We start from the raw sequence: 57,671 nt of genomic DNA, 5'->3' as shown, positions 1-57,671 counted from the left end.
TCATGAACTTTTAGTTCTGCCATAATTGCTAACCTTCGCTTTCCTTCATTTTTTCCGCGATCCGCAGTTTAGCACTACGGGAACGATTGTTTTCAGATACTTCTTCTTCAGAGGGAAGAAGTGGTTTTCGAGTAATTAATTTTAGTACTGGTTGAAATTCTTCGGGGATGATCGGCAACCCTGGTGGCACATCTTTTGGGGTGCTGTAAGCTTTGAACGTAGACTTGACGATTCGATCTTCTAAAGAATGGAAAGTGATAACACTGATTCGTCCATTTTTTTCCAATAAATCGATGGCCTGTTCCAAAGATTCTTCAATGACACCTAATTCATCATTCACAGCAATCCGAATGGCTTGGAAGATCCGTTTGGCCGGGTGTCCGCCTTTGCGCCGCGCCGGAGCGGGAATCGCTGTTTTGATAATCTCGACTAATTCTCCAGTCGTTTCGATTGGTTTATTTGCTCGTGTCCGTTCAATTTCACGAGCAATTTGTTTTGAAAATTTTTCTTCTCCATAACGGAAAAAAATTTTTACAAGTTGGTGATAATCAAATTGATTCACTACCTCATAAGCAGTCAAAGCAGCCGACTGATCCATCCGCATATCTAATGGTGCATCCTGATGATAACTGAACCCACGTTCTGCTTCATCTAATTGCGGCGAAGAAACGCCTAAATCATACAACACACCACTTACTTGATCGACACCCTGTTGCTGCAAAGCTTCCTTTAAATAGCGGAAATTGCTTTTTATAAACGTGACCATTCCTTTAGCCACATAAGACGCTAAGCGTTCTTTGGCATGATCGATCGCTTTTTGATCTTGGTCAAATGCGTAGAGGTGTCCCTCTTCTGATAATTGGGACAATAAATATTCACTATGACCCGCTCCACCTAATGTACAATCGACATAGATTCCATCCGGACGAATAGCTAAACCGTCCACTGTCTCCTTCAACATTACGGTGTAGTGTTGAAATTCTGCCATGCGCTTTCCTCTTCCTATAAGCCAAAATCAATCATTGTTTCAGCAATTTCATCAAAATTTTCTTCTGCTTCAGTGGTAAATGCTTGCCAACGCGCTTCATCCCAGATCTCAATCCGGTTGGAAACGCCGATGATCACGCAGCTTTTCATAAGTGACGCGTGTTCACGCAAGGTTGCCGGAATATTGATACGACCTTGTTTGTCGATCTCGCACTCCGTGGCAGCGGAATAAAAGAAACGTACGAATATCCGAGCATCTTTCTTCGCCAAGGGCATTTCGTTCAGTTTTTCTTCTAGTTTTTCCCATTCAGATAAGGGGTAGCCAAATAAACAGCCATCTAATCCACGTGTCACAACAAATTTTTCTCCGAGTTTTTCTCGCAGTTTTGAAGGAACGATTAGTCGGCCTTTTGCATCTATCGAATGTTGAAATTCACCCATAAACATCGATAAATAACCCCCGATCTCCACCTGATAATCACAGTCTACCACAATCCCCCACTTTCTACCACATTTAACGTGAAATTTAAAAGTGAAGTTCTTTGACTAATTTTTACCAAACGAAAAAACAGGAGTTTCTTTCTCTTAAAAAGTTTTTAAAAAAACTTTAAGCAGAAAAATCTCGATGGGATAAGGGTTCTCCCTGTCACAAATTACAAATGCGTGACGATATTTAAAATGATCAAAACAACATGGAAAATCAATGTAAACAAAAAGATACTCCGCCAGTACATTTTGATGTATCTGCCATACTGGATTTCTTCGTAATAATACGCTTGAAAGACAGCTAAGAGAATCCCCAGTAATAAGATAGAGATCAAATAATAGGGAGTGATCGATTGCTCAAAAGTATTCTTTGATAACTGATGAATCCCAATCACCAAAAAAGGCACAGCTAAGTCGGGTGCCTTCAGTCCAAACCGTTCTTTCAAAGACAACGCAGAAACTAAAAATCTGCAAGCAAAAAAAACGACTAATGGAAAGATATACCAAAATAAAACAGCAGGCCCAAATCCAGACATACAAACAAATCCTTTCTAACAGCTAGTGTAACTATACTTTATTTTCTTTACATCTATGTTTCAGTTCGTTTAAAAATCCGCGGTCCAATAAGACAGTCTGCAATCTTTTACTTTCCTTACTCAAGCATCCTGCTTATTTTCTACTTATTTTTTTTCTATATCTTTACTAATTAAAACAGAACAACCACCCTTCAACAAGAGAATCTTTGAAAAAACTTTTTGTGCTCTTGCAAAATATTCAAGATTTCTTAATTTATAAGAATAGCAGCTTGAGTTCTTTGGTAATTGGAGGTAAACTGTGACTAGAAATCAATCTAAAAGGTGGATCACGATGAACGAAAAAAAACCAAAAAGCACCTTCGCCAAAATCACTCAAGTAGTTATTTGGACAATGCTTATTTTGACAGTCGGGTCAGTTTTTCTGGCAGCCTACACAAGTATCATGAAATAATAAAAAACAGCAGTTGCATGAATCACCTTCTAACGTTGATCCAAAAAACAAACGTTAGAAGAGGTGCTTCAGCATTACTGCTGTTTTTTTGTTACCCAACTTTCACCTACGTTTACTAAATAGTTTCTATAGAAGCGGCGAAACAAGTCGTGCTAATCCCTCTTTGACCTTGATCAACAATCGGCGATTCCGGTATTTTTCCAAAGTCAATTCCTCTGAATCCTTGGAGTCAGCAAAAAATGCTTGGCGCGCTTCCTCAGCAACTTTTGCATCATAGACAACTGTATTGACCTCAAAGTCAAGTCGAAACGAACGAACATCAATATTCGCAGAACCAATCGAAACGACCCCACTGTCAACAATCATCGTTTTGGCGTGCATAAAACCTTTCTCATAAGTCTCTACCACTGCACCATAGGCTAATAACTCAGCAGCAAAAGAGTAAGTTGCCCAATAGACAAGTGGATGATCTGGTTTATTAGGGATCTGCAAATGAACAGAAACACCGGACAAAAGTGCCAGTTTCAAGGCATTGTGGATCGATTCATCAGGAATATAATAGGGAGTTTGAATCAAAATTTCTTTTTTGGCTAAATTAATCATCTTCAAATAAGTTATCTTTATCTCTTCGTGTTCTGAATCAGGACCGCTAGTCACTACCTGTGCAGCAATCGTTCCGTTTGTTTCGATCATTGGAAACAACGCTGCTTCATATTTGATTTCGATAGCATGTTGTGAATTCCAGTCCATCAAAAACCGGTTTTGTAGTGAGTAAACAGCTGGTCCTAAAATTCGCAGATGATTATCCCGCCAATAACCAAATTTTTCCACCTCACCTAAATATTCATTTCCAACATTGAAACCACCGGTATAACCAATCTTGCCGTCGATCACGACAATTTTCCGATGATTGCGATAATTGATCCGAGGATTGAGATAAGGAACGAACAACGGGAAAAAGAACGCAACTTGACCGCCATGAACCCGTAATTCATCGAAGAATTTCAGTGAAACCTGGGTGCTGCCCCAAGCATCCAAAAGCACACGGACTTTCACTCCTCGTTTGGCTGCACGGATCAAAGCATCTCGTACTTCTCCCCCCAATGTATCACTGCGATAAATATAATATTGCATATGGATATGATCTGTGGCGCCTTCAATATCTTTGAGTAATGCATCAAATTTTTTTCGACCATCTTTATAAAGAGTCATTTCATTTGTAGTGGTATATAACGACTGACCATAGATCGTCAATAAATAAACGAGCTGTTTGACTTCTACTTGCGCAGTGGGCGGATGGGGATAAAGATTCCGCTGCAGCGCTTGCTTTTGCTCTTCCAGCTCCACGTTCAAACCAATTTTGGCTTGTGTCCTCAAATCGAAAATTTTTTCTTTGGAGATTCCGCGACCAAAGAAAAAATAGAGTACAAATCCCACGACTGGTATAAACAATAAAACAAGCAACCACGCCCATGTCTGAGCCGTTTGCCGTCTTTCTCTAAAAATAATCACAATCGACAACAAAATGTTCACGAAGAAAATGATCGTGAACAGGTTATCCATAACTAACATACCAACCCTCACCTCTCCTAAAAGAATAGCGAACTTGCAGTCTAAAGTAAAGGTGTCGGCAAATGAAAAACAGACCTGCTAGTCAGCAGATCTGTTTCAATAACACGTTCTACGCTTTTAAGAAACGGCGCATTGAGATGATCGATCCTAATGAACCAATCACGATTCCGATCAGAGCCATGACACCACAAACTTGCAGTAGAAACTGATTTGGTGCAATCAAACTATAATTGGAACGTAGCAGTGCTGGATTGACTAACAAGTAAACTTGGTGATAACCAAAATACATAATAGCGATAGGGACAATTGATCCCAGCAATCCGATCCAGCCGCCTTCTAAGAAGAAAGGCCAGCGAATGTAACCATTTTTAGCACCTACCAGACGCATAATTTGAATCTCTCTTTGACGAGACAAGATCGTGATCCGAATCGTATTTGAAATCAAGAACATTGCCACAAAGATCAATAGGATAGCAGCCCCAAGTCCCCAAGTACGAACCGCAGCTGATAGAGCAAAGATCTTGTCAGAAGAATCGCCACCATAGTCTGCTTTGAAAACATTTGGCAATTCTCCAGCTTGTTTTGCAATTTTTTTCGTGTATTCAGGATCTGTGGCACTAACAACGTATACGTTATAAAGCGGATTGCTGTCCCCTTCGAATAAGTTCCAAGAATCCCCCATCGCATCCTGAATTTTTTTCAATTCATCATCACGACTCGAAAAACGAACGTCTGAAACATTCGGTAATTCTTTAAGCGATTGTTCCAAAGTATCCATGTCTTTTTGTTCTGTTCCGATATCCACAAAGACAGAAACATCCACATTCTTACGGATGTCTTCGGCTAACTTCGTTGCATTTAAAATAACACCCAAAAAGATACCGACTAACGTCAACGTGATCGTGACTGCACTGAGTGACGCGATCGTCATCCAGCCGTTTCGTTTTAAACTTTTAATACTCTCAAGGAGATGACGGAAAAACGTTCTAATCATCGTAACCATATTCTCCTTCCGCTTGGTCGCGAATGATCCGACCATTTTCAATTGCGATTACACGGTGACGAATCGTATTGACGATCGTGCTATTGTGTGTCGCCATCACTACTGTTGTTCCTTGTGCATTGATCCGATCCAACAACTTCATGATCTCCCAAGAATTCTCAGGATCTAAATTTCCTGTTGGTTCATCTGCAATCAATACTTTCGGGGTATTCACGATTGCTCGTGCAATAGAAACCCGTTGTTGCTCTCCGCCTGAAAGCTCACTTGGGAAGACTCGTACTTTGTGTTTCAATCCTACAAGGTCCAATACTTCCATTACCCGTTTTTTGACCTCCCGAGGCTTGCGGCCAATAACTTGCATCGCATAAGCGACATTCTCATAAACCGTTTTTCGCGGAAGCAATTTATAATCTTGGAAAACAACACCGATTTCGCGGCGCATCAATGGCACTTCGCGATTCTTGATCGTCAACAGGTCATACCCTGCTACATTAAGAACACCCTTCGTTGCTTTTTCTTCACGATACATCAATTTGATAAAGGTCGATTTCCCTGCACCGGAAGGTCCGACGACATAAACAAACTCACCTTGATCAATTGAAATCGAAAGATTACGGATAGCAGTCGTACCATTAGAGTACTTTTTCATTACTTCTTTCATTTCAATCATGCAGCTATCTCTCCATCTCACTTTTTTTCATACTGGCTTATTATAGCATGAATATATTTCACAATGCTTTCAACAGATTACAATTATATTTCAATCTGTTTAATAGCCCAGTATAGTTATTTTTGATTTAATTTCAACTTGAGGTAGGCATCGATAAAGCCGTCTAAATCACCATCCATTACTGCTTGTACATTTCCTGTTTCAAAGTTAGTCCGGTGATCTTTGACCATGGAATACGGATGAAAGACATAGGAACGAATTTGTGAACCCCAACCGATTTCCATCTGTTCTCCGCGAAGCGCTGCAGCTTCCTGTTCTTTCTTTTCTACTTCTAGTTGATAAAGTTTTGCTTTCAACATTCCCATTGCTTGTTCCCGGTTTTTCAACTGCGAACGTTGTGCTTGACTAGCCACTACGGTACCAGTTGGAATGTGCGTGATTCGTACAGCAGACTCCGTCTTATTGATGTGCTGACCGCCCGCACCGCTCGCTCGATAAGTATCGATTTTCAAGTCATCACTATTGATTTCGATATCAATCGCACCATCTAGCTCTGGCATGACATCTACCGAACAAAAAGAGGTATGCCGTCTTTTGGCTGAATCAAATGGTGAAATCCGAACTAAGCGATGGACGCCTTTTTCTGATTTCAAATACCCATAAGCATTATGGCCTTTGATCAACAAAGTGACACTCTTGATTCCGGCTTCGTCTCCTGCCTGATAGTCCAATGTTTCGACTTGGTATCCATGTTGCTCGCAAAAACGAGTATACATCCGCAACAACATACTGCCCCAATCTTGGGACTCGGTGCCGCCAGCACCTGGATGCAGTTCGATGATTGCATTGTTTCGATCATATGGTTCATCTAACAGCATAGACAGTTCATAAGTTCCCATTTTTTCATTCAAAGCTTGGATACGTTCTGCTAGTTCTGCTTCCATTTCTGCATCTGGTTCTTCTTGGATCATTTCCAAAAGAACTTCCAACTCTTCAAATTCTTCTGCCAATTGATTGAACTGATCGTAGGTTTCTTTATTGGCATTGTTCTCGTTGATCACCTTCTGTGCTTGCTCAGAATCATCCCAAAACGTAGGGTCCGCCATCTGGTGTTCTGCTTCAGCGATTGCCTCTTCTAACTGATCTAAGTCAAAGAGACCCCCTAAAACTATTTATTTTTTCATTCATTTGATTCAATTGATTCCGGATATCTGCGATTTCCATTTGATTTCCTTCTTTCTTCACGCGTATTGTAAATGAACGGAAAAGGCTGGACAAGAAAAGCTGCCAGCCTTTTTCCTAACGTATCAACTCTTCTATTTTTTGCCGTGACAGTTTTTGAATTTTTTGCCACTGCCGCAAGGACACGGATCATTACGGCCAACATTTTTGAAACTAGGATCTTCTTCTGGGACTGTTTCAGTTTCTTGAGCTTCTCCTTGAGCGACTTGTTCTCGTTGTACATTTTGGCGAATCTCGGCTTTCATAAACAAGCGTGTCACTTCATATTCGATCGCTCCCACCATATCTTCAAACATGTTGTATCCTTCAGTTTGGTATTCAACCAATGGATTGTTCTGCCCATATGCCCGCAGACCGACTGACTGTCTTAATTGGTCCATCGCATCGATATGGTCCGTCCATTTCGTATCCACCACTCGCAGAATAACTACTTTTTCAAATTCTAACAATTGTTCTTGACTGTTTAATTGGGCTTTTTTCTGCTCGAAAACTTCTTCTGCCCGTTGATAGAGATAGTCTTTGATTTCTTGTGGTTTTTTGCCTTTGATATCATCAACAGAGATGGAATCTTCATGCACTAAAGCATTTCCGGCAAAGTCGACGATCCCTTCATAATTCCAATTGCTTTCTTCTAATTGGGTATGGCTATCGACAACTCGTTCAATCGATCGTTTGACCATATTCATCAATGTTTGTGAAAGATCCTGCTCTTCCATGATGACTTCTTGACGTTGACCATAGATGACTTCCCGTTGCTCACGCATAACATCATCGTATTGCAAAACGTTTTTCCGGGTATCGTAGTTGTTACCTTCTACTCGTTTTTGCGCAGATTCTACTTGTTTAGACAACATCTTACTTTGAATCACGGCATCTTCTTCATCAATCTTCATCCGATCCAAGAACACTTTGATCCGCTCAGAACCAAACCGTTTCATCAAATCATCTTCCAACGAAAGATAGAATTGAGAAACCCCTGGGTCTCCTTGACGCCCAGAACGTCCTCGTAATTGGTTATCAATCCGGCGAGATTCATGACGTTCCGTACCGATGACCGCTAATCCGCCTAATTCAGCAACACCTAAGCCTAATTTGATATCTGTTCCCCGACCAGCCATGTTCGTTGCGATCGTTACAGCACCTTTTTGTCCTGCGTTCAGAATGATTTCAGCTTCTTTAAAGTGATTTTTGGCATTCAGTACTTCATGAGGGACTTTCTCTCTATCCAACATGCTTGAAAGCAGCTCGGAAGTTTCTACAGCTACTGTACCAACAAGAACTGGTTGCCCTTTACGATGCCGTTCTTTGATATCTTGCACCACTGCGTGGAACTTACTTTCCAGCGTTGGATAAAGTAAATCTGCACGGTCATCACGAACGATTGGTCGATTGGTCGGAATCTGAATGACTTGCATATTGTAGATTTCACGAAACTCTTCTTCTTCTGTTTTTGCGGTACCAGTCATACCAGAAAGTTTTTTGTACATCCGGAAATAGTTCTGGAAAGTGATTGTAGCCATCGTTTTGGTTTCATCTTCGATCTCAACATTTTCTTTTGCTTCGATCGCTTGGTGCAATCCGTCAGAATAACGACGTCCATCCATGATCCGTCCAGTAAACTGGTCGACGATCAAGACTTTGCCTTCTTGTACGACATAGTCGATATCGCGGATCATGATATAATTCGCCCGCAACGCTTGGTCCATATGATGGGTCAACGCTGTATTTTCGATATCATACAAGTTTTCCAAGCCAAATGTTTCTTCGGCTTTCTCGATCCCTTTTTCAGTCAATCCAATTGTTTTTGATTGGATGTCGATTTTGTAATCTTCTTCTTCTTTTAATCGTTTCACAAAATTATTGACCCGATTGTATAGTGCAGTCGATTTTTCTGCTTGTCCAGAAATAATCAATGGTGTTCTGGCTTCATCGATCAAGATTGAGTCAACTTCATCGACGATGGCATAATTCAATGGCCGTTGAACCATTTGATGGCGGTAAACCACCATATTGTCGCGTAAATAGTCAAAGCCTAGTTCATTATTCGTACTGTAGGTGATATCACAGGCATATGCAGCCCGTTTTTCTTCTGCTGTCTTCGAATTGATGTTTAACCCAACAGTCAATCCTAAGAAATTATATAACTCACCCATTTCTGTAGAGTCACGGGTTGCCAAGTATTCATTGACCGTTACAACGTGCACACCGGCACCACTTAACGCATTCAAATAAACCGGCAATGTCGCAGTCAAGGTTTTTCCTTCACCGGTACGCATTTCAGGGATATTTCCGTCATGAAGCACGATCCCCCCCATTAATTGGACATGGTAAGGATACAGCCCTAAGACGCGTTTTGCCGCTTCGCGAACCACAGCAAAGGCTTCTGGCAATAATTGGTCTAACGTTTCACCTTGTTGAAAACGACCGCGAAATTCATCTGTTTTTTCGCGCAATTGTTCGTCAGATAAAGCGGCCATTTCGTCCGCATGAGATTCAACTTGTGAAGCAATATGGTCAAGACGTTTTAATTCTTTTTTATCATTCTCGATTAATTTTCTAAAAAAATTGGCCATGCCTATATAATTCTCCTTTTATTTCTACTTTTCCTAACTGGAAACTCTCCTAACTATTTTATCACTAGTTCATCATAAAGGAAATATTTTTCGGCGCAGTTCATGTTTCTCCATGATTTTTTTAACTCTTTTTTTCTTTTTTCAATTGTTTTAAATAGATTTCTTTTACGCCCATTGCTTCTTGTGTCCAAAAGAAACTCTACTTCTCTTGCTCCTTAAAACAATCTCTGAAACAGAAAGCAATCGTTTGCTTTACAACGGACGGAAAAATGATCTGCCACATTTTCATTCGCTTTTCAAATGTGAATAGAATAACTAAGTTATTTCCTGAAAATTTCGACTTTATCATTCCAATTGTAGAAAGGTTTTGTGTTGGACTGATTCTTAATTTTTCTTATAAGCAATAGAAAACCAAAAAAGTTGTTCATTTTCTGCTTGACTATTATTGCAATCGATTGCATAATTAGGTCTGTAAACGCAAACAATTAATTTTTAGGAGGAACAAGAATGAAGGTAGATGTAAAACGATTACTTATTGGGGGAAGTATTTTAAGCTTGTCTGCAATCGTACTAGGCGCTTGTGGCAACAGCAACGACGATGCTGCTTCAAGCAATGGCAGTGCAGCGGAGTCTAGTGCAAAAGTCGAAGGTGATATTAAATTATGGGTAGATACCGAACATATTGATGCCTTACAAGGGCAAGTCGACAAATTTGAAAAAGAGTATCCTGATGTAAAAGTAACAGTTGCAGTTGGCTCTTCTGCCGATGCCAAAGCAGACGTCTCAAAGGACCCTGAACAAGCAGCCGATGTATTCATGATGCCTCATGACCAAGTAGGACAAATGGCTGAAGCTGGTCTGATTTATCCAATCGGTGATAAGCAAGCAGCAACAATCAAAGATACGAACGTGGAAGCAGCAGTTGATGCCGTGACTTGGAAAGACAAAATTTACGGCTATCCTTACGGTGTTGAATCTCAAGTGCTTTATTACAATACTTCTACATTGACAGCAGATGATGTAAAAACTTGGGAAGGATTGACTTCCGCTGGAAAAATCGGTACCAACTTTGCAGAAGACGGTGCAAACTACATTTTTGGCCCTCTATTTATGAGCAACGGAAATGTTCTTTATGGAGAAGACGGTGAAGATATTAATGGAACCAATTTCAACAACGAAGCTGGTGTTGAAGTCTTACAATGGATCGCCGATCAAAAAAATAATAGCGGTGTCCTTCAAGCCAGTGAATCCGCGTTGTCTGATTTGCAATCTGGTAAATCAGATGCCTTCCTTTCAGGTCCTTGGTCAAAAAATGACGTAGAAAAAGCGCTTGGAGACAACATGGGTGTTGCCGCCTATCCAACGATCGACTTCGGCAGTGGTGCGAAACAAATGAAAGCTTTCTTAGGTGTAAAACTTTATGCTGTCAACCAACAAACCGAAGCGCCATTAGCAGCTATGGCTTTAGCAGAATATTTAAGCAACCAAGAAACACAAGAAATCGAATTTACTGAAAACGGCGTTGTCCCTTCAAATAAAGATGCACAAGAATCTGATGCAGTAAAAGCTGATGCAGTAGCAAAAGCTGTGATGGAAATGTCTGATGCAGAACACTCTGTCGTGATGCCTAAATTGCCTGAGATGGTTTCTTTCTGGCCACCAATGGATGCGTTAATCAACGATACCTATAAAGGTCAAATCAAACCAGATCAGTTCCAAGATAAACTCGATAAGTTTGTTTCCGATATTTCAAAAGTAACCGAATAATCAACAACACATCACTATACATGACAAAGGGAAAGCCTGCTTTCCCTTTTCTAGTTAATTACGAAAGCAAGGTGAGAGGATATGTTCAGGAAAAAACATGCGTCGCATATCACTTTTAGAGAATTATTCAAAAAAGGCGATCTAGCGACAAAACTATCTTTTATTTTGATGGGAAGCGCTAATTTCGCCAATAAACAATGGCTGAAAGGAATTATTTTCATCGTATCACAAGTTGGTTTTATCGCTTGGTTCATAAGAAATGGTTTCCACGCTCTTCTGATGCTGCAAACATTAGGAACACAAAAACAAGGGTTGGTCTATAACGAAGCACTTGGTATTGAAATCTTGCAAAAAGGTGACAATTCAATGCTCTTATTGCTTTTCGGTATTGCTTCCCTGCTCGTTTGTGCACTCTTGATTATTCTCTATATCATTAATTTGAAAAGCGCCCGTCATTTGTACGAATTAAAACAACAAGGACTTAAAATCCCTACGACACGCGACGATTTACATAGTCTGGTGAACGAACGCTTTCATGCAACATTGATGACAATCCCATTGATTGGTGTCTTATTTTTTACTATCTTACCGCTCTTATATATGATTTCGATTGCCTTCACCAATTATGATCACAAAAATTTACCCCCAAAAAATCTGTTTACTTGGGTAGGATTGAAGAATTTCTCTAATGTCATCACTGGTGATATGGCGTCCACCTTTTTCCCAGTACTAGCTTGGACATTGACATGGGCTGTACTCGCAACGATCACTTGTTTCTTCTTCGGCGTGATCTTAGCCTTGTTGATCAACGCGAAAGGGATCCGTTACAAAAAATTGTGGCGCACCATTTTTGTTTTGACGATGGCAGTTCCTCAATTCGTGTCACTTTTGATCATGCGTAACTTACTAAACGGTTCTGGTCCGATTAACTCACTCTTACTGAATTGGGGATGGATCTCTTCTTCGATCCCGTTTCTGACCGATCCTTTCTTTGCGAAAGTCAGCATTATCTTTGTGAACATGTGGATCGGGATTCCAGCAACCATGCTTGTAACAACAGGAATCTTACAAAATCTTGATCAGGAACAACTAGAAGCAGCCGAAATCGATGGCGCCAATAAATTCCAAATTTTCCGCTCCATCACATTTCCTCAGATATTGTTTGTAATGATGCCCGCATTGATTCAACAGTTTATCGGCAACATCAACAACTTTAATGTTATTTTCTTATTGACTGGCGGCGGCCCATCTAACTCTAATTTCTATGGTGCTGGCTCGACCGATCTGTTAGTAACGTGGCTGTACAACTTGACAGTCAACACGATGGATTACAATTTAGCTTCCGTAATCGGTATCTTGATCTTTATCTTATCTGCTGTCTTTAGCCTGTTTGCGTACACGCGAACAAATTCTTATAAGGAGGGGTAACAATGTCTGTAAAGAAAAAGAAATCCGGCTACCAACAAGGGCAGTCAAAAACCCGTTTTCTGATTTATACGATTTTGATCATTCTTTCTGTTCTTTGGTTATTCCCGATCGTTTGGATCATTTTGACAAGTTTTAGAGGAGAAGGTGGGGCCTTCGTTCCTTATATCATTCCCAAAGAATTCACTTTTGAAAATTACCGACAACTATTAGCCAATGATAGCGGCAGCTACCCTTTTGTCCGCTGGTTCTTGAATACATTGTTTGTTGCTGTCTGCAGCTGTCTTTTGTCCACATTTATTACAATCGCAATGGCCTACTCTCTCTCACGGTTGCGCTTTAGACTTCGTAAACCTTTCTTGAAAGTTGCCTTGGTATTGAATATGTTCCCAGGCTTTATGAGCATGATCGCCGTTTATTATATTCTAAAAGCCCTCAACCTAACACAAAGCTTATTAGCGCTGATCTTGGTTTATTCGGCTGGAGCGGCACTGGGATTCTACGTTGCCAAAGGGTTCTTTGATACGATTCCAATGGCGCTAGATGAGTCTGCCATGATCGATGGTGCCAATAAATGGCATATTTTTACCAAGATCACATTGCCGTTATCAAAACCAATTATCGTCTATACCTCTTTGATGGCCTTCATGGGTCCTTGGATGGATTTCATCTTTGCTCGAATCATCATGGGTGATGACGTCAAAAACTATACCGTTGCGATCGGACTTTATTCTATGATGACAAAAACAACAGCCAATTCGTTGTTTATGTCCTTTACAGCTGGCTGTGTGCTGATCGCTATTCCAATCACTCTACTCTTTATCTATATGCAAAAATATTATGTACAAGGAATTACTTCCGGTTCAGTGAAATAATCCTCTTCCTACCTCACTTTTTTAAGCAAAACTAGCAATCGCTGAGTGACTCTCGACTCGACGATTGCTAGTTTTTGTTTTTGATCTTCCCTACGCCTCTTGACTAGCTAACGCTACTTCAACGCCTTGTTCTTTCAATGTTGAAACATGCATTTCTCCCCAATGACAGAGAGCATCCAATACGCTGCTTAATGTCAGACCATAGTCGCTGAGAGAATAAACAACCTTTGGTGGAACTTGGTGATAAGAGGTTCGCAAAACGATGCCGTCTGTCTCCAGCTCTCTTAGTTGCTGCGTCAGCATTTTTTGACTGATATCAGGTATCCGTCGCTTCAAATCACTCGGACGCAAGGCGCCATCTCGCAGATTACACAGAATAATCGGTTTCCATTTTCCACCGATCACATCCATAGTAGCTTCCACACCAATGTTGTATTTTTTTGGAGTCATACTTAAAACACTTTCTTTAAATTCAAAAAAGTTACTTTTTTGACACTATAGCACAAAAAAGTAGGTACTATTCATCTGAACTTTTTTAGTATAAGGTATATTTACCAAAAATCAAGGAGGAAATTTATATGATTCATTCATTAACCGACACAATTACATTGAACGAACAAGTCAGCATTCCTGGCTTTGGTTTGGGCGTCTTTCAAATTCCTGATGAAGAAGTAGCTACTGTTGTAAAAAACGGCATTTTAAAAGGTTATCGTTTGATTGATGCCGCGCAAATATATGATAATGAAAGCGGAACAGGCCAAGGGATCAAAGAAGGACTAGCAGCAACGGGACTTACACGAGAAGAACTCTTTGTCACTTCTAAAGTTTGGAACAATTATTTGACCTACGATGAAACGATCGCGGCTTTTGAAAAGTCCCTCGCGCTTTTGCAATTGGATTATTTAGACCTTTATTTGCTCCACTGGCCTGGCAAAAATGCGTATCAAGAATCTTGGCGGGCACTTGAAGACCTCCATCAAGCTGGAAAGATCAAAGCCATCGGCGTCAGCAATTTTCAGAGCCATCATTTGAAGGAATTGCTCGCTGCAGCAAAAGTCAAACCTGTGTTAAATCAAGTGGAACTACATCCAAAATTAGCTCAAAAAGAACTGCGTGATTATTGTCAGCAACAAGGAATCAAGATCCAAGCTTGGTCTCCATTGATGCAAGGTCAGATTCTCCAACATCCGATCCTCGTAAAGATGGCTCAACGCCATCACGTATCCCCTGCACAAATCGCCTTACGCTGGCATATCCAAAGATATTTTACTGGTAGTTAAGACAGTTAATCCCGACAGAATGGAACAAAATCAGCAACTCTTTGATTTTTCTTTGTCGGAAGAAGATATGCATGGACTTAACCGTTTGAACGAAGATCACCGGGTAGGTCCCGATCCGGATCAATTTAACTTTAACTAAGGAAATGGAGTGAAGGAAATGGAATTAGGATTAACAAAGAAAACAGCACTGGTCACTGGCTCTACGAAAGGTATTGGGAAAGCAATTGCTTTCGAGCTGGCAAAAGAAGGCGCGGATGTCATCATCAATGGACGGCAAGAGGACAGTGTCAAAGCTGTCGTTGCTGAATTAAAAGAAAAATTTCCTAAGACGAATCCTCAAGTGGCTCCATATGATCTAGCCGATGCAGCAGCTCGCCAACAGCTTTTTGACCACTTCCCTAAAGTAGATATTCTTGTCAATAATATGGGGATCTTCGAACCAATGGATTACATGGAAATTACCGAAGAAGTTTGGGAACATTTTTTCCATGTGAATGTTTTGTCGGGAAATGCTTTAGCAAAATTTTATTTGCCTCATATGCTCCAACAAAACTTCGGCCGTGTGATTTTTATTGCCAGTGAAGAAGCCGTTATGCCTTCTGGAGAAATGCCGCAGTACAGCATGACAAAAACGATGAACCTCTCTTTGGCTAAAAGTTTGTCAAAACTCACCGCTGGGACACAGGTCACTGTAAATACGATCATGCCTGGTTCAACACTGACCGAAGGCGTAGAAACGATGCTGAAAACGATGTATCAAGAAAGTGATTTGCCGGAGTCCATGTGGGAAGAAGATTTCATGAAAAAGCATCGCCCACTGTCTCAAATTCAACGGCTCATTCGTCCAGAAGAGATTGGACGCTTTGTAGCTTTCGTTGCTAGTCCTTACGCATCCTCTTTCTCTGGAGCCGCCTTGAGACTCGACGGTGGTTTAGTACCAACGATTTATTGATTTCTCAGCAAAGAACTATGTCAAAAAGACTTTAGCAAACACAGCAGCCGAAAGGCCATGAAATTGCCCCTATGATCCCGCAGATCGGATTTACACCTGCAGGATTGATAGGGCAATTTTATTTCACTCAGCGAATCATTTTGTTTAACTGCCCCTTTTATCACAGCTTTTTTATTCAAAAAAACAGAGCAGATCACTCTGCTCTGTCAAAAAAGACTTTTTTGGGGATTTCCGACAAGTCATTCTTTGATCAATCGGTTTCGATCAATCCATACTTGCCGTCTTTACGGCGATAAACAATGCTTGTGCCGTTTGTTTCGGCATCTTCAAAAATGAAGAAGTTATGTCCTAGCATATTCATTTGCAAAACGGCTTCTTCACTATCCATCGGTTTTAGAGAAAGACGTTTTGTACGTACAATGTCTAGTTCTGCTCCATTGGTTTCTTCTTCGTTTGTATCCGTTGTGAATAAGTCGCCATTGTCTGGAGCCACTAAAGCTGTTTCCCGAGATTTACGGTTGATTTTCGTTTTGAATTTACGGATTTGGCGTTCTAATTTATCAACAACCAAATCAATACTTGCATATAGATCAGGAGAAGTTTCTTCCGCACGCAAGACTAGGAATGGTAACGGAATGGTTACTTCAACTTTTGCTGTTTTTTCGGTATATACTTTCAAATTAACATGCGCTGTTGCTTCAGGCACATCATTAAAATAACGCTCTAGTTTACCTACTTTTTTCTCAACGTAATCGCGGATCGCTTCAGTTACCTCGATATTTTCGCCACGTACATTATATCTAAACATAAAAATTACCCCTTTCGTCTACCACACTAAGAAGGAAAAGGACCACTCTCTTCTTCTTCTTAACTCTATTATATCGAAGTATCTTGCATTTGGAAAGCGAATCGCTAAGATTTTTTTAAGCGTTTACAATTCCTTATCTGGCAAAAGAAAAGGACGTGATCGTTTTCGGCTGGCAAGTCAAAAGTACTTCTGCAGCATGATAAATTGTTTGTCCAGTCGTATACACATCATCCACCAGCAACACACGTTTCTCTTTGATTTCTTGACCCTTTTCGATAATAAATGGTTGCGGAGCTGCTAATCGTTCGTTTCTAGTCATTGCTGCTTGAGGAGGTAAATGGATCTTTTTCTTTAGTAAGGATCGGTAATCAATCCCGGCAGCTTGTAATACTGCTGTCACTTGATTAAAGCCACGCTGCTGATAGCGTTCATGAGAAAGGGGGATCGGGATGACCAGATCATAGAGCAATCCTTTGAAAGCTTGCTTGATCTCTGGGAGAAAGGTAGCTCGCAGACGAAAATCGCCCATTAATTTGTATTGATGGAGCCACTCCTGCATTCCTTGATTGTATGTCATCAGAGCACGATGCTGTAGCTGAAACTTTGGATAACGTTGCCCCCAATAGCGACAATCCCGACAATTTTGGCTTTCATTACAACATGTCTTGCAGCAGCTAGTCAAATCAACAAACTGCAATTTACTCCTACAGTCTGGACACTTCTCTGAAGCAGGAATTCCTAATGGCCATAAAATCTCCCGCAGCCACAGTTCTCGTGCAAACTCCTGTTGGCACCAGCTACACTTCACTTGCCAGCCACTCCTTTGCTAATCGATTCATCGCTTGGATTTCCAAGATCGCCTTACGAATCGCTGATGTTGCTTGATCATAGAAAAAGAGAACTTCTCCATGATTGAATGGACCTTTTCGATCAACTCGTCCAGCAATCTGGACCAGTGCTGATTTAGAAAAAACAGGATGATCTGCTCCTATCACCACTACAGAAACATTTTCAAAGGTAACACCTCGTTCCAAGATGGTAGTTGTGAAAAGAATCTGATACTTTGAATTGCGCGCCTTGACTACTTTTTCTATTCGAGCAGGGTCTTTTGCTGAAACACTGGTTATCGTCTCCTCTTTTAAGAATGATCGAACAGCTTTTTCTAGCCGTTCCATAAAAACAATACTTGGGCAAAAAACTAAGACAAAATTTGTTTGAGATAGGCGTTGCAGATGAAACAATAAGCGCCGTAGTCTTCTTTTTGTTTGATACACGTTACGCCAACCTTCATACCAAATCAGTTGAGGAACGATCAGCGGTCGCTGATGAAAACGCAGCGGCATTTTTTCCACTGCAAAATTTGTTGTTTCTTTTAGTAACGCATCTGAAGGTGTGGCACTTAGATAAATCAGACAGCCGGTCGCTTTCAGTGCATTCATTAACCCGAACCTTAGTTGCTGGTCCCCTTCATAAGGAAAAGCATCTACTTCGTCAACGATTATCAGATCAAATGCCCGATAAAAATGCAGCAGTTGATGAATGGTCGCCACAAGCAAGTCTGTATACCGATAGTCTTCCTCTGAATCTCCGTAAAGCAGTAAACAAGATTCTTTGGGAAATGCCTGTTGGATCCGAGGGAACAGTTCGCGGCACACATCGATTCGCGGAGAGACGACAGCTACCCGATGTCCTTGCAGCCTTGCCGCTTGTATCACTTCAAAAATCATTTCCGTTTTGCCAGAGCCGGTTACCGACCAAACCAACGTTGCTTTTTTTTGTTGATAATTTCTTACCAACGCTTGTGAGATTCTTTTTTGAAAAACCGTTAGTGGACCAGGCCAATGAATTTTCGGAAAACTGACGCTGCTTTGTTCCGAAACTGTCACAAAAACTTTAGACGTATCTGCCCGTCCGTAATGGATGCAGGCAGGGCAATAGTGAATCCCTGTTGGCAGTTGTACCTCCTCTTTATTGAAGCAGCTGCCACAACGCTGACATTCAATTTGTCCCTCTTTGATTAAGACGGCTGGACGAATGTCACCTTTGAGTTGGTCGGAGTTGTTGCGTTCCCTTTCGGATACTAAAATTTGACGACCGCCTTCTTCCATCGTATCCCTCCTCTCGTTATATATGACTGATCAAGCCTTCAAAAGCAGGTACATTCGCTAGTTTTTTCGAAAGCCTTGGACATTCGACACAATTAAAGTACGCCATCCACAAAAAAAGAACCTTACTCGTTCTCATTTTCTGCCAAAACAGAGAAATTCGAAACCTGTAAGGTTCTACTCAATAGTCTTAAGTAATCGTTGAAAATGGATTGGGCTTATTCACCAATCAATGTCAATGCTTGATCCAACACTTTTTCACCATTCATCATACCATAGTCAGCCATGTTGATAACTTCCAATGGGATTCCCTTTGGTGCTAAACGTTTTTCAAAATCGCCTTTCATGAAACGAACTTGAGGGCCTAATAATAAAACGTTCACATCTTTGCTTTCTAAATGTTGATCTGCTTCTGAAGCGGAAACAGCAAAAATATCTGTATCAAGACCTTTTGCATCAGCAGCTTTCTGCATTTTTGTCACTAATAAGCTGGTGCTCATTCCTGCGGAACAAACTAACATAATCGTTTTTTTAGCCATATCGAACACTCCCTAAAATTTTAAATAATATAACATTACCTATTCCTAGTATAGAACAAGTTTCAAATTTGTCAACGCTTACTGTCTATTAACCAATTGGACTTGACCAATTGATTGAAAACAACATATTCCTTCTTTAAATTCACGTGAACCACTTCATATCTTGCATTCAACCACGCATAGGCACCGTTTTCCGGATGTCGATAATCATTGGCCCACCAATCAATGCTCTTGCGGGCACTCTTTGGCAGCCCTGTCGCCGGAAATAACAGTTCATCAAATTGTGTGAAAGTCAATGTGACTTGAGAACCGCCATTAGATTTTAAGTAATGAGTGATGATATCGTATTTCTTGCGTTTACTCAATGGCAACGCCTCCTTTTTTATCCGTTCACTTATTCTTTACTGATTTCTTTCATTGAAACTTTTCTCCACATTACCTATACTGAAAATAAAAGGAGGAGCCTATGAAGAATAGTTATCGCACCATTCGTGAGGATGGACAAAGTGAACAAGAAATCAAGAAATCCCGATTCATTTGTTCCCTTAAACGTGTCACTTCCGAAGAGGAAGCCAAAGCATTCATCCTCGCTCTCAAAAAAGAGCATTGGAAGGCTAATCATAATTGCAGTGCTTTTGTTATTGGCGAGAACAATGAGATCCAACGAAGCAGCGACGATGGGGAACCAAGCGGTACCGCTGGTGTCCCCATGCTAGATGTCCTCAAAAAAAATGAATTAATCAATGTGGTTGCTGTTGTGACCCGTTACTTTGGTGGGACGAAATTAGGCGCTGGCGGTTTGATCCGCGCTTATGCAAGCACTGTTGCCGCTGCCTTAAAGGAAATCGGTATCGTTGAAGGGACACTTAACCAGACACTTTATTTGACCATCGATTATCCTCAGCTAGGAAAGCTGCAAAATCACTTAGAGCACCAAAACATTCACTTAGCATCCATTGACTATACGGATAAAATCCGAGTAACGCTGATGGTTCCCGAAATATCCTTGTCCGCGGTAGAAGCCGATCTAACAGATCTATTACAAGGACAACTAGAGATCGCACACGGCCCTGTCAGCTATGTGGAACGACCGATTTCCTGAGAAACAGATCGAATTTGTGTTGTCATTACTTGCTGGTGAAGCAGAATGATTGTTCAGATAGCTACTGTCAAGCGATGCCTCATGAATCTGCTTGAGGCATCATTTCTGACAATTCTTGCTACTCTTTCACCTCGTTTACTAGCTTTCACTTTTGTCTTTCACTTTGGTCAATATAATTTTCTATTTCCTGTCTTATTTTTCTAAATAAAATTCAAAACGATTCCCTACGTATTGTGTACGCACGTATTCAAATGGTTGTCCGTTTTCAAAACAGGTAATTTGCCGCATTCTTAAAATTGCATCCCCGCGTTTGATTTGCAAGTAATCAGCGATTTGCTCCGAAGCAATCATTGCTGAGATCGTTTGTGAGGCAGCTCCGATCTTATGACCGCCCTTTTCTTCTAACACATGATACAAAGATGAGATGATTTCTTCTTTACTAAAATTGTGAATCAATTTCTCTGGAATACTCGCCACTTCGAAACAAATAGGTACATCATCTGCATAACGAATGCGTTCCATCCGTAAAATCGTCTCATGTCCTTCTAATTGCAACTTTTCCATTTCACTCGAACTTGGGGCTGTCAAGAAGTAGGCCACTGCTTTACTAGAAGGCACCCGTCCAAGTGAGCGCATGATCTCAGTAAAACTCGTGGTTCCGCTCATTTTCTCCTGTACTTTCTGACGAGCCACATAAGTTCCTGATCCGATTTTTCTTTCCAAAATCCCTTCGTCGGCTAGTGTCTGAATAGCTTGGCGCAATGTCATGCGACTAACACCGAATTGTTTCGCTAACTCGCGCTCAGAAGGCAAACGGTCACCGATTTTGTAGGTTTCATTCTCGATGTTTGCTTTGATTTGATCATGTATCTGTATGTATACGGGTAAGTTCTCTGCCATAGTCTATTCCTCCATTCAGTTTCTATTATAACTGGTATATACCTAAATAACCAATGAAAAAACTAAAAAGACTGTCAATTTAAGGGAAAAATCCTTTTTTTCATTCTGTTCTTCTTACAAAAGACAAAATAAGAAAAAAAGTTCCCTCAAATTGGTACAGTCTTATTGGATAGTTAAAGCGCTGAATGTTAGTTGCTGCTTTGCAAAGCTTTATTGGCCGTTGCCAACATTAAACGAATCCGATTCAATTGATTGACCATGGAGACTCCAGGATCATAATCAATCGCAGCAATATTGGCTTTAGGATATTGGTGCCGCAGTTCTTTGATTACACCCTTACCGACCACATGATTTGGCAAACAACCAAAAGGCTGCATGCAAACAATATTAGTCACATCAGATTTCAATAGATCAATCATTTCACCAGTCAAAAACCACCCTTCACCCGTATGATTACCAATAGATAAGATTTTGCTAGCATCATCTGCTAATTGATAAATCGAGTGTAATCCTTCAAATCGCTGAGAAGCCCGCAACGCACGGTCCATCGGTTTTTGGATCCGTTCGATTAATCCAATGGCAAATTCAGCGATCCATTTGCTTTTTTTGGCCATTCCTAGGTTTTGATAGCGCCAAATCTGATTATAAAGCGAATAATTCATAAAACCAACCATGTCTGGTACTACCGCTTCCGCCCCTTCTGCTTCCAAAAGTCTCACGATATCGTTATTCGCTGTAGGAGAGTATTTCACTAAAATCTCGCCTACCACACCGACTCTTGGTTTCACGATGTCCTGCAGATCAATCGTATCAAAATCGGCAATGATTTTTTTCATGTTGTGGTTGAACAAAGTAAAAGAACCGTTGCGTACATTTTTTTCAACTTTTTTAAGCCACGTTTCATGAAGCCGATCTACAGAACCAGAGATGGCTTCATAAGGCCGCGTTCGATAAACAACTCGTTCAAATAAATCTCCATACAAAAATGCAACAGCCACGCGTTTGAGCATTGGTAATGTAAACTTAAAGCCAGGATTTGACTCCACGCCTTGATTTCCCATGGAGACCGAAACGACGGGAACTTGTGGAAACCCCGCCTCGTTCAATGCTTTACGCAGCAGCGGGATATAATTGGTTGCCCGACATCCCCCGCCCGTTTGTGTCATCAATACGCTAGTGTTTTGCAAGTCATATTTTCCACTTTGGAGTGCTTCGATCAATTGACCGATGGAAATAATGGCTGGATAGCAAGCATCGTTATTTACGAAACGCAGGCCCACATTGACTGCTTCTCGATCATCCGCCGGCAAGCAGATCACATTGTATCCCGAAGCTTGCAGTGCCACATCGACTAACCCGCTTTGATGGATTGGGCTTAGCATGGGTAATAACAAAGTATGTTGTTTACGCATTTCTTTAGTAAATGTGATCTTGGCTGGTTCTTCAAAACGTTGAGTAGGAATAAAATGGTTTTTCTCCCTTTCATTGACAGCTGCCTTAAGAGAACGTAAACGGATCCGAATGGCGCCTAAATTAGCCCCTTCATCGATTTTCAATACAGTGTACAATTTGCCATATTGTTCCATAATCTCTTCTACTTGATCTGTTGTGACGGCGTCGATTCCACAACCAAATGAGTTTAGTTGGACCAATTCCAACTGCTTGCTTTTAGCGACGACCCGTGCTGCGGCATATAAACGAGAATGGTAAACCCACTGATTAACGACCCGTAAATGACCGACATTTCCCAAATGCGCAATGCTATCTTCTGTTAATACATGAAAGCCCTCTTGGGTAATCACTTCCGCGATCCCATGATTGATCTCCGGATCCAAATGATAGGGTCTGCCAGAAAGTACGATGCCTCGCTGATTGGTTTCGGTCAGCATCCGTAAGGTTTTTTCCCCTTGCTGACAAACATCTAGCTTAAATTGATCCAATTCTTCAAAACCAAGCCGCAATGCGTGCGCGATCTCTGTCTCAGTGATACCAAAATCTTGAAATTCTTCTGACAACACTTTGACCATTGAAGTTTCGTCTGCCAAATTTAGAAACGGGTTACGATAATCCACACGGCCAGCACGGATATCATCCAGATTGTTGCGAATAACATCTGGGTAGCTTTGTACGATGGGACAGTTGAAATGATTCTCAGCCTGCGCTGTTTCTGGTCTTTCAAAAATAATTCCTGGATAAAAAATCAATGGGACCCCTTGGTCGATCAACGCTTGAATATGTCCATGAGCGATTTTGGCCGGATAACAAGCGGTATCACTTGGAATCGTCTCGATACCTTTCTCATACAATTCTTTGTTTGATCGTGGGGACAATTCAACGCGAAAGCCCAGTTCTGTAAAAAAAGTATGCCATAACGGATAGTTTTCATATAGATTCAATACACGAGGAATGCCGATACGCCCACGAGACGCTTCTTTTTTGCGAAGCGGGCGATACTTAAACAAGCGGCGGTATTTGTAATCGACTAAATTTATCTTGCGCTCTTCTTTTTTGATTTTGATGCGGGCACCCCGCTCGCAGCGATTTCCGGTAATAAATTTGCGTCCATCCGAGAATAAAGTGACAGTCAGCATACAATTATTTTCACATAACCCGCAATGAGTGAATTCTTTTTCAGCAGTAAATTGACTCAATTCATCACTTGAAAGCAAGGCTGTGACTTCACCAATCTCGTAATTTTCTAACGCGATCAGTGCTGCACCATAAGCCCCCATCAAGCCAGCAATTGACGGCCGCACGACTTCCCTGCCGCTGATTTTTTCAAAGGCTCGTAACACCGCCTCATTATAAAAAGTTCCTCCTTGGCAGACGATTTTCTCACCTAGATCTTCTGGGCGACGAATTTTGATCACTTTATACAAGGCATTTTTGATCACAGAATAGGATAGACCCGCAGAAATATCCCCGACAGATGCACCTTCTTTTTGGACTTGTTTCACTTTTGAATTCATGAATACCGTACAGCGAGAACCAAGATCGACTGGATTCTTGGCAGTAGTGGCTGCTAACGCAAATTCTTTGACTTCGTATTTCAGCGAACGCGCAAAGGTTTCAATAAAGGACCCGCAGCCTGAGGAACAAGCTTCATTCAGCTGGATCGAAGAGAGTGCACCATCTTTGATAGTCATGGCCTTCATATCCTGCCCGCCAATGTCTAAAATAAAATCGACCCCCGGTTGGAAATGTTCGGCGGCTTTATAATGAGCCATCGTTTCAACTTCACCAATGTCAATTTTCAGTGCATTTTTGATCAACTGTTCTCCATATCCTGTGACCGCAGCTTTCCCGATGAACACAGCTGGTGGCATCTGCTGATACATTTCCTGTAATACCCGCATGGTGGTTTCCAATGGCTGCCCTTCATTGTTGCCATAAAAAGAGTAAAGAATCCTACCCACTTCGTCGATCAATACGACTTTCGTTGTCGTTGAACCCGCATCGATACCGAGAAAGGCTGCTCCTGTATGAGAAGCAAGTTTTTTTTCTTCCACCGAAGATTGGCCATGACGCTGTCTAAAAACTGCGAGCTCTTCTTCCGTAGCAAATAGCGGCGCCAATGTGTGAGACGGTTGCAATTTCGCTGAATCATCGGTTGATAACCGGGCTAATAATGTATTGAGTTGAGCTGTTTCTTCTCCATATAAAGCGGCGCCGATCGCAACAAACAGCTGGGGATTTTCTGGAAAAATAATGTCTTCTTCAGCAATTTGCAGTGTCTCCACAAAGCGGCGCCGTAGTTCAGACATGAAATAAAGGGGGCCACCTAAAAAAGCCACTTTCCCCTTGATTTTACGACCAGCAGCTAACCCTGCAATCGTCTGATTGACCACTGCTTGAAAAATACTGGCGGCGATGTCGGCTTTATCTGCTCCTTCATTGATCAAAGGTTGCACATCTGTTTTTGCGAATACCCCGCAACGGGAAGCGATAGGATAGATCGTTTGATAATTTTTCGCTAAATCATTTATACCATTAGCATCGGTTTTCAACAATACCGCCATTTGATCGATAAACGCACCCGTCCCACCTGCACAGCTACCATTCATTCGTTGTTCCAACGCCCCTTCAAAAAAGGTGATTTTGGCATCTTCCCCCCCTAATTCAATGGCAACATTTGTTTCAGGAATCAGTGTCTCAACTGTTTTAGTACAGGCAATGACCTCTTGCACGAAAGGGATCGCTAAAACTTCGGCCAGTCCCATCCCTCCAGAGCCAGTGATTGCTAGTGCGACCTGTTGATTACCGATGACTTCCTGAGCTTCCAGTAAAACTTTTTTTGTGGCAGTTTTGATATCCGAATAGTGGCGTTCATACTTGGCAAAGAGGGTCTGCTTTTTTTCATTCAAGACCACCATTTTGACAGTCGTCGATCCTACATCGATACCAGCACTTAATTTTTTCATAGGGTGCCTCCGCTTTATCCAACACTTTGTTGATTATCTTACAAACTGTTTGTTATAATACTTATGTCTATTTTAAGAACAATCTATTGAGATTTCAACAAACAGATTCATGTGATGTGTGGGATAAGCAACAGGAACGGTAAAAATGTCGTTTAAATTGAGAGGAAGTTCACAAAAATGAAAAAAGTTGATTTGCGGGTTCAACGCACGAATAAACATATTATGGAGGCTTTTATCCGACTCGTAGAGCATAAAGGCTACGATCAAGTGACTGTCCAAGATATTGCCGACGAAGCCATGATCAATCGTGCGACATTCTATGCTCATTATAAAGACAAACAAGATTTATATGAAAAAATTTTTGATATGGCAATCGACTCCTTTACTTCGATTTTGTCCCTTGAAGATTTAGTCCAGGGAAATCGAATCAAGATCAAACGAGTCGAACTTGCGATGACAAAAATCTATCAGCACATTCAGGACAATCGCTTTTTTTATCTGACCATCATGGATGGCGCAGCCATCGAATTAGTCCGGCAACGAATCGCGGAGATTCTCTATGAACAATATGACCATATTTTTTCAAAATTAAAAATTACAGAAAGCTCCATCGAAGTACCGCTGGATTTCGTTATTGAATATATGACATCGATTTTTGTTGGTACTCTGCACTGGTGGCTTACTGCCGATAGTCAAATGACTCCTGACCAACTAGCTAAACTGGTCATTAAATTAGTCGCCAATGGACACTTAACCGTTCTCGGTATCGAAATCGAAGGGTAACATACGAGAAGGAGAGTATATCGTATAAATCAAAAAACCGAACCAGAGTTGCTTCCCCCAGTACTTCCTCTCAGAAATCAGGAAAACGTGAAACGGGTGACAACTCTTGTCCGGTTTATTTGTTATTGGGCTGTTTTACTCAATGTCTTTTCGCAATCAATGATTCTTTGAACGCCATTTGATCGTATCTTTTGTTTTACGCAATTGTGTAACTTTGATACCTTTTGGTGCAATACGAATAGCATAATCTTCACGTTTGACAACATCATACACATGCTCAGCTGCTTCGGTGACTTTTTCTTTTAGATTCAATTTAAATTTCATCTTCTCATCTCCTGAGTTATTTACCTATAGCCTATCGTAAATAAAAAAAATCTTCAACTTTTAACCCTTAGAATTTTGCTATAAATAACGAAGAAAAGTCAGCAAGACATGCTTGCTGACTTTTCTTGATTGTTCACTGACTGGGGTAGCTGGATTCGAACCAACGCATGACGGAGTCAAAGTCCGTTGCCTTACCGCTTGGCTATACCCCAATGGTGGAGGAGAGTGGATTCGAACCACTGAACCCGAAGGAACGGATTTACAGTCCGTCGCGTTTAGCCACTTCGCTACTCCTCCAAACGGCTTTTAAAAAACCTGACTCAGTTATAATACCTAAAAATATAACAAATTGCAAGAGCAAAATGTCATTTTTTTTAAGAAATTATTCATGTAAGTTCCATTGGCGCAAAATCGTTTCAATTGCTGCATCCAAAGTTCGGCTTGCACCTAAATCTTCTTCGCCCAGAAAGCTTTGGAATTCTTTCGGACCGGATGCGAGAATTTCACCAATCACTTTTTTCCCTAATACTAGTTGATGGACTTCATATTCTTTTCCTTGGATCACCTTAACGGTTTCTTCCACACGGACTTCAATATCTTTATTTTTTTTCGACATCATACTCACCTCTTTCAGATACCTTGTTTATTCTACCAGAAAACACCGCAAAGCAAAAGCAAATCTAGTCAACCATTCATCCAGAAAAAAATCATGCAATCACTGATTGTGTTTGCATGATTTTTGCTTATTTTTGATTGGTCAATACCGCACTCAATACCGTATACCCAGCATTGGCAAAAATTTTCTCGATTTCTGACACTTGTCTGGATTCAACTTGAATCTCTACGATCGTTTTCAAAGCCATTCGGTTGACCACGATCGTTAAAATACTTAATTGATGATCTGTTAATAACTGCGTGATTTCCGCTAAGACACCGCTGTGGTCATCAATAATCTCAAGAGCTACTCTTGTACCGCCCTCATAGTAACCTGTGATCTTCAAGAAAGCATCAAAGATATCATTATTCGTAATGATCCCTACTAGTTCGTCATCTGCTAAAACAGGCAACACACCGACATTTTCTTCCCGCATGACTGCAATCGCGTCTTCTAGCAGCGCCTCCGGTTTGATGGTGGTCACTTTCTTCAGCATGATATCTGCTACAGTCGTTTTGTTTAATAAATAATTCATTTCATAAACACTTAAACTTGTCGCTTTTGAAGGCATTGCTTCTGCAATCGTGCCTTCTGTAATCAGGCCAACTAACCGTTGCTGATCAACAACCGGCAATCGATGGATGTCATGTTTTTTCATTAAGTCTATCGCATCAAATATTGGCATTGCCGAATGAACAGTGATGACATTCTTGGTCATAAAATCACGTACACTCATTTTTCATCCTCCTTGTTGTAAGCTATTAACCACCTAGATAGGCTTTCTTGACTTCATCACTTTCCAATAACTCTTGCCCGCTTCCTTGCAAGACGATTTTGCCAGTCTCTAGAACATACCCGCGGTCAGCAATGGACAAAGCCATTTTGGCATTCTGCTCAATCAATAAAACGGTCGTTCCTTGCTGTTTGATTTCTTGGATAATCGAGAAGATCTCTTTGATGAATATTGGGGCTAGGCCCATGGATGGTTCATCGAGTAAAAGCAACCGAGGCTTGGACATCAGTGCACGTCCCATTGCCAACATCTGCTGTTCTCCTCCTGATAACGTTGAAGCATCTTGACTTAGTCGTTCTTTTAGGACAGGAAATTTCGTGAAGACCTGCTGATAGTCCTCTTTGACTTGATTGTCTTTTCGCAAAAAAGCGCCCATCTCAAGGTTTTCTTGAACGGAGAGTCCTGGAAAAACGTGACGTCCTTCAGGTACTTGTGATAATCCATTAGCAACGATTTTTTGTGGAGCTTCTTTTTGGATGGGTTTGCCTTCAAAGAGAATCGTGCCTTTAGAGGGTCGGATCAGACCGGAAATCGTCCGCAAAATCGTCGTTTTCCCTGCACCATTGGCACCGATCAACGAGACGATCTCTCCTTGATTGACTTCAAAGGAAACATCATGAACCGCTTGGATCATGCCGTAATGGACACTTAAATTTTCAATACGCAGCATTAGAGTTCCCCTCCTAAATAGGCTTCGATCACTCGCGGATCATTTTTGATCTCTTCTGGCTTTCCATGAGCAATCACTTGCCCATATTCCAGTACATAGATGCGTTCACAAACCTCCATGACTAAACTCATGTCATGTTCGATCAATAAAATCGTCAGTTGAAAGTCTTTTTGGATACGGTAGATCAATTTAGTCAGTTCCGCTGTTTCCTGAGGGTTCATCCCGGCGGCTGGCTCATCAAGAAAAAGGATCTTTGGTTCAGTAGCCAATGCCCGAACGATCTCAAGACGTCGTTGTTCACCGTAAGGAAGATTTTTTGCTAGTGTTTGGCTTTTATTTTCTAAGTCAAAGATACGCAATAATTCCATGACTTTCTCTTTCATTGCAGCCTCTTTGTGATAAAACTTTGGCAACCGCAACACACTCGTAAAAAAGCCTTCTTTTTGTTTGCTGTTCATGGCAATCAGAACATTGTCCATCACTGTAAGATCTTTGAACAACCGAATGTTTTGGAAGGTGCGGGATAATCCCATAGCTGCGATAAGATAGGGCTTCTCCCCATTCAATCGCTTGGATTGTCCTTGTTCTTCTAAAAGAACGTCGCCTTCACTTGGTTCATAGACGCCTGTCAGCAGATTGAAGAGTGTCGTTTTCCCTGCACCATTCGGACCAATCAGGCCAACTAGTTCATTAGTTTCTAAATGTAAATCGACATGTGAAACTGCCGCCAAACCACCAAAGTTCTTAGTCAGCTTCTTAACTTCCAATAGAGGCATTCGTGTCATCCCCCTTTTTTGTAAATTTATCAAAGATGCGCTTCACAGAAAATTCCCAAGTTCCCAAAAGTCCACTTGGCTTGAAAATCATAATGGCGATCAATGCCAGTGCGTAAATAATCATGCGCAAATCTGAGAAGCCTTGTAAGTACATATTCAATATACCTAATACGACCGCTGAAACCACTGCTCCTGTCGTACTACCGATCCCGCCAAACACAACGATGATCAAGACATCGATCGATTTCATAAAGCCATAATCTTTCGGAAATACCGATTGTTGATAACTTGCATATAATGTACCGGCAATACTAGCCATGACAGCACCCATCACAAAAGCAATCACTTTGTATTTCGTTGTATTGACCCCCATTGCTTCCGCAGCGATCTCATCTTCTCGTATCGCTAATGTTGCTCGTCCTGGTCCACTATGGATAAAATTAGAGACCACCAAGATGGAGCCGACAGCAAAAAGAAAGACGATTTGCCAATTACTGAATTGCGGTAACCCGAATATCCCTGCAGGTCCATTCGTCAATCCTCGTAAATTGACTAATAAGATACGGATAATCTCTGAAACACCTAACGTTGCAATCGCTAAGTAGTCTCCTTTCAAGCGCAATGTTGGAATCCCGACAACTAGTGCGATCAGCCCCGAAACGAACATCCCCACGATAAGACCAGAAAGAAATCCGCCAAATGTAGGATTGTTGGCTGTTAAAATTGCCCCTGCGTAAGCACCAATCGCCATAAAACCTGCATGACCTAAAGAAAATTGTCCCGAAAAACCAATAATTAAATTTAGCCCTACTGCTAAAATAATATTGATTCCGATATTGACGATAATCGCGTCTGAAAATAGATTGATCAATCCGCCGTTATAAGCTGCAAACAAACCGAAGTAGATAACAGCGGCGAGTGCTAACCAAGTAATGTTGTATTTCAAATTCTTTTTCATCACTGACACCTACACTTTCTCTTTCAGGTTCTTGCCCAATATTCCTGCCGGACGGACCAACAATATAATTATTAAAATGACATAGACTAAAGCATCTTTATAATCAGAAAAACCTAATGCAGTAGCAACTGTTTCAATTAGTCCGATCACGAAGCCACCTAATGCTGCCCCAGGAATGATCCCTATACCGCCTAATACAGCCGCAACAAAAGATTTTAGTCCCGGCACAACCCCCATCGTAGGATCGATCGAATTGTAATACAATCCAATTAACATCCCACCAGCAGCTGCCAACGCAGAACCAAGAGCAAATGTGAAGGAAATCGTCCGATTGACATTGATCCCCATCAACCGTGCGGCATCCGCATCCACGCTAACAGCACGCATCGCTTTTCCCATTCTGGTTTTCTTGACGATTAGCTGTAAAAGGATCATTAACGCCAATGAGACTGCTAAAATCAATAATTGTATGTTACTTACCTCCACAAAACCAATACTATAAGTTTTGCGGGCAATGGCTTGTGGAAATGGTCGGACATCTGGGGAAAAGAAAAAAATCATGACATTTTGCAATAAATAGGAAACACCGATAGCGGTGATCAAAGCCGAGATCCGGGTGGAATTCCGGAGTGGGCGATAGGCCAGAAACTCGATCGTCACGCCTAACGCTGCACTAGCAATCATTGAGATGAATAGTGCAGGAAAAAAGCCCAGATTCCATTGATTGATCAAAAAATAACCAATAAAACTGCCGATCATATACACTTCACCATGAGCAAAGTTGATCAGTTTAATGATGCCGTAAACCATCGTGTAGCCTAACGCTAATAAGGCATAGATACTACCTAGAAATAAACCATTGATTAGTTGTTGGATCATCATTTCCATGTTTTCACTTCCAATACCTTAAATTCTTGATACTTGTCTAAGAAAAAGGAACCGCGACAGAAGTCTGCAGCAACGAGTCAAATGAGTATCTGCCATGATTGATAGGATCACAGATTTACGACTTTTTCATTTATCGTTCATCATTTTGTTCGCTTACCTTCGACTTTGTCTCAGTCCCTATTTGATCGTGTAAAGAACGGTCCTTCTATTTAAGGATTTACTGTATCAGCTGACGTTTCTTTACCTTCAGTTAGTCCTAATACAACTGCTGATTTTTCTGGATTATGATTTTTGTCCATGGTGATCTCTCCCGTCACACCTTGGAAGTTTTTCAAAGCAGATAGTCCTTCAGCAATCGCAGTTGAGTCTGCTGAATCTTGATCTTCAATGGCTTGTTTGATCATGTAGACAGCGTCGTATGCCAATGCATTAAATGCGGAAGGTTCTTTGCTATACTTTGCTTTGAATGCTTCGACAAAAGGTTCTACCTTGTCATTGGCAGGAGCTTTAGTTGAGAAGTGTCCTGTATAATAAACATCCGATACATTTTCCGCGCCTGCTGTTTGGACCATTTTTTCATCACCAAAGCCATCCGCACCAATAATTGGCTGATCGATTCCCAATTCTCGGGCTTGCTTGATAATCAAACCAGCTTCGGTGTAGTAGCCAGGAATGAACAATACATCAAAGTCAGCATTTTTGATTTTCGTCAACACCGCTTGGAAATCTTTGTCACCTTCTGTGAAATTCTCTTCGAGTACAATGTCGCCATTGTAGCTATCTTTAAAGGCTGCTGATAATCCATTCGCATAGTCGCTGGAATTATCGCCTAAAATAATTGCTTTTTTAGCATCCAAGTTGTCTGCAGCATATTTTGCTAAGATCGTTCCTTGGAAACTGTCTTGGAAACAAGAACGGAAAGCAAATCCTTGAACTTTGTCACTGCTGACAGTAATCGCATCATCTGTTCCGGAAGGTGTCACTAACGGAACTTGTGCTTTGGTGACATTTGGCAATGCCGCCTTCGTCGCACCTGAAGTTGCTGGCCCGATCATTGCTACTACTTTATCATTGGTCGTTAAATTGGCTGCGACTGTCGCTGACTCATTATTGTCAGATTTGTTATCTTTTGAAACAATTTCAATTTGTTTTCCTAAGATACCGCCACTCTCATTGATTTCTTCAACCGCCAGATCAATTCCTTCTTTTTCCGCCGTTCCATAAGCTGCAACAGCACCCGATAATTCTAAATTGACACCAATTTTGATCGTATCACCTTCTTGTTTGTTGCCACCGCTAGCAGAACCGCTACCGCTAGTGGAACCACCAGTTGGTCCCGCACTACAAGCCGATAATAAAAATAAACTAGCAAATAAAAATGCAAATTTCTTTTTCATCATTATTCCTCCCCTACTCCCATGGATATGTTATCAAATATACTTAATAATAGGGAAAATGTCAACAAATTATCAGAATATTTTCTTTATTCAGATACTTTAAATTATTTTAAAAAAAATAAAGATTGATGCGTCGCGATTGTAATCGATTTCCGAAAAAAATAGTTGTGACCACTCTTCCAAAGTGATCACAACTTGTGTATCTGTTGATTCAAGGTTTATGTTTAAAATTGAAAAAATGGCAGCAACAATGAGCTGAATCAATTCAGCACTTGTGCGGTGAAATTAGCTGCCGCTCCAACTAGATTGGCATCATTTCGATAGTCACAAAGCTTAATCAGTGGAACAAAGTCATTTAAGTCTTGTGCTGCCAGCATTTTCTTCATTCGTTGATTGATTTCTGGCAACAATCCTGCTTTTGCACTGACTCCGCCACCAATAATCAATACTTCAGGGTCAAAAGCAAATTGGATGCTGAATAAACCTTCAGTCAAATAGCGATAAAATTTGTCTACCTCTTCTTTGGCGATAATATCACCTTCTTCTGCTCGACGAAAGACTTCCTCGCCACTGATCGTTTTGCGATCCACACCGATTCGGTCACAATAACGCCAAGCCATTTGAACAGCCGTCCCTAACTGCGAAAAAGATTTGCCTTTATCAAGAACCATCAAACCAAACTCGCCGCCGTAAAGATGGGCGCCTTTGATCAGTTTTCCTTGTTGAAAAAGTGCTCCGCCGACCCCAGTACCAATCACGATGAATGCTGCCGTGTCAAAATCTTTCCCATCGCCTTGATAAAATTCTGCCATTCCGGCACAATTGGCATCATTCTCAATAGTGACTGGCAATTGAAATAACGCTTCCAATTCAGCGAAAATATTAAATCCGTGAATATATGGAATGGCGCTGATCCCATTGATCTGCTGCTGTGCAACATTCACCGCTCCTGGCGCACTAATGCCAACGCCTTCAAGAGGTTTTTTAATGCTATCTCGAATTGCTTTGAGCTCTTCTTTCATTTTTTGCCAAGTATCAGGCGTCGCAAATTGTCCTTTGTCACTTAATTGTTCGTCCTGCCATAATCCATATTTCACTGCAGAACCGCCCATATCAAATACTAGTAATGTCATCTCAACATTCCTTTCTCACTCAGTTGTCTCCCTTATTTTACTGTACTTTCCTCAGTTAAGAAAGCGATTTCTGTTGATTTCGTTGAAAAGGACAATAACGCGCTCTAAATGATTTGATTCAGAGTAACATGAATGGCGGACAAAACCCATTTTTCAAATGAAGTCAAAGTGCGCGAGATGCTTTTTAGAGAATTTTCTCTAAAATCACTTGATCAGTAAGTAGAATGCCGTTCTCATAAATGGGCTCTTTGTAATGATCGACAAAATAGTTTTTGACTACTTTTTTTTCAATGAAACCCATTTTTTTATAAAGTGTTAACGCTGCGGAAGGAAGATTACCAGTTTTGATAGTTACACAAAGAGTTTCCGTAGTTTTTGTTGCAGCAATCTTACTTAACGCTGCGGTCAGTAAACGACCACCGATTCCTTGATTCTGTGCTTCCGGTGCAACAGCAACATTCATGATTTCCCATCCTGCTGTTTGCAGTTGATAAACAATCACTCCTACGATCTGCTGCTCATTTTCAAAAACAAGAATCTCACTGGCTTGTATGTATCGATCTACCGCTTCTTTTTCTGGATCAGCATCCAGTAATAGCGGCCATGGCAAAGATTCTTTTGGTGATAAAGCTCGAATCATCGTTTTGCTCCTTTACTCCGTTCATTCCTGCCTACCCCTGCAGTTTGAAGGGTTTATTTTTTGCGATAGTGATAAGTAGGCTGCTCCTGATCTTGGGTATTTCGTTTTAGTGTAAAGCGCTGAGGTACGTAGTCGATTCCCCCTTTTACAAACGGATGACAACGTAAAATTCGCGAGATTCCCATCAAACTTCCTTTACCTGCCCCATGTACTTGGATCGCCTGAATCATATAGGACGAACACGTAGGATAATAGCGACAGCTAGGGGGAAATAAGGGAGAGATGAATCGCTGATACAGCCGAACAAATCCAATCAAAAGCTTGCTCACATCTCATACTCCTCTCTCTTCTATTTATAGAATTGAAAAAAACTAGAATAAAGCAATGTGCTCCATTCTAGTTTCAGCTTTGTTTACTTCATGAAGTCCAATATATGGTTCCATAGATGAGGCGAGAACACTTTTAACGGCATACCGTCTCCAATGATACCATAGCCGATCATAGTGCCGGCAATAAAGAGCAGGATCGCCAATAAGATAACCAACAAAATTTTTACCAAACTAGTTAAAATATATCGATTAAGCTTCAAGGTCGCATCTCCTCTTTAAACGGTTACTGGTGCTGTTTTTTCAGAAGTTGTTACCCGCTCAACAGAAGCACCTAACTGTTGCAATTTTTCGTGGAATTTATAATAGCCACGGTCAAGATACTTCAGATTACGGACACGAGTCAATCCGTTTGAACGCAAGCCTAATAAAATCAAAGCTGCTGCCGCTCGTAGATCCGTTGCATAAACTAGCGCGCCTTGTAATTCGTGGCCGCCTTCGATCACAGCGATGTTTCCGTCAATTTTAACATGACCGTTCATACGGCGCATTTCTTCTAAATGTTGGAAGCGATTTTCAAAAACCGTTTCATTCACGATGCTAGTCCCATCAGCCAACATTTGAATCGCCGTCATTTGCGCTTGCATATCTGTTGGGAAACCTGGATGAGGCATCGTTTTTACATCAGTTGCTTTGATTGTTTTAGGTCCAACTACCCGAATCCCTTCTGGAACTTCAGTGATTTTAGCACCCATTTCAGTTAATTTTGAAATCAGTGGACGATTGTGTTCAGAAATTGCATCTTTGATAATCACATCGCCTTCTGTCATTGCAGCAGCTACCATGAAAGTTCCTGCTTCAATACGGTCTTGTACGATCGCATGAGAGACCGCATGCAAATGGTCGACGCCTTCAATGCGCATGGTTTCTGTCCCAGCACCAAAGACTTTTGCGCCCATTTTATTTAAAATGTTCGCTAAATCTACGATTTCAGGCTCTCGAGCGACGTTCTCAATGATCGTCGTTCCTTTGGCTTTGACTGCTGCCATCATGATGTTTTGAGTAGCGCCTACACTCGGAAAATCAAGGTAGATCGTATTTCCTTTTAACTCACTAGCAATCGCTTCTATGTAGCCATCTTTTTGAATAATTTCAGCTCCCAGAGCTTGGAATCCTTTGAGATGCAGATCAATTGGTCGTTTGCCAATAGCACAACCTCCTGGCATTGCAACTTTCGCATGACCATTTCTGGCTAATAAAGGTCCCATAACAACGATTGATGCACGCATTTGACTAACATATTCATACGGTGCTTCAATAGCTAATTCGCGGGAAGCATCCATTGTAATGGTATTTTTTGATTGATCAAAAGCAATCTCGACGTTTAAATGACGGATCACTTCATTCATTGTCAAAACATCAGATAAAATCGGTACATTCTCTAAAGTCGTTGTTCCTTCTTCTGCTAACAAACTTGCTGCTAAAATAGGTAAAACGGCATTCTTTGCACCTTCAACCTTGACAGTTCCAATTAAACGATTACCACCTTGAACGATAATCTCTTCCATTTTGTTCCCTCCAAATAATGCAGTTGAATCATACACAAAATCTTGACAATTATAGCATACAATCGCACAACCTGCATGTATTATTGAATTTCTTAAAAACCTATTAAAAATAAATTACGGCATAATGTAATAAGTTCAAGGAAAAAAGTGCTAGCAGTATAGCCTAAAGCAATTGCTAAAAAGACCATGACCATCCGTATTTGCGTCGTTTGTAAGGCTTTAAAAAAAGCATCGATCCGCAAAGACTGCAACGCCCAAAACGCTAAATAGATAAATGCTAAATGACTGACGATACGAATAATCGCATCTACTCCATAAACTTGCATCCTCGATTCTCCTTTTCACATCTGAACGTTACTATCATACCACAAAATTTAAAAGAGCCAAAATATTCTTTCTTGAAACTTTCATTGGAAGACTTTAAAAAGACTTTAAAACGTTTTTGAGATAAAAAAAAGCAAAGACCACTGGTCTTCGCTTAGGAATGTTTTGACACATTGATTCGATTGATTGCACGATGCAAAGCAACAGTCGCACGTCGTAATTGGTCGATATCTTCCACTTGTTTTGCTTCTTCGATTTGCTTTTCGGCACGCTGTTTGGCACGTTCAGCACGAGAAACATCGATATCACGATCACGTTCAGCACTATCGGCTACAATTGAAACTACATTGTCCCGCACTTCCATGATTCCGCCATTGACAGCGATCCAATCGACGTGAGTATCGGAATCGATCCGTTTCACTCGAACTTCATCGATAGCCAAAGGCACGATGATCGGCGCGTGTTGCGGTAAGATCCCGATTTCTCCATCTGTCGTTCGTGCAACCACGATTTTGGCATGGTGTTCATACACCAAACCAGCAGGTGTCACCACATTAACCGTTAAAAATTGATCCATGAGGTTCCCCTCTTTCTCTATGGTTGCTTATTAATAACCTAGTGCTTTTGCTTTTTCAATTACATCTTCGATTCGACCTACACTTCGGAAGGCTTCTTCAGGAAGATCATCGTATTTACCTTCTAAAATCTCAGCAAATCCTTTGATGGTTTCTTCAACTGGCACATAAGAACCTGGTTGTCCTGTAAATTGTTCCGCTACGTGGAAGTTTTGTGATAAGAAGAATTGGATTCGACGCGCACGCGCTACGAGAGTCTTTTCTTCATCTGACAATTCATCCATCCCTAAGATCGCAATGATATCTTGCAGCTCACGATAACGTTGCAACGCATGCTGAACCTCGGTTGCTACTTCATAGTGTTTTTCCCCTACGATTTCAGGTGCTAATGCACTAGATGATGAAGCCAATGGATCGACCGCTGGATAAATCCCTTGCTCAGTCAATTTACGTTCCAAGTTTGTTGTGGCATCCAAATGGGCGAATGCTGTTGCTGGGGCAGGGTCAGTATAGTCATCGGCTGGCACATAGATGGCTTGGATCGATGTAACGGAACCTTTTTTTGTCGAGGTGATCCGTTCTTGTAATTGACCCATTTCAGTTGCTAGAGTTGGTTGGTAACCAACGGCTGATGGCATCCGGCCTAACAAGGCAGATACTTCAGAACCCGCTTGTGTGAAACGGAAAATATTATCGATAAACAAGAGCACATCTTGACCTTCAACGTCACGGAAATACTCAGCAATGGTCAAACCAGTCAAAGCAACCCGCATCCGGGCACCTGGTGGTTCATTCATTTGACCGAAAACCATGGCTGTCTTTTCGATAACGCCTGATTCTTTCATTTCATAATACAAGTCATTACCTTCACGCGTCCGCTCGCCAACACCGGTAAATACTGAAATTCCCCCATGCTCTTGAGCGATATTGTGAATCAATTCTTGAATCAATACGGTTTTACCAACACCGGCACCACCGAACAAGCCGACTTTACCACCTTTTAAGTAAGGAGCTAATAAATCGATAACTTTGATCCCAGTTTCAAGGATTTCTGTACTTGTTGACAATTCATCGAAATCTGGGGCTTTTTTGTGGATACCACTACGTTTGGCATCTTCTGGGAATGGTGCTTCCAAGTCGATAGTATCGCCTAGTACATTAAATACTCGGCCTAGAGTATCTGTTCCTACAGGGACAGAGATTGAGGCACCTGTATCGATGACTTCCATTCCTCGTTGCAAACCGTCTGTAGATTCCATTGCGATGGTGCGGATCACACCATCCCCTAGTTCTAAAGCGGCTTCCAATACTACTTTTGTTTTTTTCTCGTCTTTTTTGTAAACGATCAACGCATTGTTGATATCTGGTAAGGATTGGTCTAGAGAGAATTCCACGTCGACAACGGGACCAATGACTTGAACAATCTTGCCTGAACTCATTCGTATTCCTCCATTCGTTCTCGAAATTATTCTAACGCGGATGCCCCCGCAACAATTTCAGTAATTTCTTGGGTGATTGCTCCTTGACGCGCCCGGTTATAAGAAATCGTCAAATCCCCAATAATATTTTTGGCATTATCTGTTGCCGTCTTCATCGCAGTCATTCCAGCAGCATGCTCTGCTGTTTTGGCATCGACAATGGCACCATAAATCAAGCTTTCAGCATATTGCGGCAACAACTGATCCAAAATTGCTTCTCTTGAAGGCTCAAACAAATACTCTTGTTCATAGCTTTCTGCTTCTTCTGGATCCAAATCTGAGATAGGCAGCATTTTTTCCACGCGAAATTGGCTCGTCAACGAATTGATGTGATGGTTATAACAAACATATAGTTCATCAAATACTTCATTTTGATACATCGTTGTAGCTAAGGTAACAATTTTACGCACTTCGTCAAAACTTGGCTGATCGGAAAGATTTCTCAACTCATAAGCTAACTTGATTCCTCGTGTTTTAAAGAAATCTGCTCCTGTCGCACCGATGGCGATCATAACATATTCTTCATCTTGAGCATGATCTTCGTCCAGCATCGTCATCATTTGTTTCAAAATCGAACTGTTGTAGCCACCGACTAAACCGCCATCTGAAGTAATGACGATATAGCCAGTGCGCTTTACAGGACGACTAACAAGCATACTGTTGTAATTGACGCCCTCTTTAGGTCCAGCAGCTGCAAGATCTGAGAGTTGTTGCGCAGTAAGGTGAGTAACGATCTCACGCACTTTCGTTGCATAGACTTGAAATTGTTTTGAGTGTGCTTCTGATTTAGTCAATTTAGCAGCCGAAACCATTTGCATGGCGTTTGTGATCTGACTGGTTTTCTTGGTTGAGGCAATTCGTTGCTTGATCTCATTTAATGAAGCAGCCATTCATTCTCACCTCTTTTATGCATTTTGCATTGTTGACATTTTGTCTTGTGCTGAAACACGTGATGTATTTGCAGCCATGAAAATATCTTTGAATGCTTTGATTGTGTCATCTAATAAGCTTTCTTCTGGCAAGTCTTTCGTTGCACGAATCGTTTCAAACACATCTGCTTGATTTGCTTCAATGTATTCAAACAATTCTGCTTCAAAGTCTAATACTTTATTTACTGGCACACTGTCAAGGAATCCGTGCGTCAATGCGTATAAAATAACCACTTGTTTTTCAACTGCTAATGGTTCATGCAGTTTTTGTTTCAAAATTTCAACAGTCCGACGTCCACGATTCAATTTTGCTTGAGTAGCGGCATCTAAATCAGAACCAAATTGCGTGAAGGCTTCTAACTCGCGGTAACTTGCCAAGTCCAAACGCAATGTTCCAGCCACTTTCTTCATCGCTTTGATTTGTGCAGAGCCCCCAACCCGTGAAACGGAAAGTCCGGCAGCTACGGCAGGGCGAACACCTGAATAAAACAGGTCATTTTCTAAGAAAATTTGTCCGTCTGTAATGGAGATCACGTTGGTTGGAATATAAGCAGAGATATCTCCTGCTTGGGTTTCAACGAATGGCAAGGCAGTCATTGAGCCTCCGCCTAGTTCATCACTTAATTTTGCAGCCCGTTCCAATAAGCGAGAATGCAAGTAGAAAACGTCCCCTGGGTAAGCTTCACGACCTGGCGGACGACGAAGTAGTAAGGAAAGTTCCCGATAAGCAACGGCTTGTTTTGATAAATCATCAAAAACGATCAAAACGTGTTTACCGTTATACATGAATTCTTCACCCATTGCTGCTCCAGCATAAGGGGCGATATATAATAGTGGTGCAGGTTGAGAAGCACCGGCTGATACCACGATCGTATAGTCAAGCGCACCATAACGGCGCAATGTTTCTACTTGTGCACGAACCGTGGAATCTTTTTGACCGATCGCTACATAAATACAGATCATATTTTGACCTTTTTGGTTGATGATCGTATCGATTGCGATGGTTGTCTTCCCTGTTTTACGGTCACCAATGACCAATTCACGTTGTCCGCGTCCGATTGGAACTAAAGCATCAATGGCTTTCAATCCAGTCTGCATTGGTTCTGAAACGGATTTACGTTGCATAACACCAGGTGCAGCTGCTTCTACCGGACGAGATTTATCTGTATCGATTGGACCTAAGCCATCGATTGGTTGTCCTAACGGATTCACTACTCGTCCAATCAAGGCATCCCCAACAGGAACTTCCATGATTTTTCCAGTACGTTTTACTTTGTCACCTTCACGAATGGATTCAAATTCACCTAAGATGATGATCCCTACATCGTTGGATTCCAAGTTTTGGGCCATACCGTAAGAACCGTTTGAAAACTCAAGCAATTCTCCACTCATCGCATTTTCTAATCCGTGAGCCCGGGCGATCCCATCCCCTACGTATGTGACTGTTCCAATTTCTTCTACAGAAAGTTCATTTTGATAATTTTTGATTTGTTCTTTGATCAAGGCACTTATTTCTTCTGCTTTGATGGCCATCCGATTCACCTCTTATCTCTTGTTTATCTGCCGATCTGTTGTCGCAGATAATCCAGTTGGCTCTTAATACTACCGTCGATCACTTGATGATTGGCTTCCACGATGACCCCACCTAAAATGGCTGGATCAACTTTTTCTGAAAGCACTGCTTTCTGGTAGCCGAGCGTCTGTGCGATTTGTTTCGACAATTGTTCTTTTTGACTTGACGACAATGCAACTGCTGTGGTCACCGTACCACTGACTAAACCTTGCTGCTCGTCATAGCGGCATTCATACTCATCAATGATCAGCAATAGGTCGTCCATACGATTATATTCATACACGATCTCAAGAAAATTTTTGACTAATCCATCAAAGTTATTAAATAACTGATCAACAAGTTTTCTTTTTTCATGAAGATCCAAACGATTATCGGTCACGATTTGGCCAAACATCGGAATCTCTTGATAAATCTGACGTAGTGTCATCAACTCATGATAAACAGCTTCAGCTCGTTGTTCTTCCATCGCCAATTCGAACAACGCCTTGCCATAGCGTTTACCTACAGTAAATTTATCGAGTTTCATTGACTGAACCTAATCCTTCGATATATTGATTAATTAAAGATTCATGATTTTCGGGAGTCAATTCACGGCCCAAGATTTTTTCTGCGATTTGAAGTGAAAGATCTGCAACATCATCTTTGACTTCTTTTAACGCAGCTTCTTTTTCAAGCGTGATATCTGAGTGAGCTTTTTCTTTCAAACGAGAAACTTCTTCCTTGGTCTCGTTCAAAATATTTTGGCGACTCAATTCTCCGCTGTCTTTGGCGCTTTTGATGATCTCCGCAGCTTCTGAATGGGAATTGGCCAATTTTTCTTGGCGTTCTTTTTCCAGTTTCGCTGCATTCAAGCGGGATTGTTCCGCTGAATCCAAATCATTGGCGATTTTTTCTTCCCGTTTTTGCATCATGCTACTAATGGCATCCCATGCAAAGTGTTTCAACAAGAATAGCAAAAGAAGAATTGAGCCGCTGACAAGAATAATATTGCCAAGCATAGCATTTTTTACTTCTGCTAGAACCAAGTGATTTAGCATAACGACTCTTCCTTTCTGAAAGTAATTCTCTCATTTAAAAAAGCAAAAACGAGTGCATTGTTCGTTTCTGCCTTTTTCACGTTTAGCCTTGGAAGACTAATAGCAACGCGATAACTACCCCCAAAATAGGCACAGCTTCGACTAGCGCTACCCCGATAAACATTGTTGAACGTAATTGACCTGACATTTCAGGTTGACGTGCCATTGATTCGATCGTTTTGGCGATTACTTGTCCGTTACCATAACCTGCACCAATTGCTGCTCCGATAATTGCTAATCCTGCTCCGATGAAATTCATATTGTTTTTCCTCCTAAAAGTGTTTGTTTTGATTAGTGTTCCGCCACGATTTTGTGGCTCATAAATACCATGGTCAATGTGACAAATACATAGGCTTGGATGGCGCCTATAAACAATGAGAAGCCAATCCAAATCATTTCAAGCGGCATCGCGATAGGCAATGACCACCAACCTAGACTTGTGAACATATTCGCTATCAACCCTAACAAGACCTCTCCAGCAAAAATATTCCCATAAAGCCGTAAGCCCAAAGTAATAACATTTGTAAATTCTTCGATAATTTTCAATGGTAATAAGAAACCAACTGGTTTCAAGTAAGAATTGATCATAAAGTTTTTGAAACCAAGCGTTTTGATACCAAAGAAATGTGTCAAACTAATAACCATAAGTGCAAGTGTCAAGGTGACAAAAGGATCCGCTGTGGGACTCTTCCATAAAGAGACATCATCAGCTGTCACGATCTTTGTGACCAGCCCAATTTCATTCGCCACAAACACAAAAAGAAACATTGTTACACCCAGCAAATGAAAGTTGTTCACTTGCGATCCTGGTATATTGTCAGCTACGATTCCGCGAACAAAATCAATGACCCATTCAATAAAGTTCTGCTTCCCTTTTGGCTTCATTTGCAAATTTCGTGTACAAATGAACACCACCAAAAAAACAATTATACAAGAAATGATTGTCATCATTGCTACAGTTCCATCAAACCAAATCGGACCGATGTGAAACATAAGCGATTTTTCATCCAATCTTTCTCACCTCTTTTCCTGTCATCTCCAGAAAATATCTGGTGTTACAATGCGTTTCCTCTCATAACAATCGGTATCATACCACCACGACAAGAAAATTTCAAAGTATTTTCAAGAAAATTAGACAAAAAAGTTTTTCTGCCAAAATTCGAAAAAAAATTAATTGAAACACTGTCGTGAAATTTCATGAAAAGCTTGGTACATCAGTACCTTTGCCTTAAATGCTACCAAATTTTTCCCTAATCTCAAAGCAATACACTTTAAATGATTCTAAAAGAACTTCTTAGAAGATTAAAAGTTTCTAAGAGCACGATCAATTTGCCGTTCCTGATCTTTTCGTTTTAGGGTTTCTCGCTTGTCATATTCGCGTTTTCCTTTGGCTAAGCCGATCAAAACTTTGGCATAACCATCTTTGATATAAACTTTTAGCGGAACAATGGTCATTCCTGTATTTTTACTTTCACCGATCAACCGAGCAATCTGCTTTTTATGCAGTAACAATTTTCTTGTACGCAAAGGATCATGATTAAAAATGTTCCCCTGTTCATAGGGACTTATATGAACATTATACAAATAGGCTTCTCCATTACGGATACGAACAAAGCCGTCTTTTAGATTGATCCGACTGTTGCGGATCGATTTGATCTCAGTCCCTTGCAGCACGATCCCTGCTTCGATCGTATCAAGGATCGTGTAGTCATGACGAGCTTTTTTGTTTTGGGCAATTAGTCTGCCCTCTCCCTTAGGCAACGGTCATCCCTCCTACTTTTTCTTAATTCCTTTATAGAAAGGTTTCTTTTTTGAATTTCCGTTTTTTTTCTTTTTACGAGGAGATTTTCCCCGTAAATTTTCTTTTTTCTGTCGATCTGAGGTTTGTCTTCGCTGTTTGTTTTCTTTATTTTGCTTTTTTTTAGGCTGTTGGATTCGTACGACTTCTTCTGCTTCAATCAATTCAAAATCGATTTCGCGAGTCTCTGGATCCGCTTTGATCACTTTGATGCGAACTTTTTGTCCGATCTTAAACGTTTGCCCAGTACGTTCACCTACTAATGCGAGGTGGTTTTCCAAGTAATGGAAGTAATCTTGTTTCAATGCAGTAATATGGATTAACCCTTCGATGGTATTCGGCAACTCCACGAAAAGTCCGAATTTTACTACTGAGCTAATAATCCCGTCAAACTCTTCTCCTACTTTATCGGCCATAAATTCAGCTTTTTTAAGAGCATCTACTTCACGTTCTGCTTCCACTGCTCTTCGCTCCATTTGTGAACTGTGTAAAGCAATATCTGGAAGGTTCTGCTCCCACTTTTCTTGATTGCTTTCTGACGGATCCGTACTGTATGAACGAATCAGCCGATGAACGATCAAATCGGGGTATCGGCGGATCGGTGATGTGAAGTGGGTATAGTAGTCTGCAGCCAGTCCATAATGCCCATAGTTATCTTCAGAATATTTTGCTTGTTGCATACTTCGCAACAGCATGGTGTTGACCACCATCGCTTCAGGTTTATCTGCAACATCTTCCACGACTTTTTGTAGATCTTTGGGCGTGATGGAGCCTTTTGTCTGCTTGACAACAATTCCTAACGCAGAAGCAAAATCAAAAAAGCGCCGCATTTTTTCTTCTTTTGGTTCTTCATGGATCCGATAAATGAACGGCAATCGACGTTTGTTGAAATGCTCTGCCACTGTTTCATTAGCAGCCAGCATAAAGGACTCAATCAATCGTTCGCCAACTCCTCGTTCGCGAAGAAGGATGTCCTGAGGATGCCCTGCTTCGTCAACCAATACTTTGGCTTCACGATCCTCAAAAGAAACTGCCCCCCGCCGAACGCGCATCGCTTCTAAGATTTGATGCAATTCAGCCATTTCCTTAAACATCGGAACAAGCGAGGCATAACGCGCCATTGTCTCAGGCTCTTGGTCTTCCAAGATTTCATTTACTGCTTGATAAGTCATTCGTTCTGTTGTTTGAATGATGCTTTGAAAAATCTCATGTTTGATCACTTTACCTGAAGAATCGATTTCCATCTCACAACTCATTGTCAACCGCGGAACGTGAGGATTCAGTGAGCAGATACCATTTGACAGCCGCTGAGGGATCATAGGAATGACCCGATCGGTCAGATAGACACTGGTGCCTCGTTCAAAAGCTTCCTTGTCTAGGGCACTGTTTTCTGTCACATAATAAGAAACATCTGCGATATGGACCCCTAAGAAAAAGTTGCCGTTGGCTAATTTACGAACGGTGACCGCATCATCAAGGTCTTTCGCATCTGCCCCATCGATCGTGACAATCAATTGTTCCCGCAGGTCACGACGTTCTGGGAATTGTGCCGGATCAATGGCATCAGGAACTGCATCAGCTTCCGCTAATGTTGCTTCTTCAAACTTTGTCGGAATGCCGTTAGCTACGACGATCGACAAAATATCCATTCCAGGATCATTTTTATGACCAACTACTTTTTTGACTAGTCCTTCCAAGCTTTTAGAGTAGCCTTTCTCCGGATAGTGAGTGATCTCAACGATCACAATGCTGCCATCTACCGGACGAACGCCTTCTGCACCGATGAATACTTTTAACTCATTCATTTTTTTATCTTTTGGCTGAACGACTCCATAGAGGTCTGTTTCTTGGATCTCCGCTTCATCAAAGAGTGTAAACTCACCGACAACTTGTGTGACTGCCCGTTTGCGGATTTCAACGACTTTGCCCTCTGCCCCTTTATCGGAAAAAGGATCAGCAGCATGAAGTATGTCGATAGCAACTGTATCTCCATCCATCGCATAGCCAGTCGATTCTTTAGGAATATAGATGTCTTCTTCTTCCTCATCGATACTCACAAATCCAAAGCCTCGTTCGTTTGCTCGGAATGTTCCTTCAACTAAGACTCGCTGCATTGGCAATTTGACTTTGCCTTTCTTATTGAAGAGAATGCTCCCCTCTCGTTCCATTGCGGCTACTGTTTGAACAAGATTTTTGAAATCCTCGCTTTTTTGCAGTTGCAATGCTTCGGCAATTTCTTCCATGGAAAAGCTTTTTTTGCGGCTTTCTTCCATGAACTGAATAATTTTTGTTTTAATCGTCTCTTTCATTTTTTACCCTTCCCAAGCGAGGCTTTCCAGAAAAGCCCAAACATCTTGTTCTAATTTTTTTCGTTCTGGGCCGACAGTCACTACATGTCCACTATGTGGATACCACTGTAATGTGTAGGGCACATGAGACAATGCTGCTGCTGTGCGAAAAACCGTCTGGGGATCGATCATACGGTCTCTTCCTGCTTGTGCAAGAAAAACAGGCACATCGATCGTGTCAAGATTAGTTGCTGTTTCTTGCCCAATCGATTCAATTTCTAGCAGCTGATCTCTGACTTGTTGCGGTACGCGAGCCAAAATCATTTGCTGCTCTTCGGATGAATAAGAAGAGTATTGCAGAATCATTTCTGCATATTTTTCAAAATTTCGCGGCACATCATTCTTTGTTTCAAAGAGCGGTGAACAGAATAGCCCACCACCGATTAGCGCAGGTTCCGCTTGTGTCAAACTGTTCATGGCAAAGATGCCTCCCATTGACAATCCCAACACAGCAATTTTTTGGTAACCTTTTTCTTTCAAAAATTCAATCGCTGCTTTGGCATCTGCTCGCCATTGTTGAATTCCTTGATTCAAAATATCTTCAGGGTTTGTTGTCCCATGACCCGAAAACATCGGTGTATAAACAGTATACTCTTTTTGTTCTAAAAACCGGCAAAGCATCCGCACATCATTGGGACTACCAGAATAAGCATGGAACAAAATCACTGCCCGATCTCCGTGGGGAGCAAACACTGGTTTTGGTTGGTTAAAATTCTTCATTTCTTCGTTTCACCTCACGTCCAATTCTACCATAGTTCGATGATTTCAACGATAAATGCGTTCATAAGATTTTTGGCAAAGAAAAAACCCCTCGCAGCCGAGAGGTTCCAAATTTCATCCAATTATTTTGATGACAAATAGGCCAAAAGAAATAGCAAGACCATCCATACAAAGCCTAAAATGGCAGTTGAACGTTGCATTACCGCTTCAAATCCACGCGCTTTTTGTTTACCGAACAATTGGTCTGCTCCACCCGTAAACGCGCTGGCAGCACTATTTTGTTTGCTTGGTTGCATCATAATCGTAATAACCATGATCACAGAAATCACAATCACTGCTGCTAATAATATATTGTACACGATAGCTCCTCCTTGCTTGCTAGAATCGTCCTTTTAACTCTACCACATTCGGGACCTTTTTTCCAGTATATTTTATTGATGCTATGGCGATGTTCCCTGCATCCAAACAAGACAACTACTAAATCCCGGAACAAAAAAAGACACTAGCCGTACAGCAACATAAAGATCGTTGTTGCACGACTGTTGTCTCAATCATTTTCTACCGAAATTCAGCGAGCCAATACATCATCATATTCTGATTTTTCTTTGAACTCTTTGACAGCGAATGAACAAACTGGCATGATTTTTCGATCTTCGCGGCGCGCTTTTTCTACCACCGCATTCAGTAACTTTTGTGCTAACTTCTGACCGCGATACGCAGAATCAACAAATGTATGATCAACCACCAACACATCGTCTGGCGCCTCTTGCCAGGTGATTTCTCCTATTTCCTTGCCGTCATCGTATAAGGCAAAACGTTTGTTTTCTTCTTTGATTTCCATTTTTTCACATTCCTTTCTAGTTAAAAAAATTCAAATGCACTATTACTCTGTTGCCTGGATAAATTGTAGAATAGTCGGCCAATATTCTGGACTTTCTGTGACCGCTTGAAGATGGCCCATCTCTGGAAAAATGACTCGTTTTTTTTCCCCAGCAGTTGCTTCCATCAATGGGTCTGTTTCTTCTGCTGAGACAAATGGATCTTCAGAACCATGTAAAAATAAAACAGGTAAATGGTTACTGCCTAGTTGGCGTGTGACAGAGATCTGTAGAAATGGGTACCCTACTAATTGTTTACTGTAACGATTTGCCATACGCAGGAACCGTTTGACGGGTAATCCAGAAAGACGCGGTAAATTGGCTCGTATCAAACTATAGATCGAGGTATAGCTGCTGTCTGCAATCAATCCTCGAACTTGAATAGGCAATACTTCTCCACTCGCTAAGAGGACTGTTGCGGCCCCCATCCCTTGACCATACAAGAAAATCTGGCATTGCGCATCTTTTTCAACTAATTTCTCGATCCAGAGAATCAGATCTAAGCGATCCAACCAGCCTAACCCGATTTGAAGCCCTTCACTTTGCCCGTGTCCGCGAAGATCTGGCACTAAGACATTGTGTCCGGCTTGCCACAAGCGTTCCGCGGCATCTTGACAATCGACTTGTCCAGAACTGCGATAGCCATGAAGACAAATCACCCATGTTTTGGCACACTGATCAAAGACCCGTGCATGTAACAGAACATCATCCGTTGCAGTAAGGGTACATTCGGACCCTTCTTGCCAGAAAGTTGAAGGTGCTTCCTGTGATCGCTGTCCCGAAGGAACAAGTTGTTTTCTGCCTTCTTTTTCATACCAATGGTTATTGCGCATGATCAGAGCAGATACAAAATAACGTACACCTTTTTTTAGGACTGCAGTTCGGTAAATATAGTATAACCCAGCAATCAGTCCAATAAGTACAATTATCAGCCAAAGCATAGGATCCCTCCCTTGACTCTAGTGTACCATCTGCACAGCAAATGAGCCAAAAATTTAAACAGATTTTAGGTGTCCTTATAAAATAACCAGTAATCAAAAACCTTTGAGAAAAAACATTTCTGAACCAGATAAATTGATTTTCCCCAAAGATTTTTTTTACGGTGACGGTAGCTGAAGATACCAGCAATCAGAAGGAGCAAACCTCCGAAGAAGATTAAAGCACAGAATGATCCTTCATTCATCTGCGACAGTTTGGCTGATAGATGATTGCCGATGACCAATTCTTGCCCTATTCGAGTATCGGATTTAAGCAAAAAAATCCAACCACAAGAAAAAGAGAATCTTGATCGTTTATCGATCAAAATTCTCTTTTTCATTGCTAAATGGAAGGCTCCTTGTCATCATTGATCAAGAATTTAAGCAATTCTGACTGTTCTGCAAAAATTGCTTCCACAGATGAGCTTCGATAATGACTCTTTTGCTCGGTAACTTCTGATAGCTCGGAATCAATTTGGTTAGTTGATTCGACGTACTCTTCGATTGGTGCAGATTCTGCACGCACTTCCGGTTCTGAAAAACCATGATTCATAGCTGATGGACGGCTATCCTCAAAGCGATCAGCCGAAGTCTTCGGTTGGTCTTGCCAGAACAATTCCCCAAATAAATACATTCCCAGCGCATTTTTATTATTAAACACTTTACAAGATAGCCCCATTTTAGCTAATACCTGATTCACTGTGTTTTCATTGATCGTTCCTGCAGAAATATCCCGGATCAGTATTGTATCCGCATATTGAACATCCTGATCACTATTGACATAATCAATGAATTGATCCGTCAAAGCCGTCAGCTCTTTTTTAACGATTTCGGTTAAATCGACGGTCTGACGTCCATTGATCGTCACAATAAATGGATTGTTCTTCTTCGTTGTGACCAGCATATCGTAGATTACCCCAGCATCCAAATCAAAAGTTGGCGTGGGATGATTTCCCTCATTTTCTTGGTAAGCTTGTACTACGTTGCCGGCTAATTCATACAAGCCGTCTGTAACTTTTGTACTTTTGATCAGTTCGCCATTTTCATAACTGTCACAAGTTAGATAATGATCATTAATCTCAAACACATAAGTCAATCCCTCCAGAATTTCTTCAACGCCTAACATTAAATGAATATCGTTTCGTCTACTTTCAAAAATCACAGCCAGCGATTTGGGAATCAGTTTTACTCGTTCGATTCGTATCCGATAGTGGGTACCATTAACGACTGTCTCGAATTCATCTGCCAGTTGCCTCTCGATTTCAGCCAGCTGGTCAAAACTTTCTGTTGCTACGCCAATGCACAATGAGCAGCTAAAGCAATCCTTTGCAATTTCAGTGAAAAGCAAGGTTCTCTTCTCTACTAAATAAGAAAGTATCGTTTTGATATATGTCTTAAAATTTTGGTCTCCAATGGCTGCCAATGGATTTCCAAAGGTTTGGTAAGCCTTCGAACGTCGACTATATAACTTGTCGAAGCCCCAAGTAATTTCTTGCTCGCTTCCCCCGAGAAGAATTCGTTCCCCAACTTTGTTTTTGGAGTGGGTCGGTTCATTATTCTTTCCTAAAAGATACTGCAGATTATTTTTTTTGACTTCTGAATAAACAGAACTTCTGACATCTTGATAACCATAGCCAACGACGCCTACTCGAAATTCATCAATGTCTAATGCAATGATTTTGTCCACACTAATCCTCCTAACTTCCCTATTTGTCATGATTTCTTGCTCCCCAAACATTCTGTTGTTGTTTCAGCCGCTACTCTTTTGTCTCCGCTTGAATAAAGAATGCATTTGACAGTTCTTGTATTTTCTTCGCCTGTTCGTTGACTTCTGTTTCTAAAAAAAACAAATCGTTGAAAATCGCTTTTGTATTGCGTACATGTTCCAAAAGATCATTGACTTTGACCCGCTGCAAGTCAATTTTTTGACAGAGATCTCTCAGCTCATCTTGACTGTTCTTCAGAATAAAAAAATCGCGATACCCAATGGTGGACTGTTTTTTTTCTGAGATCATTTGCTTTAATCGCTCAATTTTACTATCCCGTTGTTCGATCGTTTGATTCATCTCTGCTAGCATCTGGTCTAGCTCGCTGATCTGGACGATTGCGGATAATTTCTTTGTGATCATCGATTGTGTCATTCTTGATTTGCCCCTTTGTTTAGGAGTATTTTTACTTCTGAATCCACTAGTGCAGTCCTAGTAAATATTCCCGATCGCAGTAAGCAACTAAATGAAAGAACATTGTTCTTCATTCGCAGCATTTCTTCATCTGTTAACTCACCTAATTTATGGTCAATTTCTTCAATCCCAGCGATAACAATCCCAAGTCCTAGTTTCTGTACCATCTCTGCTATGGCTGCTTGTTGCCATACAATGACAGGGATGCCTAATGAGAGATACAATGAAATTTTGTGAGGCGCATTATACTTCGTGTAATGCCATCAATCCTCGAGGTAAGTGCGTAATCATCTTCATTCTCATCGATATAACGATAAATATATAAAGGCTGATAATCCATCCCCTTGGCAATGTCACAAACATCTGCTTTCGCCTTTTTGACTGAATCTGCTGCATTCGATTCAATGATCGTCGTCACCCACCGATTCACGCTTGCCCCATCTCCTTTTCCATCATTGCTCGCACAAACATCACTTCATCTTTTGGTAAGCACCATTCTGCACCTTTCAAATTTTTGGAAAACAGTTGCACAGCTGGATCTTCTTGCGAAGTATTCCTTGTAAGGATCAGATATTTGACTAGCTTTAGAACCGTTTGATTGTAGACATCAATATGCCAATGTTCTTCCATTAAACGACTCGCATGTTGAAGCAATTGAATGGCATCTTCACAGCGTTGCATATCTACCAAACATTCCGACAAATCCAATACGGCTCCTACTAAAACTGGTCGCAGTTCAGTAAAGTCAGTTGCATTTATTTTCTTTAATAGACAGCTTTCTAACAGAAACATTTGTTTTTCTAAAGAAGAGGATTGCAATCCATAGCGATGTTTGATGCGCAACGTAGCCAAATATAAGAGACTATCAAACAATGTATAAAAATCAGTTCCGAGAAAAAATGTTTCAAGCATCTCTAAACTTGCTTGTGGGACTTTCTGGTTCATACAGCCGAACACGAGGTCAGAATAGGCCAGCATAAGTTTAAACATCCCATTATCCTCAGTAGCAGGACGAAATTTTTCTAACTCTTTTCTGACTTTGAGAAAGGTGACGAACATGTCCTCTTTCGTTGATAAAGAGCTATAAATCAGTACACTTAATAGATGAAGTTGTTCATCTGTTGACATAGCAAACATGTCTAACAATTCGGTATCTGATATGCTCAACATTTTCTTGATTCCAACAACCATTTCGAAAGGCAGGTCGATTTCATATTGTACCCACCTATAGTATCGTGAGCGAGATAACCCAATCTTTCTTTCAAAAGACTTAACAGATAGACCTTTACATTTGCGGATTTCTTCTAATTTCTCGCGATCAATATTGACAGCAACTACTGATGTATCAGGTATCTTTAAGTCTGGGTTGATCGTACTGATTAATCGACAAACGCTTAGTAATCTAGTTTCCATATTTTTCAAATCCTTTTTTCTAAAATGCAGGACCTATTTCCAATTTTTACTTCTGTAATGCTTCCAACAAAGAATAGACCAACGATCCAAGGATCACGATCGACATAACCAAGGAAGTGAGTATCAACCATTTCTTTTTGTGCTTCACGTAAAACGACTTCGCTTTGGAATGTCGTCGTTTCGATAATTAAGTCATAACGATCATTTTGAATGACTTTTTGCAGCAATAAGTGATGGATTCTCAGAACGTCTTCATTAAGCTCACCGGCGTTCCAATAAAGAACCAGCTGCGGAATGGAGTTGCTATTGCCTAGATGGAAAGAAGTTGTGTAAATAGGTATGCGCTGTATACGAGATGGGTCATTGACACCGGAATGTCTCATTAAAGACAAGAGCGCTGTTTGATTACTAGTGGAATCAGTAATAATTTTATTTTCGGCTGCCCACAATTCTGCTTTTTCCTCTGGTGCACACTTTGAAAGTTGGTGAGCATCAGAAACGATCTGAATCACTCGCTTTCGTTGCTCATTCGTTTTGACCAATCGCAGATTCCGCTCATTTGTCAAACAGATCAGTTGATCTTCGGATTCACTATTCCATTGAAATTGATTCATCATTTCTAAGAGAAGATCCTCCATACTTCGATACTGACTTTTCTTTAGTCCAATTCTTTGAGAATCAATCAGCTCAACATGCGGATTTTCTCCAAAGTATTCCACACATTTTTCCATTCCCGATTCGTTATAGTAAATCCTCTTTACTTGTTCCCCATTGTCTGTCTGCAATGATTTTGCAGAAATAAATCCTCGATCATCGAAGAAGAGAATTTGTCGGTAAGGGTCCGTCATTAAATACATTTGTTCCGCAAAGCCAAAAGCATTGAAACGAATTTCACCAAATGGTTGATCTTCCTTGATCAACGTAATACCAAAAGGCGTATAGACTTTCTCCACATTGTGAGAAAGAGGCAAGTCATCTACATCTAAAGGAAACCCATTGATCTTGTGAATATCTTGCAAGCGATCGTAAAGCGAAGTCATCTGAGCTGCTTCTAACCCATACGCATGCATTTTATAGCGCAAAAACGGGATATGTTCCAATAACAATAAGTGGTACGGTTCTCGATTGTTCTTGAAAAGCTGAATGACATTCATCATGTAGTCACTTTCTAAATTGCCGCTGCTGGTCGTCCAATCGGGAATAAAATAATTCAAAGAATTGCCTCCTAACATCCTCTAAAAAATCCGGTAAGTGCGTCTGGAAAAGAGGAAGCGTATTTCATTTGTGATAGTTTCTAAAATAATGATCAACATAAAAATACTTCCAAAATAAAAAGCTAAGTTGGAAATGATCTGATTTTGCAACCCAATCAATAACGGAATCATTGAAATGATCACAAGATAACTGTTGCCAAGCAATGCAACCGTAGATAATCGCTTCAATATATATATCTCCGTCTGTTTACCAGGTGCAATATTTAGAATATAGTCTCCTGTCTCTTTAAGATTTTTGGCTATATCGTAAGGTCGAACGTTAATAAAACTAAATCCATAACCTAAAACATAGAGAATCAGACCATAAGTGAAAACACCCCGCACATTATTAAATGAAAAGTAAGTCGTAATAAAATTCGAAAAGCCTGTGTCTCCCCACTTTTCATTCAAGAGTAAAAGCTGCGGCATTGAAAAGACGGTTACCGCAAACATAAACGGCATCGCTCCTGCAGGCAAAAGACGAATGGGAATATACGAATTGTTGAAGCGACTATCAATACCTGTCCGTTCAATATTGATGCGGTATTCTGCACTGTAAAGGAAAAGCGTTAGATAAATAAAGATTAAAGTCACTATAACCAAACCAATCATAAAATTTTGACTCAAGTGGACGGATTCTGTTTGTCCCGAAATTAACATAGCTGGGATGTTCATCAATAGACCTGGAACGATAAACAAGCTTTGACCACCGATTCCTTTGTCGATATTGATATCGGCTAGCCACGCAACGAACAATCCTCCAGCAGTCAAAATAAGGACTGCTCCTAAAAACAACAGGACAACGGATCCCCCAACAGCTTTTTGATCGATCATTGATGAACGAAATTTTAACACTAATGCGCAACTTTGAAGGACAGCAAATAAAAGAGTCAAACAACGTTGAATATAGCCGATTCTTTTTGTGGAAAGATTTCCGATACTTTCTGTATCAATCATGCTGATCGTTGTCCAGATGATCAGAGCAGTCATATACGGTCCCATTCCTAAAGAAAAAAGCGTTGGAACAGTGAAATTTCCACCGGTTGATGTTGCTAAGAATTTCAGAATCAAGCTAGTTGATTCCTCTGGTATCTTTTCTGAAATAAAAAAAGAAATCGGAATATGCTTTCCTATCTCAACGATGAACAACAGGAAGAAACTCGCGATGATCCTACGAATGAGTTCTTTTTGATTCTTCATTTTCATCTCCAATTTTTCTTACTTTTTTCATCTGTAAGGATTAACAAAATAATAGCAAGTTTAAATCCCCCTTTTTTATTTGTTTTTTTGTTGAAACGAAAAAAAAAATGAAAAGGTGGTGTTAGTCATTGTGGTATCATCGTTTTAAATTCAAATAAGAAAACAACGCTTCATTTTTAGATGATCATCTGAGAATGACGAGGATTGGAAAAAAAAGGGGAGAAAATTCCGTAGAAACATCCCCAAAAAGAAGGATTTCATATGAAGAAACTAATTGAACTCATCATACCTCTTGTTTTGCTGTTAGGAGGTATCTTTTTTTTGAAAGATACTTTGACGAATAATGAAACACAGACTGCAGAATCAAGGACTCCTGACAATGAACCTAGTCCTAGATTAGACTTGAAAGCTGTCGTTTTACGGACTGAAGATACTTTGGAGGTAGCTGATCAAGAGTCCATCTATCATGGGGAATTTCCCTACTATAATATGGACACCACCAAAACCTATACGTTTTCCCTTCACTTCGTAACAAGTTCTGGTGAAGCGTTGCTTGATCAAAACAAGGAACCACTTATTGCGTCCAAAAAAATGAAACTAGCTGCTCCGAAGGGAAAAATCGTCTTTTTTTTAGAAGCCAATGATTTGATGCGGGATTATCTTTTTGAACTAGAGGACGTAATGATTCGTGCTAAATTAGCCAGTAACACAAATTAATCTGCTAACACTATCAATTTTTTGGGGAAGGATCAGCAAAAATGAAAGATAAAAAATTTCGCAAATATATGCGGTTAGCGAGAAAGGTTCAAAATCTCGCAGACAAGTATCGGCAATTGTCGGATCAAGAATTACAAATGCAAACTATTCTTTTTCGTCAACAACTCGAACTAGGAAAAAAGTTAGAGAGTATACTCCCACAAGCCTATGCTGTAGTTGTCGAAGCAGACCGTCGTGTCTTAGGAATGGAACCTTATTTTGTCCAAATTCTTGGCGCGATTGCTCTTTTTTATGGCAATGTTGCTGAGATGAAAACCGGTGAAGGAAAAACATTGACAGCCACCATGCCGATGTACTTACACGGTCTGGGAGGCAAAGGAAATTTTTTGATTACTTCCAATACCTATTTAGCATTGCGGGATATTGAAGAAACCGGGAAAGTCTATCGTTTTCTAGGACTAACCGTGGCTGCTGGAGTCCCCGAACATGAAGATGAAGGAGAAGAAGTCGACAAAGAGGTCGTCTATGCAGCAGACATTGTCTATACTACCCATAGCGCATTGGGATTTGACTACTTGTTTGACAACTTGGCCGTTTCTCCAGATGAACAATACGTTACCCACTTCAATTATGTACTGATTGATGAAATCGATGCAATATTACTCGATATGGCTCAAACACCATTGATCATTTCAGGAGCTCCCAAAGTCCAGTCCAACTTTTTTACGCTATCTGACTGGTTTGTAAAGAGCCTGATTGAAGGGAAAGACTACCTAAGGAGCGAAAATAAGCGCCACGCCTGGTTTACAGAAACAGGTATTCAAAAAGCAGAAGACTACTTAGGTATCGAAAACATTCTTTCAGAAAAATGGAAAAATCTTTACCGCCATTTAGTCATTGCCTTGCGGGCCAATTATCTCTTGCACTTAAACAAAGACTATGTTGTGGAAGACAATGAAATTCTTTTACTTGACGAAGCAAATGGGCGCAAGTTGATCGGAACAAAACTACAAGCTGGGCTTCATCAAGCAATCGAAGCCAAAGAAGGGGTAAAGATCACCACGGAAAGCCGATCCATGGGCTCCATTACCTATCAGAATCTCTTCCGAAAATTCAAGATTTTATCCGGAATGACCGGGACAGCCAAAACAGACGCTGACGAATTTCGTGAAACTTATAATATTGACGTAATCGAAATTCCAACGAATAAACCCATTCGCCGAAAAGATCATCAGGACCTCGTATATGTTACCAATCAGTCAAAGATCATGGCTTCTTTAGAAGCAGTAAAAAATGCTTTGATCCAAGAACGTCCCGTTCTGATTGAAACAGGATCGGTCTCAATGTCGACTTTATACTCTCTGATTCTCTTAAAGCATCGAATTCCTCATAACCTTTTAAATGCTACAACAGCGACCAAAGAATCCTGGATCATCTCAGAAGCGGGCAAAAAAGGGGCCGTAACAGTAGCCACTTCAATGGCTGGACGCGGTACAGACATTAAACTTGAACAAGACGCGCGGGAAAACGGCGGTCTGTTAGTAGTTGGAACCGAACGAATGACCAGTGACCGAATCGATAATCAGCTGCGGGGGCGCTCCGGACGTCAAGGAGACCCTGGTGATAG

At 40.9% G+C, this 57,671-nt stretch carries 62 protein-coding genes, 2 tRNA genes and 1 pseudogene (2 of these 65 only partly in view); 10 read left to right on the top strand and 55 right to left on the bottom strand.

The window, feature by feature from the left end:
• The 4 genes from ftsL to EGX73_RS09515 all read right to left on the bottom strand — a co-directional run.
• A protein-coding gene (ftsL, locus tag EGX73_RS09530; protein ID WP_003127633.1) for a cell division protein FtsL crosses the window boundary here: on the bottom strand, positions 1-23 show its 5' end (the start). 397 nt of this gene lie to the left of the window's left edge; 23 of the gene's 420 nt are visible here — the first part of the coding sequence; it begins with the start codon at positions 21-23; the stop codon falls past the left edge of the window.
• A 5-nt stretch (positions 24-28) separates the two neighbouring features.
• Entirely contained in the window at positions 29-988 is a 960-nt protein-coding gene (gene rsmH, locus EGX73_RS09525; protein ID WP_041119495.1) for a 16S rRNA (cytosine(1402)-N(4))-methyltransferase RsmH, read from the bottom strand.
• A gap of 14 nt (positions 989-1,002) precedes the next feature.
• Positions 1,003-1,434 carry a division/cell wall cluster transcriptional repressor MraZ gene (mraZ, locus tag EGX73_RS09520; RefSeq protein ID WP_123867081.1) on the bottom strand — a complete coding sequence of 144 codons (432 nt, stop codon included), beginning with the start codon at positions 1,432-1,434 and terminating at the stop codon, positions 1,003-1,005.
• Positions 1,435-1,640: 206 nt separating this feature from the next.
• Entirely contained in the window at positions 1,641-2,009 is a 369-nt protein-coding gene (locus tag EGX73_RS09515; protein WP_123866903.1) for a DUF3397 domain-containing protein, read from the bottom strand.
• 331 nt (positions 2,010-2,340) lie between these two features.
• Between EGX73_RS09515 and EGX73_RS09510 the strand changes: the two genes are divergently transcribed.
• A complete protein-coding gene (locus tag EGX73_RS09510; protein WP_005471881.1) occupies positions 2,341-2,460 on the top strand; it encodes a DUF4044 domain-containing protein in 120 nt (39 codons plus the stop codon).
• Positions 2,461-2,586: 126 nt separating this feature from the next.
• Here EGX73_RS09510 and cls read toward each other — a convergent pair whose 3' ends face one another.
• The 5 genes from cls to secA form a co-directional block, all read right to left on the bottom strand.
• Positions 2,587-4,032, bottom strand: coding sequence for a cardiolipin synthase (gene cls, locus EGX73_RS09505; protein ID WP_003127628.1), 1,446 nt, complete (start codon positions 4,030-4,032; stop codon positions 2,587-2,589).
• 109 nt (positions 4,033-4,141) lie between these two features.
• Entirely contained in the window at positions 4,142-5,026 is an 885-nt protein-coding gene (ftsX, locus tag EGX73_RS09500; RefSeq protein ID WP_003127626.1) for a permease-like cell division protein FtsX, read from the bottom strand.
• The gene (gene ftsE, locus EGX73_RS09495; protein ID WP_005471877.1) at positions 5,019-5,705 is read right to left on the bottom strand and encodes a cell division ATP-binding protein FtsE; all 687 of its coding nucleotides are present in this window, start codon (positions 5,703-5,705) and stop codon (positions 5,019-5,021) included. The genes ftsX and ftsE overlap by 8 nt, the downstream gene beginning before the upstream one ends.
• A gap of 116 nt (positions 5,706-5,821) precedes the next feature.
• A protein-coding gene (gene prfB / locus EGX73_RS09490) for a peptide chain release factor 2 (protein ID WP_103300934.1) occupies positions 5,822-6,929 on the bottom strand; the annotation gives its coding sequence in 2 pieces (ribosomal slippage) (positions 5,822-6,856 and positions 6,858-6,929; 1,107 coding nt in all).
• Between the two features lie 92 nt (positions 6,930-7,021).
• Positions 7,022-9,520, bottom strand: a complete 2,499-nt coding sequence (gene secA / locus EGX73_RS09485; RefSeq protein ID WP_123866902.1) for a preprotein translocase subunit SecA — start codon at positions 9,518-9,520, stop codon at positions 7,022-7,024.
• 507 nt (positions 9,521-10,027) lie between these two features.
• Here secA and EGX73_RS09480 point away from each other — a divergent pair.
• From EGX73_RS09480 to EGX73_RS09470, 3 genes are all read left to right on the top strand, one after another.
• Positions 10,028-11,287: an extracellular solute-binding protein gene (locus EGX73_RS09480; protein ID WP_081131235.1), complete on the top strand. Its 1,260-nt coding sequence runs from the start codon at positions 10,028-10,030 to the stop codon at positions 11,285-11,287.
• Between the two features lie 81 nt (positions 11,288-11,368).
• The gene (locus tag EGX73_RS09475; protein ID WP_003127621.1) at positions 11,369-12,715 is read left to right on the top strand and encodes a carbohydrate ABC transporter permease; all 1,347 of its coding nucleotides are present in this window, start codon (positions 11,369-11,371) and stop codon (positions 12,713-12,715) included.
• 2 nt (positions 12,716-12,717) lie between these two features.
• Positions 12,718-13,587, top strand: coding sequence for a sugar ABC transporter permease (locus EGX73_RS09470; RefSeq protein ID WP_003127620.1), 870 nt, complete (start codon positions 12,718-12,720; stop codon positions 13,585-13,587).
• 90 nt (positions 13,588-13,677) lie between these two features.
• Here EGX73_RS09470 and EGX73_RS09465 read toward each other — a convergent pair whose 3' ends face one another.
• A complete protein-coding gene (locus tag EGX73_RS09465) occupies positions 13,678-14,037 on the bottom strand; it encodes a helix-turn-helix domain-containing protein (protein WP_003127619.1) in 360 nt (119 codons plus the stop codon).
• A 128-nt stretch (positions 14,038-14,165) separates the two neighbouring features.
• On the opposite strand from EGX73_RS09465, the pseudogene EGX73_RS09460 reads away from it, so the two are divergent.
• Together EGX73_RS09460 and EGX73_RS09455 are read left to right on the top strand one after the other, a co-directional pair.
• Positions 14,166-15,006 (top strand): annotated as a pseudogene (locus EGX73_RS09460) (aldo/keto reductase).
• Positions 15,007-15,024: 18 nt separating this feature from the next.
• On the top strand, positions 15,025-15,819 hold the full coding sequence (locus EGX73_RS09455; protein ID WP_003127617.1) for an SDR family NAD(P)-dependent oxidoreductase: 795 nt from the start codon (positions 15,025-15,027) through the stop codon (positions 15,817-15,819).
• 250 nt (positions 15,820-16,069) lie between these two features.
• On the opposite strand, the gene raiA is transcribed toward EGX73_RS09455, so the two are convergent.
• From raiA to EGX73_RS09430, 5 genes are all read right to left on the bottom strand, one after another.
• Positions 16,070-16,627: a ribosome-associated translation inhibitor RaiA gene (gene raiA / locus EGX73_RS09450; RefSeq protein ID WP_003127615.1), complete on the bottom strand. Its 558-nt coding sequence runs from the start codon at positions 16,625-16,627 to the stop codon at positions 16,070-16,072.
• A gap of 133 nt (positions 16,628-16,760) precedes the next feature.
• The gene (locus tag EGX73_RS09445; RefSeq protein WP_003127613.1) at positions 16,761-17,435 is read right to left on the bottom strand and encodes a ComF family protein; all 675 of its coding nucleotides are present in this window, start codon (positions 17,433-17,435) and stop codon (positions 16,761-16,763) included.
• The gene (locus tag EGX73_RS09440) at positions 17,425-18,735 is read right to left on the bottom strand and encodes a DEAD/DEAH box helicase family protein (protein WP_003127612.1); all 1,311 of its coding nucleotides are present in this window, start codon (positions 18,733-18,735) and stop codon (positions 17,425-17,427) included. Before EGX73_RS09440 ends, EGX73_RS09445 begins: the two co-directional genes overlap by 11 nt.
• Positions 18,736-18,950: 215 nt before the next feature.
• A complete protein-coding gene (locus EGX73_RS09435) occupies positions 18,951-19,271 on the bottom strand; it encodes a PTS sugar transporter subunit IIB (protein ID WP_003127611.1) in 321 nt (106 codons plus the stop codon).
• 71 nt (positions 19,272-19,342) lie between these two features.
• A complete protein-coding gene (locus EGX73_RS09430) occupies positions 19,343-19,636 on the bottom strand; it encodes a hypothetical protein (protein ID WP_003127610.1) in 294 nt (97 codons plus the stop codon).
• A gap of 101 nt (positions 19,637-19,737) precedes the next feature.
• On the opposite strand from EGX73_RS09430, the gene EGX73_RS09425 reads away from it, so the two are divergent.
• Positions 19,738-20,373 carry a YigZ family protein gene (locus EGX73_RS09425; protein WP_003127609.1) on the top strand — a complete coding sequence of 212 codons (636 nt, stop codon included), beginning with the start codon at positions 19,738-19,740 and terminating at the stop codon, positions 20,371-20,373.
• Between the two features lie 192 nt (positions 20,374-20,565).
• Here the strand turns inward: EGX73_RS09425 and EGX73_RS09420 are convergent, their stop codons facing one another.
• A complete protein-coding gene (locus tag EGX73_RS09420; protein ID WP_003127608.1) occupies positions 20,566-21,273 on the bottom strand; it encodes a GntR family transcriptional regulator in 708 nt (235 codons plus the stop codon).
• A 188-nt stretch (positions 21,274-21,461) separates the two neighbouring features.
• Entirely contained in the window at positions 21,462-25,694 is a 4,233-nt protein-coding gene (locus EGX73_RS09415; protein ID WP_003127607.1) for a 2-hydroxyacyl-CoA dehydratase, read from the bottom strand.
• A gap of 177 nt (positions 25,695-25,871) precedes the next feature.
• Between EGX73_RS09415 and EGX73_RS09410 the strand changes: the two genes are divergently transcribed.
• On the top strand, positions 25,872-26,477 hold the full coding sequence (locus EGX73_RS09410; RefSeq protein WP_003127606.1) for a TetR/AcrR family transcriptional regulator: 606 nt from the start codon (positions 25,872-25,874) through the stop codon (positions 26,475-26,477).
• 156 nt (positions 26,478-26,633) lie between these two features.
• Here the strand turns inward: EGX73_RS09410 and EGX73_RS15935 are convergent, their stop codons facing one another.
• The 38 genes from EGX73_RS15935 to EGX73_RS09235 form a co-directional block, all read right to left on the bottom strand.
• On the bottom strand, positions 26,634-26,801 hold the full coding sequence (locus tag EGX73_RS15935) for a hypothetical protein (RefSeq protein WP_003127605.1): 168 nt from the start codon (positions 26,799-26,801) through the stop codon (positions 26,634-26,636).
• Positions 26,802-26,941: 140 nt separating this feature from the next.
• Positions 26,942-27,013: transfer RNA gene (locus EGX73_RS09405), tRNA-Gln, on the bottom strand.
• A 1-nt stretch (position 27,014) separates the two neighbouring features.
• Positions 27,015-27,098: transfer RNA gene (locus EGX73_RS09400), tRNA-Tyr, on the bottom strand.
• A gap of 85 nt (positions 27,099-27,183) precedes the next feature.
• Positions 27,184-27,420, bottom strand: coding sequence for a DUF2969 domain-containing protein (locus tag EGX73_RS09395; protein WP_005471857.1), 237 nt, complete (start codon positions 27,418-27,420; stop codon positions 27,184-27,186).
• Positions 27,421-27,544: 124 nt separating this feature from the next.
• Positions 27,545-28,192 (bottom strand): CBS and ACT domain-containing protein, encoded by a 648-nt coding sequence (locus tag EGX73_RS09390; protein ID WP_003127602.1) that lies wholly within the window; start codon positions 28,190-28,192, stop codon positions 27,545-27,547.
• A gap of 25 nt (positions 28,193-28,217) precedes the next feature.
• Positions 28,218-28,919 carry an ABC transporter ATP-binding protein gene (locus EGX73_RS09385; RefSeq protein ID WP_005471855.1) on the bottom strand — a complete coding sequence of 234 codons (702 nt, stop codon included), beginning with the start codon at positions 28,917-28,919 and terminating at the stop codon, positions 28,218-28,220.
• On the bottom strand, positions 28,919-29,695 hold the full coding sequence (locus tag EGX73_RS09380; protein ID WP_005471853.1) for an ABC transporter ATP-binding protein: 777 nt from the start codon (positions 29,693-29,695) through the stop codon (positions 28,919-28,921). The genes EGX73_RS09385 and EGX73_RS09380 overlap by 1 nt, the downstream gene beginning before the upstream one ends.
• Entirely contained in the window at positions 29,676-30,653 is a 978-nt protein-coding gene (locus tag EGX73_RS09375; RefSeq protein ID WP_005471852.1) for a branched-chain amino acid ABC transporter permease, read from the bottom strand. Before EGX73_RS09375 ends, EGX73_RS09380 begins: the two co-directional genes overlap by 20 nt.
• Before the next feature lie 9 nt (positions 30,654-30,662).
• Entirely contained in the window at positions 30,663-31,541 is an 879-nt protein-coding gene (locus EGX73_RS09370; RefSeq protein ID WP_003127599.1) for a branched-chain amino acid ABC transporter permease, read from the bottom strand.
• A 209-nt stretch (positions 31,542-31,750) separates the two neighbouring features.
• Positions 31,751-32,938, bottom strand: a complete 1,188-nt coding sequence (locus EGX73_RS09365; protein ID WP_003127598.1) for an ABC transporter substrate-binding protein — start codon at positions 32,936-32,938, stop codon at positions 31,751-31,753.
• Between the two features lie 260 nt (positions 32,939-33,198).
• Complete coding sequence (locus EGX73_RS09360) at positions 33,199-34,071, bottom strand: ROK family protein (RefSeq protein ID WP_123866901.1); 873 nt, start codon at positions 34,069-34,071, stop codon at positions 33,199-33,201.
• 184 nt (positions 34,072-34,255) lie between these two features.
• The gene (locus tag EGX73_RS09355) at positions 34,256-34,711 is read right to left on the bottom strand and encodes an N-acetyltransferase (protein WP_003127595.1); all 456 of its coding nucleotides are present in this window, start codon (positions 34,709-34,711) and stop codon (positions 34,256-34,258) included.
• 53 nt (positions 34,712-34,764) lie between these two features.
• A complete protein-coding gene (gene yidD, locus EGX73_RS09350; RefSeq protein WP_003127593.1) occupies positions 34,765-35,040 on the bottom strand; it encodes a membrane protein insertion efficiency factor YidD in 276 nt (91 codons plus the stop codon).
• Between the two features lie 83 nt (positions 35,041-35,123).
• Positions 35,124-35,300, bottom strand: a complete 177-nt coding sequence (locus tag EGX73_RS09345; RefSeq protein WP_005471848.1) for a DNA-directed RNA polymerase subunit beta — start codon at positions 35,298-35,300, stop codon at positions 35,124-35,126.
• A gap of 15 nt (positions 35,301-35,315) precedes the next feature.
• Positions 35,316-36,605: a UDP-N-acetylglucosamine 1-carboxyvinyltransferase gene (murA, locus tag EGX73_RS09340; RefSeq protein WP_003127592.1), complete on the bottom strand. Its 1,290-nt coding sequence runs from the start codon at positions 36,603-36,605 to the stop codon at positions 35,316-35,318.
• A gap of 92 nt (positions 36,606-36,697) precedes the next feature.
• Complete coding sequence (locus EGX73_RS09335; protein ID WP_123866900.1) at positions 36,698-36,931, bottom strand: DUF1146 family protein; 234 nt, start codon at positions 36,929-36,931, stop codon at positions 36,698-36,700.
• A 152-nt stretch (positions 36,932-37,083) separates the two neighbouring features.
• Complete coding sequence (locus EGX73_RS09330; RefSeq protein WP_003127590.1) at positions 37,084-37,506, bottom strand: F0F1 ATP synthase subunit epsilon; 423 nt, start codon at positions 37,504-37,506, stop codon at positions 37,084-37,086.
• Between the two features lie 30 nt (positions 37,507-37,536).
• Positions 37,537-38,943 (bottom strand): F0F1 ATP synthase subunit beta, encoded by a 1,407-nt coding sequence (atpD, locus tag EGX73_RS09325; protein WP_003127589.1) that lies wholly within the window; start codon positions 38,941-38,943, stop codon positions 37,537-37,539.
• Between the two features lie 26 nt (positions 38,944-38,969).
• Positions 38,970-39,872 carry a F0F1 ATP synthase subunit gamma gene (locus tag EGX73_RS09320; protein ID WP_003127588.1) on the bottom strand — a complete coding sequence of 301 codons (903 nt, stop codon included), beginning with the start codon at positions 39,870-39,872 and terminating at the stop codon, positions 38,970-38,972.
• Between the two features lie 15 nt (positions 39,873-39,887).
• Entirely contained in the window at positions 39,888-41,444 is a 1,557-nt protein-coding gene (gene atpA / locus EGX73_RS09315) for a F0F1 ATP synthase subunit alpha (protein WP_003127587.1), read from the bottom strand.
• 23 nt (positions 41,445-41,467) lie between these two features.
• Positions 41,468-42,010 carry an ATP synthase F1 subunit delta gene (gene atpH, locus EGX73_RS09310; RefSeq protein WP_003127586.1) on the bottom strand — a complete coding sequence of 181 codons (543 nt, stop codon included), beginning with the start codon at positions 42,008-42,010 and terminating at the stop codon, positions 41,468-41,470.
• Complete coding sequence (atpF, locus tag EGX73_RS09305) at positions 41,997-42,521, bottom strand: F0F1 ATP synthase subunit B (RefSeq protein WP_003127585.1); 525 nt, start codon at positions 42,519-42,521, stop codon at positions 41,997-41,999. The genes atpH and atpF overlap by 14 nt, the downstream gene beginning before the upstream one ends.
• Positions 42,522-42,603: 82 nt before the next feature.
• Positions 42,604-42,819, bottom strand: coding sequence for an ATP synthase F0 subunit C (atpE, locus tag EGX73_RS09300; protein ID WP_003127584.1), 216 nt, complete (start codon positions 42,817-42,819; stop codon positions 42,604-42,606).
• A gap of 32 nt (positions 42,820-42,851) precedes the next feature.
• Positions 42,852-43,571 (bottom strand): F0F1 ATP synthase subunit A, encoded by a 720-nt coding sequence (gene atpB, locus EGX73_RS09295; RefSeq protein WP_003127582.1) that lies wholly within the window; start codon positions 43,569-43,571, stop codon positions 42,852-42,854.
• Between the two features lie 291 nt (positions 43,572-43,862).
• Positions 43,863-44,321 (bottom strand): SsrA-binding protein SmpB, encoded by a 459-nt coding sequence (smpB, locus tag EGX73_RS09290; RefSeq protein ID WP_003127581.1) that lies wholly within the window; start codon positions 44,319-44,321, stop codon positions 43,863-43,865.
• A 12-nt stretch (positions 44,322-44,333) separates the two neighbouring features.
• Positions 44,334-46,667 carry a ribonuclease R gene (gene rnr / locus EGX73_RS09285; protein WP_029487189.1) on the bottom strand — a complete coding sequence of 778 codons (2,334 nt, stop codon included), beginning with the start codon at positions 46,665-46,667 and terminating at the stop codon, positions 44,334-44,336.
• Positions 46,668-46,670: 3 nt separating this feature from the next.
• The gene (locus tag EGX73_RS09280; RefSeq protein WP_003127579.1) at positions 46,671-47,426 is read right to left on the bottom strand and encodes a carboxylesterase; all 756 of its coding nucleotides are present in this window, start codon (positions 47,424-47,426) and stop codon (positions 46,671-46,673) included.
• Between the two features lie 122 nt (positions 47,427-47,548).
• The gene (gene secG, locus EGX73_RS09275) at positions 47,549-47,785 is read right to left on the bottom strand and encodes a preprotein translocase subunit SecG (RefSeq protein WP_003127578.1); all 237 of its coding nucleotides are present in this window, start codon (positions 47,783-47,785) and stop codon (positions 47,549-47,551) included.
• Between the two features lie 209 nt (positions 47,786-47,994).
• Positions 47,995-48,267, bottom strand: coding sequence for a GNAT family N-acetyltransferase (locus EGX73_RS09270; protein WP_003127577.1), 273 nt, complete (start codon positions 48,265-48,267; stop codon positions 47,995-47,997).
• A gap of 42 nt (positions 48,268-48,309) precedes the next feature.
• The gene (locus EGX73_RS09265) at positions 48,310-49,245 is read right to left on the bottom strand and encodes an alpha/beta hydrolase (protein ID WP_123866899.1); all 936 of its coding nucleotides are present in this window, start codon (positions 49,243-49,245) and stop codon (positions 48,310-48,312) included.
• Positions 49,246-49,310: 65 nt separating this feature from the next.
• Positions 49,311-49,622, bottom strand: coding sequence for a hypothetical protein (locus tag EGX73_RS15930; protein ID WP_029487190.1), 312 nt, complete (start codon positions 49,620-49,622; stop codon positions 49,311-49,313).
• 2 nt (positions 49,623-49,624) lie between these two features.
• On the bottom strand, positions 49,625-50,968 hold the full coding sequence (locus EGX73_RS09260; RefSeq protein WP_253764166.1) for a hypothetical protein: 1,344 nt from the start codon (positions 50,966-50,968) through the stop codon (positions 49,625-49,627).
• Positions 50,969-51,038: 70 nt separating this feature from the next.
• Complete coding sequence (locus tag EGX73_RS09255; protein ID WP_003127574.1) at positions 51,039-51,422, bottom strand: hypothetical protein; 384 nt, start codon at positions 51,420-51,422, stop codon at positions 51,039-51,041.
• On the bottom strand, positions 51,419-51,628 hold the full coding sequence (locus tag EGX73_RS16250) for a hypothetical protein (RefSeq protein WP_253764165.1): 210 nt from the start codon (positions 51,626-51,628) through the stop codon (positions 51,419-51,421). Before EGX73_RS16250 ends, EGX73_RS09255 begins: the two co-directional genes overlap by 4 nt.
• A 41-nt stretch (positions 51,629-51,669) precedes the next feature.
• Complete coding sequence (locus EGX73_RS16245; RefSeq protein WP_253764164.1) at positions 51,670-51,891, bottom strand: hypothetical protein; 222 nt, start codon at positions 51,889-51,891, stop codon at positions 51,670-51,672.
• Complete coding sequence (locus EGX73_RS09245; RefSeq protein WP_005471832.1) at positions 51,888-52,874, bottom strand: helix-turn-helix transcriptional regulator; 987 nt, start codon at positions 52,872-52,874, stop codon at positions 51,888-51,890. Before EGX73_RS09245 ends, EGX73_RS16245 begins: the two co-directional genes overlap by 4 nt.
• A gap of 5 nt (positions 52,875-52,879) precedes the next feature.
• The gene (asp1, locus tag EGX73_RS09240) at positions 52,880-54,088 is read right to left on the bottom strand and encodes an accessory Sec system protein Asp1 (RefSeq protein ID WP_253764163.1); all 1,209 of its coding nucleotides are present in this window, start codon (positions 54,086-54,088) and stop codon (positions 52,880-52,882) included.
• A 21-nt stretch (positions 54,089-54,109) separates the two neighbouring features.
• Positions 54,110-55,327 (bottom strand): preprotein translocase subunit SecY, encoded by a 1,218-nt coding sequence (locus EGX73_RS09235; protein WP_041119516.1) that lies wholly within the window; start codon positions 55,325-55,327, stop codon positions 54,110-54,112.
• Between the two features lie 261 nt (positions 55,328-55,588).
• Here EGX73_RS09235 and EGX73_RS09230 point away from each other — a divergent pair, with 261 nt between their 5' ends.
• Complete coding sequence (locus EGX73_RS09230) at positions 55,589-56,044, top strand: hypothetical protein (RefSeq protein ID WP_005471818.1); 456 nt, start codon at positions 55,589-55,591, stop codon at positions 56,042-56,044.
• Between the two features lie 41 nt (positions 56,045-56,085).
• Positions 56,086-57,671 carry the 5' portion of an accessory Sec system translocase SecA2 gene (gene secA2 / locus EGX73_RS09225; protein ID WP_041119518.1) on the top strand. 784 nt of this gene lie beyond the right edge of the window, so 1,586 of the gene's 2,370 nt are visible here — the first part of the coding sequence; the start codon lies at positions 56,086-56,088; its stop codon lies beyond the right edge, outside the window.

This window comes from Enterococcus sp. FDAARGOS_553 (assembly GCF_003812305.1).
GTDB classification, from domain to species: Bacteria; Bacillota; Bacilli; order Lactobacillales; family Enterococcaceae; genus Enterococcus_D; species Enterococcus_D gallinarum.
This window is presented reverse-complemented; position numbering and strand designations above follow the sequence as displayed.

Bases quoted from the DNA above. Each gene is read 5' to 3' on its own strand.
- rsmH (WP_041119495.1), bottom strand. From the start codon at position 988: ATGGCAGAATTTCAACACTACACCGTAATGTTGAAGGAGACAGTGGAC.
- mraZ (WP_123867081.1), bottom strand. From the start codon at position 1,434: ATGTTTATGGGTGAATTTCAACATTCGATAGATGCAAAAGGCCGACTA.
- EGX73_RS09515 (WP_123866903.1), bottom strand. From the start codon at position 2,009: ATGTCTGGATTTGGGCCTGCTGTTTTATTTTGGTATATCTTTCCATTA.
- EGX73_RS09510 (WP_005471881.1), top strand. From the start codon at position 2,341: ATGAACGAAAAAAAACCAAAAAGCACCTTCGCCAAAATCACTCAAGTA.
- cls (WP_003127628.1), bottom strand. From the start codon at position 4,032: ATGTTAGTTATGGATAACCTGTTCACGATCATTTTCTTCGTGAACATT.
- ftsX (WP_003127626.1), bottom strand. From the start codon at position 5,026: ATGATTAGAACGTTTTTCCGTCATCTCCTTGAGAGTATTAAAAGTTTA.
- ftsE (WP_005471877.1), bottom strand. From the start codon at position 5,705: ATGATTGAAATGAAAGAAGTAATGAAAAAGTACTCTAATGGTACGACT.
- secA (WP_123866902.1), bottom strand. From the start codon at position 9,520: ATGGCCAATTTTTTTAGAAAATTAATCGAGAATGATAAAAAAGAATTA.
- EGX73_RS09480 (WP_081131235.1), top strand. From the start codon at position 10,028: ATGAAGGTAGATGTAAAACGATTACTTATTGGGGGAAGTATTTTAAGC.
- EGX73_RS09475 (WP_003127621.1), top strand. From the start codon at position 11,369: ATGTTCAGGAAAAAACATGCGTCGCATATCACTTTTAGAGAATTATTC.
- EGX73_RS09470 (WP_003127620.1), top strand. From the start codon at position 12,718: ATGTCTGTAAAGAAAAAGAAATCCGGCTACCAACAAGGGCAGTCAAAA.
- EGX73_RS09465 (WP_003127619.1), bottom strand. From the start codon at position 14,037: ATGACTCCAAAAAAATACAACATTGGTGTGGAAGCTACTATGGATGTG.
- EGX73_RS09455 (WP_003127617.1), top strand. From the start codon at position 15,025: ATGGAATTAGGATTAACAAAGAAAACAGCACTGGTCACTGGCTCTACG.
- raiA (WP_003127615.1), bottom strand. From the start codon at position 16,627: ATGTTTAGATATAATGTACGTGGCGAAAATATCGAGGTAACTGAAGCG.
- EGX73_RS09440 (WP_003127612.1), bottom strand. From the start codon at position 18,735: ATGGAAGAAGGCGGTCGTCAAATTTTAGTATCCGAAAGGGAACGCAAC.
- EGX73_RS09435 (WP_003127611.1), bottom strand. From the start codon at position 19,271: ATGGCTAAAAAAACGATTATGTTAGTTTGTTCCGCAGGAATGAGCACC.
- EGX73_RS09425 (WP_003127609.1), top strand. From the start codon at position 19,738: ATGAAGAATAGTTATCGCACCATTCGTGAGGATGGACAAAGTGAACAA.
- EGX73_RS09420 (WP_003127608.1), bottom strand. From the start codon at position 21,273: ATGGCAGAGAACTTACCCGTATACATACAGATACATGATCAAATCAAA.
- EGX73_RS09415 (WP_003127607.1), bottom strand. From the start codon at position 25,694: ATGAAAAAATTAAGTGCTGGTATCGATGTAGGATCGACGACTGTCAAA.
- EGX73_RS09410 (WP_003127606.1), top strand. From the start codon at position 25,872: ATGAAAAAAGTTGATTTGCGGGTTCAACGCACGAATAAACATATTATG.
- EGX73_RS15935 (WP_003127605.1), bottom strand. From the start codon at position 26,801: ATGAAATTTAAATTGAATCTAAAAGAAAAAGTCACCGAAGCAGCTGAG.
- EGX73_RS09395 (WP_005471857.1), bottom strand. From the start codon at position 27,420: ATGATGTCGAAAAAAAATAAAGATATTGAAGTCCGTGTGGAAGAAACC.
- EGX73_RS09390 (WP_003127602.1), bottom strand. From the start codon at position 28,192: ATGAGTGTACGTGATTTTATGACCAAGAATGTCATCACTGTTCATTCG.
- EGX73_RS09385 (WP_005471855.1), bottom strand. From the start codon at position 28,919: ATGCTGCGTATTGAAAATTTAAGTGTCCATTACGGCATGATCCAAGCG.
- EGX73_RS09380 (WP_005471853.1), bottom strand. From the start codon at position 29,695: ATGCCTCTATTGGAAGTTAAGAAGCTGACTAAGAACTTTGGTGGTTTG.
- EGX73_RS09375 (WP_005471852.1), bottom strand. From the start codon at position 30,653: ATGAAAAAGAATTTGAAATACAACATTACTTGGTTAGCACTCGCCGCT.
- EGX73_RS09370 (WP_003127599.1), bottom strand. From the start codon at position 31,541: ATGGAAATGATGATCCAACAACTAATCAATGGTTTATTTCTAGGTAGT.
- EGX73_RS09365 (WP_003127598.1), bottom strand. From the start codon at position 32,938: ATGAAAAAGAAATTTGCATTTTTATTTGCTAGTTTATTTTTATTATCG.
- EGX73_RS09360 (WP_123866901.1), bottom strand. From the start codon at position 34,071: ATGACATTACTAGTATTTGATATGGGCGGTTCTGCAGTGAAATATGGA.
- EGX73_RS09355 (WP_003127595.1), bottom strand. From the start codon at position 34,711: ATGATTCGAGCTTTATCACCAAAAGAATCTTTGCCATGGCCGCTATTA.
- murA (WP_003127592.1), bottom strand. From the start codon at position 36,605: ATGGAAGAGATTATCGTTCAAGGTGGTAATCGTTTAATTGGAACTGTC.
- EGX73_RS09335 (WP_123866900.1), bottom strand. From the start codon at position 36,931: ATGCAAGTTTATGGAGTAGATGCGATTATTCGTATCGTCAGTCATTTA.
- EGX73_RS09330 (WP_003127590.1), bottom strand. From the start codon at position 37,506: ATGGATCAATTTTTAACGGTTAATGTGGTGACACCTGCTGGTTTGGTG.
- atpD (WP_003127589.1), bottom strand. From the start codon at position 38,943: ATGAGTTCAGGCAAGATTGTTCAAGTCATTGGTCCCGTTGTCGACGTG.
- EGX73_RS09320 (WP_003127588.1), bottom strand. From the start codon at position 39,872: ATGGCTGCTTCATTAAATGAGATCAAGCAACGAATTGCCTCAACCAAG.
- atpA (WP_003127587.1), bottom strand. From the start codon at position 41,444: ATGGCCATCAAAGCAGAAGAAATAAGTGCCTTGATCAAAGAACAAATC.
- atpH (WP_003127586.1), bottom strand. From the start codon at position 42,010: ATGAAACTCGATAAATTTACTGTAGGTAAACGCTATGGCAAGGCGTTG.
- atpF (WP_003127585.1), bottom strand. From the start codon at position 42,521: ATGCTAAATCACTTGGTTCTAGCAGAAGTAAAAAATGCTATGCTTGGC.
- atpE (WP_003127584.1), bottom strand. From the start codon at position 42,819: ATGAATTTCATCGGAGCAGGATTAGCAATTATCGGAGCAGCAATTGGT.
- rnr (WP_029487189.1), bottom strand. From the start codon at position 46,667: ATGAAAGAGACGATTAAAACAAAAATTATTCAGTTCATGGAAGAAAGC.
- EGX73_RS09280 (WP_003127579.1), bottom strand. From the start codon at position 47,426: ATGAAGAATTTTAACCAACCAAAACCAGTGTTTGCTCCCCACGGAGAT.
- EGX73_RS09270 (WP_003127577.1), bottom strand. From the start codon at position 48,267: ATGGAAATCAAAGAAGAAAACAAACGTTTTGCCTTATACGATGACGGC.
- EGX73_RS09265 (WP_123866899.1), bottom strand. From the start codon at position 49,245: ATGCTTTGGCTGATAATTGTACTTATTGGACTGATTGCTGGGTTATAC.
- EGX73_RS15930 (WP_029487190.1), bottom strand. From the start codon at position 49,622: ATGAAAAAGAGAATTTTGATCGATAAACGATCAAGATTCTCTTTTTCT.
- EGX73_RS09255 (WP_003127574.1), bottom strand. From the start codon at position 51,422: ATGACACAATCGATGATCACAAAGAAATTATCCGCAATCGTCCAGATC.
- EGX73_RS16250 (WP_253764165.1), bottom strand. From the start codon at position 51,628: ATGGTACAGAAACTAGGACTTGGGATTGTTATCGCTGGGATTGAAGAA.
- EGX73_RS09245 (WP_005471832.1), bottom strand. From the start codon at position 52,874: ATGGAAACTAGATTACTAAGCGTTTGTCGATTAATCAGTACGATCAAC.
- EGX73_RS09235 (WP_041119516.1), bottom strand. From the start codon at position 55,327: ATGAAGAATCAAAAAGAACTCATTCGTAGGATCATCGCGAGTTTCTTC.
- EGX73_RS09230 (WP_005471818.1), top strand. From the start codon at position 55,589: ATGAAGAAACTAATTGAACTCATCATACCTCTTGTTTTGCTGTTAGGA.